The following is a 56,733-nucleotide window of genomic DNA, read 5'->3' on the forward strand; positions in this document are numbered from 1 at the left end:
ACCCTGCACTGGTCGGTCTGGCGACGAACATCCCAAGCCCGCGCCCGACGAACCCACTACCAGCGCAGACAGGCGAAGTGACGTTGGAGTATTAGAACGTGTGCGTACCACGGGTGGCGCCGGCACCACCCGGTCTCGCCGCGCTACACCTCGGCCGCCGGTACCAGGGCATTGACATTAACCCCGCGTTCCACGACGAGGCGCTGCACCGACTCACCCCGCATCTGCCCGACGACTCGTCGCACGAGGACGGCGGGTGAGCCGCCTACGCACCGTGCCGGTCTCCTTTGCCCAAGCCTGCAGCTTCGTTGAGGACTGGCATCGGCATCACCGGCCGCCGCGTGGCCACAAGTTCAGCATCGGGGCCGCCGACCAGGACGGCGTCCTGGTCGGCGTCGCCGTCGTCGGGCGTCCGGTCGCGCGGATGCTCGACGACGGCCAGACGCTCGAGGTGACCAGGGTCGCCACCGACGGCACCCGCAACGCGAACTCCCTGCTCTACGCCGCAGCCTGGCGGGCCGCCCGAGCACTCGGCTACCGCCGCCTGATCACCTACACGCAGGACGGCGAGTCCGGAGCCAGCCTGCGGGCCTCCGGATGGCGCGTCCTCGCCACTCGCCCACCGGCACCGGGCTGGTCCCGGCCGAGCCGACCTCGCACCGATCACGGCACCGCCCACATCGGTCGCCAGCGGTGGCACGCCCCCGACTAGCGACCCGCCTCCACTCGTCCGTGCGGGAGGCGTCGCACGGATCGCGCCGACGACGTCGATTCCGCAGCAGCTCCACAGATTCTCGGGGCTGCCCCCGTGCTGGGGGCGGCCCCGAGTCATTCCGATTCTCAACCGCCGTTCCAAGGAGTACGTCATGTCATCCGACCGACCCTCGACCAATACAGCGGCGTCGGGCAGTGGCGCGTGGAGCCTCGATAAGGTCCGCGCGCTCGGCACGACCACCGACGTCGCCACCGCGGGCGCCATCTTCGGTCTGTCCCGGAGTAGTGCCTACGAGCTGGCCCGGTCCAACAGGCTGCCGATACCGGTCATGAGGATCGGCTCCCGCTACCGGGTGTCCGTGCCGGCCATCATCGCCGTCCTCACCGCCACCAAGCTCGACCGTCCACCGCAGGTGACTTGACCCGCCCCCGCGACCGAGCGTGGATCACCATCCACCGACACCCGACAATCCGATGCCCCGTACGGCATCGGCACGAAGGAGACCTTGTTCCGATGGCCGATGGATCCATCACCAAACGCTGCGGCTGCCGCCACAACGGCAAACGCCTCGGCGTGAAGTGCCCCAAGCTGCGCCGCGGCAACGGATGGAACCCCCACCACGGCATGTGGGCGTACCAACTCGAACTCCCACCCGACACCAGCGGCGCCCGACGGCAGTTACGGCGTGCCGGGTTCGACACCCGCGACGCCGCCGCCACCGAACGCGACCGCGCGCAGGCGCTGCTCGACCTCGGCGGCACCGACAGACTCCTGCGCCGTCACGTCGCCGATCTGCTGCACCGCCTCCGGCACGGTGAACCGCTTCCCGACCGCGACACCCTCGCCCGCGACCTCCACGCCACCCCAGCAAGCGGCGACGCCGGTACGCCCACGGCCGGTGCCGGTACGCCGCTGACCCTCGGCGTCTACCTCACCACCTGGATCACCGACGTCACCGGCCTCGCACCGGCCACCCTGCGCAGCTACCGCGACCACATCAACAAGTACTGGATCCCCAAGCTCGGCGACGTACCGCTGCACACCCTCACCGCCGGACACATCCAGTCGGTGTTCGCCGGCATCGAGGCCCGCAACGCCGAGATCCTCACCGCCCGCCAAAGCACCCAGCAGTCCGTACGGGACAGCGTCAAGGGAGTGCGGACGGTCGGACCGGCGAGCATGCACCGCATCCTGGCCACCCTCCGCAAGGCACTCAACGACGCCCGTCGCCTCTACCGGCACAGGCTCGTCGACCACAACCCGGCGGAGTCGGTGATCCTGCGCTCCGGTGCCCCACCCAAGCCGCGACTCTGGACCGCCTCCGCGGTCAACCGGTGGCGGCACACCGGCCGACGTCCCAGCCCGGTGATGGTGTGGACCCCACAGCAGGTCGGCGAGTTCCTCGACTACGTCGACGCCCACGACCTGGAACTGTCCGCCCTGTTCGACCTCGCCGTGCACCGCGGACCCCGCCGCGGTGAACTCGCCGGACTCCACGACTACGACGTCGACCTGACCGCCAACGAGTTGACCATCGTCGACCAACGCACCAGCGTCGGCTACAAGGTCATCGAGAAGGCGGTCAAGTCCGCCGCCGGTGACCGAGTGGTGCCGCTGGCCAAGGAGACGGTGGCGGGACTACGCGAGTACCTCGCCCGGCGCGCCGCCTGGAAACTCGCCACCGGAGACCGGTGGCATCACAGCGACGTCTTCTTCGTCCGCCGCGACGGACGCCCATGGCACCCCGAACTGATCACCACCCGCTTCGACCGCCACGTCACCAACGCCGGACTCCCACCCATCCGGTTCCACGACCTGCGACACACCGCCGCCACCCTGATGCTCGCCGCCGGAGCCGGCATCAAGGAGATCCAAGACACCCTCGGACACGCCAGCTACAAACTGACCGCCGACACCTACACCAGCGTGCTCCAGGAACTCAAACACTCCACCGCCGAAGCCACCACCAAACTCATCCCCCGCCGACGCCCACGCGGCGGGGACCTTGAGGCGGAGGGCGGACGCCGTTCCGCCGCGTGACGCGGTCATTGGCAGCGCCGTCCGCCGCTGAAACTCACTCACCGAGATCCCCGACGGATAGCGCGCTCGCCGCTTGTGGGCGGTGCACGTAACGGGTCAGACGGAGTCCGCGTAGCATCTGCGACATCCTCATTCGCACGGTGGATGATCCACGCGGGCCACGTCTGTTGTACTGGCAGCGCCGAGATCAGCCCTCGCCTAAAGGGCGAGAATGGCGATCAACCCCTGACATCGGCTATTAACCAATTTATCCGGCTTGTCAGCGGCCTACGGCGGGCGAGAGCCGGTAGTTGGTGCTCGACTTCGTCAGCTGCGTGCACCGGCTGATGTCGTCCAACCGCACCCGCGCCCGGAACGCACAGATCATCCGGGAGTTGCTCCTGCCGGTGGCCACCAAGCTGGACCGGGACGTCAATGGCCGTGGTGTCGGGTCGGCAACGTGGAAGCGCTACGTAGGGCACGAGCGATCATCGCCGCGACACACAGCGATCAATGCGATCCGGACAACGACGAGGACGTCAGCCGGAGGGAACCGAGGCAACCCTCCGGGCTGGCCGTGCCCGAGATCAGCTGACCCGCAGCCGGAAGTCCGCCAACGCCCCCTCGGCCGTGGCCGCCTCGGCGTGAGCATTGGCGATCTGCTTTGCGAACCACAGGTCTGCCAGATCCTTCTGCCCGGCCTTGGTGTACACGAACACCTGCTTGCCCAGTGCCCGCGCGTATCCGATCTCGACCAGGCTGCCATGGCACGTCGGGTCGTCCAGCCAGGCGAACACGTGGGTGGATAGTCGGATCGCGGCGAGGCACCGCTGCGCGACCTCCGGCCGGGAAAGGCCCGGATAGGCGCCGCCGCAGGCGTGCTCGCCAGCGGCGACCCCGTGCATATTCTCCCCGTGGTAGCAGCCGTGATCATCACTCATGAAATGCGGGCCGACGTAGACCGCGCCCGGCAGAGCGGGAATGCGGACCTCTTCCGGCCACGGCTGCCGGTCGGGGTTGGTGGTGTCGGCGTCGTCGAAGATCGGGAACAGGCTGTGTCGCCAGCCGTTCTGGGTGATCTTTCCGGCGGCGTAGACACGGATGCCCTCGAAGGTGCTCATCGGGTTCGTCCTCTCGGTTACGGCGGGGAGGCGGGCGACCGTAGGGACCGTATCCGGCGAAGCCGTCCTTCCGAGAGGGAGTCGGGCATGTCCAGCGTGTCGCCACACCAACGAACCCTCATTCACGATAATCCTCACTGCTCGTGAATGAGAATCCGTCCCGGGTGAGCGACCTGGGCGCCCTCGTGCCCACCGCCTCCCAAGCCTTCAACTAGCCGTCCGCGTCCGCACTGAACCGGCTCCGCCGCGCCAAGGCCGACTCACCCTCCGCGCGTACTGCGGCGGCCTCCGCTGCTTCCTCGCTCGGGTCGGAGCACGGCGCATGATTCCCGCTAACCTCACTCCCACCGGCCAGTAGCCGATCAACGACGGACTCAACGCTGAGGCGATCGCCGCTCTGCTGCATCAGTACGGGCGACTGCACGCCGTGGACACCGAATACGTCAACCCCCTCGCCGACAAAGGCAAAGCACCCGCCACCATCAACCGTGCCCTGACCGCCGTCGCGGTCGCCCACCGCTCGACCGGCGCGGGCCAGGCTCGCTACCGAAGCGGCGCGGGACGTGCCGTACGGCACCAACACCTACATCCACAAGGTCCACACCGTGCGGGCCTGGCTCGCCGCCCTCGCGGAGCGCGGTGTCGCCAGCGGTGCCCTGTTCCGGCGGATCGACAAGCACGGCCAGCTCGGTCGTGCCCCGCACGGGCGCGCTACGACTGACGGCCGGATCAGCTCCCAGACTGTCGCCATCGTCGTGCAGCGGACCCCGCTTGCCGCCAGGGTCGACACCGCGTCTGCGTATGCGGGTCATCCGCTGCGGCGCGGGTTCGCCACCAAGGCATGCCGCGCCGGGCACGATCAGATCCGGATTGGCTGGCACGGCGGATGGAAAGACGACTCTCCCACGTTCGCTAGCTCCATCAAGGACATCGCCCGGGTGACATCCAGTGCGCTGACTGGTATCGGTCTCGGTTCCCGCACCCCGGGTGCGGGAACCGAGGCCTCACAGGCCATCCTACTAAGGGTGCCTGCACCATCGCAGATGGTGTTGGCAAACATCCCTATGACGGGAGTGATGCCATGAGTACGTCGTCTGGCGCTGGCAGGGCGCAAGCCGAGCTTCGTAGGGTGCGCGCTGCGGTAGAGAGGGAGTCGAGAAGAGTGAGCCCGCGTGCGCAGCGGATGCCTTCCACGACATCCGCTCCTGGCTCGGCGTCAGGCGGCCGGGCGAATGTTGATGTCGCCTTCTCCGGCACGGCCAGGGTTGGTGGTGCTAGCGTTGTGGATATTGAAAAGAGGGACCGAGCGTGCCTCGCCACCGGGCACGAAACCAGGGCTAGCTTCGGCACGGTTCGGCCCTCGGCTGGCCGACTTTTGCGCGGCCAAACCAAGGACGCCGTCGCACAATTCGTCAGCCAGCGAATTGGACTGGCAATCACACTGTCACTCCCCGCGTACGTGGCAGTGGCCTTCATGTACTGGTACACGGGTGCTGCCAGCAAGGGATACTACTGGCGCGGGTTCATAACGGACCAGGTGACCGCGATTAGTTTTGCCCTGGGTATCTTCGGTGCGGTGATCGGACTAGCGGGGCTGCACGCCGTACTGATTAGTCGGAGCTAACCCGGTTGCCGAGGGCCGACCGCCTACCCCGCAACACCCGGGGCGTCTGAAGTCCTTGCACCGCTACGGCGAGGGCCTGCGCCGAATCGACTTGGCTGGCCGCCGCCCGACAAAGAGCATTCGCTGCGTCGCTGTGGCCAGCCGAGTCGGCGGCCGTGGTCAGCTCGGCGGCGCTCTTCCCTAAAGCGAGGGCGACCGTGCGAAGCTGGGCGACCAGGGCGTCAGGGGCTCCGACGTTCACGTCGCCACTCGGGTGAGCCGAGAAGGCGTCAGCGCCCTTAAGCATCGGCATCAGGTGGGCAACCGTAGTCAGGCACCTCGGGCATGGATCTATCCTGCCCCGGCCAGGCCATGGTGTGCACGGCGCACGACACACCCACCGACAACGCAAGATCGGCAGCTGTCGATGGTGCGGCCGTAGCGTCCCCGGATCAGGTCCCGGAGCACCACCACCATCAACCTCGATCTGACGAAGGCTTGCAGCCTCGGCTACGACGCCACCGCCCGCCGGTGGCTGATCGCTCACGAACTGGGGCACGTCATGGCGCTGCCCCACCAGGCCACCCGGGTCAGCTTCATGCGCCCGTACCCGTCGCCGCTGATGCAGACCACCGCAGCCGAACGCACCACCTCGCCAACCGGTAACGCCCGCCGGAGCGCCAAGGAGCCCGCCGACCGGTCCGGTCGACGGGCTATCTTCTGCCCGAGTAGCCGTCCCTCCGACATGGACCTTCGGCGATAGCCTGTCTCGATGCATCCCGACGACCCGACCTTGCGGCAACCGCCGACCTTTCCCGAGCAGCCCGGCACCTACCCGCCGCCCTCGGCTGGCCAGTACCCACCCCCCGGCCCGTACCCGCCGCCGCACGGCTACCCGCCACCGATGGGCTACCAGCAGACCACCGTCGCGTCGGGCGGCATCCCTGGCTGGATGCACCTCTTGTACGCCATCGGCGGGTTCTTCACCTGCGGAATCATGTGGCTGATCTGGCCGATCCACTGGTGGTTCGCCCAGAGCAAGAGCCGCTCCACCACTACGGTGGTGCCGCAGCCGCCTCCCGGCCCGTACCCGCCTCAGCAGTAAGCGCCGCACAGCCCAGGCGTGCGCCTGCGGGTCCTACTCAGCGGGCGCTCCGCTACTCCTGGGTTGGTCAACGGCCCTGCTTCGCCACTTCCACCTCTGCGCAAACCTTGTGACAAGGGTGGCCGTTCTCGTCCCGCATGATTGCACCCTTTTGACAGATTCGACATGGCTGTAGTTCGCCAGTCGCATGGTGCGTCCAGACCAGGCTGACTGTCGGCTTGACGCCGGAATTCCCCAGGTCGATCACTACCGGCCCGGGGCGATCACGGGGCAGTGTCGGGGGGCGACGGTATCCGGTGTCGACGCCGTAGTTGCAGTCGAGTTCCAATTCTCGGGGCACCATCGTCCCGCTGGTGCCAGGATCCGGGTCCAGCTCGATGTTCGGGACCGGCCTTCGCCCTTCGCGGTCGTTCAGGTACCGCTCCATGTCGTCGGCCGTCACCCAGTAGTACATGGGCCGGCCGCGCGAGTCAGTCTCTTCGAGTGACCGCCAGGCGCCCGCAGCTGCCCCGACGACGAGGTCATCGAGGTTGAGACCACGGGTTGCTAGAAGGTAGACGTGCAGCTTGCCGCAAGGCCGCTTCCGAGTGACTGGGCAGTACGGCCGCACCGGTCGATGTCAGCGTCGCGGGCACCACCGGACACGAGCAGCTCGTTGCCGGTTCGAACCCAGCCCGCGTTGGTCGGCGGGATCGTCGCCCAGGCAACACGGTGCTCGATCTGCACAGCAGGGTTGTCGGTCGTCCACATCGGCATCAAGCCGTCCCCACGGGCGATCCTGACGCGCTTCTTGATGGTCGGGATGGACAGCTTTGATACTTGGAGCTCGTGCCCGAGCAGCAGTCCACCCTCGCCACGCACGAGCACGTCGGTGACCCGCTTGCCGGAAGTCGAGCGGGCCTCTACCTCGACGGAGAAGCCTGCCCGCTCGGAGACGGTTGCGACGCGCTCCTTCAGGGCCTTGTGCTTGTCAGTCTCGATGGCGTCGGGGTGGTTCCTGGCGGCGGATCGGTTGAGGTGTACGGCCTGACGAAAGCCGGTGCCGTCCGGCTTTCCCTTGAGGTACATCCACTCTGGGCAGTCCGGGTCTTTCGTGTAGCAGGCTCCCATGCACCGCAGCTCACCGGCGTGGATTGTCCGCGACCGAAGCTCCTGCCACAGCCCCGGCCGGTCGGGGTGCCCCAGATCCGCCCTGCTGAGGTTTAGATCGATCTGTAGTCGGATGTGCCGCACAGCTTCTGCCACTGGGGGCCTCCTTAGCGGCCGCGCCCACCCATGATGCTGGGCGCCACTGATGGGGATCCAACATTCGCGCTGACAGCAGTCGGACGTCGTAGTCGGCGGCAGCGCTGGCCAGAGCGGTGCGGCTTGGTGGTGTCGCTCGGTGCCGCTACTCGTAGCTCTCCGGCCACTCCACCGGCTGCGTGTGCAGCAGCAGGACTGAGTCTCGTTCGATGGGCCACAGCGGCCAGTCAGGCGGGATCGTCAACCGGATCGGAAGGGTGCCATGGCCGTACCAGCCGTCGAACGGATTCGAGCGGATACTGAGGCCGTGCATTTCGGCGTAGACCCGCAGCTTATCCGGGATGTCTTCGGCGTACGGGTGGGTCAGCAGGAACGCGGTGCGGCCGTCGTGCTGCACCCAGATCTGGGTGTGGTCCATCCCGACTGATGTGCAGGCCGAGAAGGTGCAGACGTCCATGCGGTACAACCCATGCACGCACGCCTGAGCCGGACCGCGATACAGCAGAAGCTGGTACTTGAACGCCCACTCCCGCGCTCGCTGAACCGTTGCTGCCCCTCCGTAGACCTCGAAGTCGTCGCTACCCGGAGGTACGAGCGACCAGTTGCCGGTTCCGAGCATGGCACCGTCTGCGGTGTGCTGCTTCACCGGGACCTCCCTCGTCGGCTTCGTTGATGGGAGCTTAATGCAATCAACCAAGCACGCGCCGTGACGGGGTTCTGACCTTGTTGTCGGCGGGCTGAGTGCAGCAAGGCCCCTACGCAGGGCCAAGGCGGTCACCAGGTAGGTGCCGCAGATGGCGATCAGCGAGATCGGCGTGTGTACGAACGCGATGACCGCGATCAGGTGCGCTAGGCGAATGGTGCGGACATCTCCGGTCACGGCGTGCCGCGGCGGATCAGCCGCCACAGTGCGGTGCTGATGGTGGGCAGGACGGCGACGGTGCGCCATTCGGGGTCGGCGATGTGGGTGAAGCCGCGGGCTTGGAGGCCGGTGTCGATGCCGCGGACGTGGACAGCGCCCCAGATCATGACGACGTCACGGTCGGTGGAGTCGATGCCTTGCAGTGCGGCGCGGTCGCGGGCGTCGATGAGGATCTCGTCGCCTGGCGTATAAGGGATCTTCTTGGTGCCTCGTGACGCGCCGATGCGGAGTCCGATCGCGGCCTGAAGGGCGAACAGTGCGGCTGCTCGCGGTGTGCGGATCTGCCAGTCGTCGGTGGCCCACGCAAAGCGGCGGTGGTGTTGGGCGACCTGGGCGCCGATCACGGTCGGTCCCGCGAGGCGGATGATCTGCAGCGGGTCGAGGTCGTGTTCCTGCCAGGACGGCGGGATGTCACCGAACGCCTCACGCTGATGCACCCACCCCAACGTGGCGATAGCGCGATCCTCACACTGCCCGCCACCCTTCATCGCCTCCAACACCCGTCTCTCCTCCTCGGCGACGTCCGGCGGGATGGGCTGCGACCGAATGAACTCGGAGTGCACCACCGCCCCGCCGTCTTCGACGTCGCTGATCGTGTCGAGCAGGCCGGAGAAGTAGGCGGGCGTACCGACGTGCATGGCGGCGACCAGCGTGACCCGACGGCCAGTGACGGGGTGCCGGTATCGGTAGACCGGGGTGTGGACCGCCGCGCCAGACAGGCGCAGATACTCGATCATGAGGGGGTGTGCGCTTCCTGATCGTGGAGAGACTCGAACGAGGGGCTAGCAGAGGGATAGCGGGGAACGGCTTTCGGTACGGCCGCGCTGATCCGGGCCGTGTCGCTGGCTTGCCGTAAGACGAGATCGCGGACGGTGGTGGTGACGCCCAATGGCCGGATCAGCAGGTTGACGAGCAGGACATAGCCGGTGGTGGTGCCGCCGAGGATGAGGGCTTGGGGCCAGGACCCGGTGGCGGCGTTGTCGGTGGGGCTCGTAGCCCCGTAGACCACAGCCGTGAGTGCGGCCAGGCTGTTGACAACGATGTGAAAGGCGATGGCGGCTGCCAGGCCGCCGGTGCGGACCGTGATCCAGCCGAGCGCGACCCCGACCACCAGCACGCCCACCATTCCTGACACCTCACCGGCGCCGTGCAGGGCGGTGAAGACAGCCGCTTGGACGAGGACGGCGGGCCACGGGGAGCGGGTGAAGCGGCCGACGGCCTAGAGGATCACGCCGCGGGTGACGACCTCCTCGGCCGCGGTCTGGAACACGATGAGGCACAGCAGGATCGGCAACACCCTGAGGCGCTCACCGATGCCGTCCAGCGTCAGGGTCCCTGACTGTTCGGGTGGGCTGGCGGTGGTGAGGGCCACCGCGATCATGACGGTGGCGCCGATGACCAACACCATCGCCAGACACATCGCCGCGAGTCCGCCATACAGGGCCAACAATCGCCGGGGCAGGCGGCCGGTGACACCGGCCAGGGTGCCGACACATCGGCCCTCACCCACCCGGACGACCAGCAGGGTCGCCGGCAGGATGCAGGCGATCGCCACGAGCGAGAGGACCAGTGGTGTGAGGTCGCCGAGGATTGGTAGCCCCTCGGGTGGCAGTCGTCGGCTGAGCAGGGTGGCGGGGATCGGCGCGAGCTGGGTGGCGATCAGCACGGCAGCCAGCGTCAGCAGCGTCCTCCACCGGGGGATCCGTATGGTCAGCCGGTGGTAGGGCGTTCCGGCTGGCGGCATGGGCGTGGGCATCGTGCGGTGGTCCTCAACGGGTGTCGAACGGGCGGAGGGCGTCACGGGCGTGCCGGAACCAGCGGTGCGAGGCCCCGCAGGATGCAGCGCACACAGACCAGGTCCACCGATCGGGCCGTTGCCACGAGGTCACCGACGCCGGCAGGGGTGTCGGGCGTGGTGGTGGGCTGGCCGACGAGGTGCAGGTGCAGCGCCATCATCCCGACGACCGCGAGGTACGGGAGCACGGAAGGTCGATCCCTTTCGAATGGGTCGTGCCGACGTCTGCCCGTCGATGCAGACGGGTGGTCGGAGAATCGGCAGGCATCAATGTCAGCTAAGGGTCACCCAGCTGAGCCGCGCCTGATCTAGGACTGGGGAGATGGCCAGTCGAGCAGCCTGTGCACAGGTTCAGGGCGCGCGGGCAGCGACATAGTCGTCACGCGGTCTCCCGGAGATCGCGAGCGATGCCAGGCAGTCGCTGGGATGGCGGCTACCTCGTGGTCTTCGGCCGTGCCGCCCGTCGCTTCTGGGTCATTCGGGCTTCTGGGCGAGGGTGGAGGTGTACTGGTAGCCGCGTAGGGCCACTGTGGGGTCGGCCATCAGTTCGCCGAACCGGCACAGGCCGGCGTCGTCGAGGTCGGCGTGCAGGAGTCTGTCGTGGAGTTGGCGGGCGTTGTCGGCCAGCAGTTGGCAGCCGGGTCCGCCGCCGGTCCACGTGTCGGCGCAGGTGCGGCTGTGTACGTGTGTCATCTTCAGGTCGAGCAGGTGGCTGTGGGTGATGTTGCCCCAGTCCAGGTCGGTGCCGCCGGTGGCAAGGGTGTCGAGGATGGCGTGGATGACCCGGTAGATCAGGTGGTTGTCGTCGCCGGTGGGGGCGTGGTGGATCAGGGCGCGGCTATAGACGATCTCGCCGAGCAGCAGCCACCCTCCGGGCCGCAGCAGCGTGGTCATCGGTGTCAGGAGGTCGGCGCGGTTGGCGAGGTGTTCCAGGACGCAGCGGCTGTGGACGAGGTCGATGCTGCCGGGCGCGATCGGGAGGTCGAGGCCGTTGCGCAGGTCCCGTTGGTATACCTCGATGACGGCGGTGGGGTCGAGGAGGTCGGTGTCGCGGTCGACGGCGAGGACCGTGCCGGTCGGGCCGACCGTGTCGGCGAGGTGTCGGGTGATGGAGCCTGCGCCGGCACCGATGTCCAGGGTCCGCCACCCGGGCCGGATGGGGATTTTGGCGAGGTCGTGGCGGGTGATGGGGTCGAGGACCTGTTGCAGGGGGCCGAGTTGCTGCGGGTTGTTGCGGAACTGGTAAGTCGTCGTGGTCACCGGGAGTCTCCTTCGGGCACGGGTAGGCAGGGTGTGGCGGGCAGGGACAGGTCGATTCGCGCGCGCTGCGGGTGAAGTCGGCCCGGGGGCGGTGGGCCGGGTTGCTCCCACCAACGGGCGTCGACGCGCGTGCGGCCCATGACGAGTAGGTAGCTGGTGGGTCGCCAGGCGCCGATCTCGTCGGGGCGGGCGGTTTCGTAGGCGAGGACATCGCCGGTGACGGGGTCGACGACGAGCACCCGGCGCTGACCGTCGTCGCTGACGGTGGCGGCGATGCCGACGCCGACACGTCCGGCGCGGTCGGACACCCGCGGGTAGAAGACGAGTTGGTCATACTGGGCCAGAGTGGTGAGGACCGTCGCACGCTCGTCGCGGCGCGGGGTATGCCAGGACACGAGTTCAGCGATGGCCTGCACGGCGTCGGCGGCGGCGTAATCACGGTCGTTGTCGTGGCGTAGCCGATCGATGATGACGAACGGTTGCCGTGGGTCGAGGATGGGATCGACCGGGATGTCGGAGGGGATCTGGCCTCGGTCCCACCAGTGCTTCGTCATGGCCGCGGGGCCGGGCGGGTGTCGGGTGGCGAGTTGCGCGCCGGAGAGGTCACCGGCGTTCCATCGCACGACCTCTTGCAGCGTTCTCGGCTCCCCCGGGGAGGACTCACTCCGCCATTGCTGGTAGCGGATGAGGTCGTAGCGGCCCGATGCCGTGTCGCAGGGGCTGGTGGCGATGGTCGCGGCGAGGTTCCGCAGGGCGCGTCGGGCCGGCTGTGGGTAGACCAGTCGGGTGGCGGCCGGCAAGCCGTGGCGGGTGGCAGCGGTGGCCAGGTCAGGCTGCGGCGACGCCGACACCGCGCACGGTTGCGGGGCGATGGCAGGCGCCACTGGGACAGGCGATACCGCCAGGACGGTGATGGTCAGAAGCACACCTGCTCCCAGCACCGCCGTACTCCGTACGCCGGGTGGCAGGGGTGTCGGGGCAGCGCCGCGCATGACGGTCTCAGAGGTCATTGGTCGGGCTCCCCGGGCTCGTCGCCGGGATAGGTGAGGGTCAGGTGTCGGCGCATCACAGCGGTGGCCACGGCGTGAATGTCGGTGTGGCCGAGGATCTGCCCGGAGGCGATGACGTGCATGGTGTCGGCGATCATCGCGGCCGCGGCGGCGTGTGGGAGCGCGGCGAGGACGGTCACGCCCCGGTCGGGCAGGGTCCGCAGCACGGTGGTGATCTGATTGGCCACGATGGGGGCAAGGCCCTCGGTGGGTTCGTCGGCCAGCAGGAGACGCGGTGCGGTGCGGAGCGCGCGGGCGATGGTGAGCATCTGCTGCTCGCCGCCGGAGAGCTGGCTGGCGCGGTGCTGCAGGCGGTCGGCGAGCTGGGGAAACATGTCGAGGAGCTCTTCGACGGTCCACGTTTCGTCGCGGCCTGCGACGGGCCGTGCGGTGGCGAAGTGCTCGATTACGGTCAGCGACGGCCACAGCCTGCGGCCCTGGGGGGCGAGTGCGACGCCGGCTCGGGCGGCTGCGGTGGGGTGCCAGCCGGTCACGTCGTGGCCGTCGAGGTGGATGGTGCCGCCGCTGGGGTGGAGGTGGCCGGCGAGGGTGTGCAGCAGGGTGGTCTTGCCGGCCCCGTTGCGACCCACCACTGCGTGCACACCACCGGTGTCGAGGTTGAGCGTGACGTGGTGCAGGACGGGGGCGCCGTGGGGATAGGCGACGGTCAGGTCACGGATGCGCAGCATCGCTACCTCCGCTGCCGAGGTAGAGAGCGGCGACGCCCGGGTCGGCACGCACGGTGTCGGCAGGGCCGTCGGTGCGTCGGCCGCCCTGGTGCAGAACGGTGATCCAGTCAGCGAACGCGGCGACCACGCCCATGTGGTGCTCGACCAGCACCACCGCCATCCAGCTGGGCAGCCCATCAAGGACGTCGAGAAGGCGGCTGGTGTCGGTGTCGGTGAGGCCGGCGGCGGGTTCGTCGAGTAGCAGGATGCGGGGTTGGCCGGCCAATGTGACGGCCAGGTCGAGCATCCGCCGGTGCCCGTGTGACAGGACGCTGGCGGGCTGGTGGGCGTAGTCGGCCAAACCGACCAGGCGCAGCACCTCCAGCGGCGTGCGGTCCGGGTTATGGCGATGCTGCCAGCCGCCGACCCGGACGCAGTCGAGGCAGGTGAGATCGGGCCACACCAGGGGGTGTTGGAAGGTGCGACCGATACCGGCTCGCGCCCGCCATTCAGCACCGTGGCGGGTGACCATCTGACCGTTGTAGGTGAGCTGACCTGCCTGGGTGCGGAGGGCGCCGGCCAGCACGCCCAGCAGGGTGGACTTGCCGGACCCGTTGGGTCCGATGACCGCGTGTCGGTCGCCCGGGGCGATGGCGAACGTGTCGAGGTGCAGGGCGGTGAGCGGACCGTAGGCGTGACGCAGACCGGCGGCGACCAGGCCGTTGCCGTGGGCGTGGTCGGGGTCGCGGCGGCTGCGCGGTGCGGTCGGCCGGGCCGGGTCGACGCGGTGGATGATCCTCACGGCGTACTCCTGACGCTCGTCACGGCAGCCGGCGGCGGCGCTTCGTGCGGGGTGGCGAACAGCCTGTGGTGGCGAAGGCGGGCGGGTAGGGCGGCCAGGCCGCCGGGCAGCGCGTACACGGCGATGACGAACAACGCGCCGAGCAGCAGCGGCGCGTGCCCGGGAACCTCCACGGCCACGACGTCACGGACGATGAGCACGATCACCACACCGACCGCCGCCCCGGTGAGGGATCGGGCGCCGCCGATGACGACGGCGAGCAGGGCCAGGGCTGCGGTGCCGAATCCAACATCGGCGGGGGTGATCCACCGATGGGTGTGGATCAGTAGCGCTCCGGCGATGCCGGCCAGGCTCCCGGCGGCGGTGTGGACCATCCACAGGTAGACGTAGACGGGATGGCCGCTGGCGCGGGCCCGGTTCTCGTTGGCACGGGCGGCGGTGAACAGCATCCGCCGATCGCCGCGCAGCGACCACCCGGCCGCAGCCGTCACGGCCAGCATGACTGTGGCGGTATAGAGCAGCACCGTGCGGTCGCCGACCAGCGGCGACATGCCGGGGAGGAGACGCGGTGCGGGAATACCGGCGAGGCCGTCGGTGCCGCCGCTGACCGTCCGCCACTGCCCGGCGGTGATCGCGGTCAGCTCGGCGACCGCGAGGCTCAGCATCAAGAAGACCGTCCCCCGGTAGCGGACCAGTACCGCCCCGGCCAGGCCCGCGACGGCCGCACCGATGACGGCTGCGCAGAGCAGGTGCACGACGGCGAGGTCGATACCGGCGAGAGCGAGGCGGGCGGTGAGGTAGGCGCCAGCGGCGTAGGGGGCGACGTGGCCCAGGGTGGGCAGGCCGGCGTGCCCGGTGACCACCGCGACGCTGACCGCCAGCAGCGCGAGGGGCAGCATCCGGGCGACCGTGGTGTGCAGGTACGGATCCGGTGACACCGCCACGACGATGATCGCCAGGGCAGCCGCACCTGGGGCGATAACGGGTAGCGATCGGAGTCGGGCAACGGTGGCCCGGGTGGGCATGCTCATGGCGTCGCCTGACCAGGAACGGTGCTGGGGCGGGCGAGCAGGATCACGGCCATGGCGGCGATGAGGAGATAGGGCGCCAGGGCCGGAAGGGTGACCACTCCAACGGTCTGCACCACGCCGACGCCGATCGCGGCGATGACGGCGCCGGGTACGGAGCCGAGACCTCCGCAGACCACGATGATCAGTGACAGCAGTAGTGCCGTGTCGGCGGTGCCGGGCCCGACGCCGAGGATCGGGGTTGTCAGCGCTCCCGCTAGACCGGCGAGGGCCCCGGAGGCGACGAGCACGGCGGCGTCGACGGTGCGGGGGTTGACGCCGATCGCGGCGACCATCGCCCGGTCGTCGACGGTGGCCCGGATCAGCCGACCGGCGCGGGCGCGGTGCAGCACCACATACCCGCACGCGGCGACCAGCACGGCGACGCCGAACGCGGCGAGCCGGTCGACCGGATATCGGTATCCCGCGACCACGATCGTGCTTTCCAGGTCGGCGGGCATCCGGGGCCGCAGCACGTCCGACCCGTACGCCGTGGTCAGCAGGTCCGCGCCGATCAACGCGATGCCGAAGGTCAACAACGCCTGATCCAGGTGACCACGTCCGCGCAGTGCGGCGGTCGCGGCGGCGAGCACTCCGCCACCGGCCGCTCCCGCGAGTGTCGCCAGGGCCATCGCGGCGACGAGACTGCCCCAGGTGCCTACAGAGGTGGTCGCGGCGATGTAGCCGCCGGCCGCGATGAGGGTGCCGTGGGCGAGGTTCAGCACTCCGCCGGCACCGAATGCGACGGTCAGCCCGGCGGCGGCGATCGCCAGGAGCAGCCCGTAGGCGATTCCGTCAACGGTGGTGATCACGAGTGTGTCCATGGGCACGGCACCCCCTTAGCTCTGGTCGTGTCGGTCAGGTGGCGGGCAGGGTGGTCAGATCCTGCAGCAGCACGTTGGACAGGACCGGGCCGTCGGGCTTGACCTCGCGCAGGTACCAGCGCTGCACCGGCCGGTGCTCGGTGGGATGGAACTGCCAGTCCCCCCGTGGGCTGTCGACCCGTCCCACCGTGCTGATCGCGGTGTTGAGGGTGTCGCCGGTGACGGAGCCGCCGACGGCGGCCAGGGCCCGGTCGAGGACGGCGGCGGCGTCGTAGGAGGCCATCGCGAAGGTGGTCGGCTGTCCCGGGTAGCCGGCGGCGGACCAGGCGGCGACGAACTGCTGGTTCGCCGCGTGCGGCAGCGTCGGCGAATAGTTGAGGACGTTGCGGATTCCGGTGGCCGCCGTCCCCTGGGCGTCCAACACCGGTCCTTCGGTAAGGAAGCCGGCGGCGTAGAGCGGCACGTCCTTGAGCGCGGATTGCCGGTACTGCTTGACGAACGCGACGGCGGGACCACCGGCGTAAAAGGTGTACACGGCGGCCGGTTGGGTTTCGGCGGCCCTGTTCAGATACGGCAGGAAATTCTCGGTCGTCGGGAACGGCGTGAACACGGTCTTGCCGTCCAGGTTGGCGAGCTTCCCGCCGAGGGCGGTGTACGTGTCGGTGAAGCCGCGCAGTTCGTCCCAGCCGCCCTGGTAGTCCGGGCCGATCGCGTACACGGTTCCGTTGCCGACCTGCGCCTTGATGTACTCGGCGATCGCGATTCCGGGCTCGTCGGAGTTGTAGGAGGTGTGCCAGGTGTAGGCCAGGTCCCGCGCCGGGGGCCACCCGGGGCGGGCGTTCGCTCCCAGCAGCGGTATCCGCCGCTCGTGAGTGAGCGTCTGGACCTTGTCCACCGTGGCGCCGCCGACCAGTCCGGTGAACGCCACCACCCGGTCGCGTTCCAGGAGTTTCTGGGCGGCGGGGACAGCGGTGGCGGGGCCGTCGCCCTCGTCGGCGACGACCAGGTCGATCTCGCGGCCACCGAGGCGGCCGTCGTGGGTGTCGAGGTAGAGCTGGAAACCGCGGTGCATGTCCTCGCCGACGCTGGTGTAGATGCCCGACAGCGACACCAGCAGTCCGATCCGTACCCGGTCGGAGTCGCCGTCGCTGCTGGTGCACGCCGCGCCGGTGGCGAGCAGGCCGGTGGCGGTGGCGGCAGCCAGTGCCTGCCGCAGTCGGGAACGGGCATGTCGCATGAGGTGTGCTCCTTCTGTTCGAGGGTGGAGGGGCCGGGCGGTCAGGAGGCGACGTCGGCCGGGATCGGGGTGGTGGCGATGGCGTGCTCGACCAGGGCGATGAGCAGGCGGCGCACACTGTCGCGGTCCCGGGCGTCGACCTCGATGACGGGCACCTCACCGTCGAGCGTGAGGGCGTCGCGGATCTGCGCCGGAGGGTAGGAGCGGGCGTCGGGGAACCGGTTGACCGCCACCACGAACGGCAGCCGGCGACGTTCGATGTAGTCCAGGTGCCGGAACGAGTCCTGGAGCCGGCGGGTGTCGACGAGCACCACCGCGGCGACCGCACCATGGACGATCGCGTCCCACATGAACCAGAACCGCTGTTGTCCAGGGGTCCCGAAGACGTACACGGTGACGTCGTTGATGGCGAGGCGACCGAAGTCCATCGCCACCGTGGTGGTGACCTTGTTCGGGCTGTGGGAGATGTCGTCGCCGGCGGCCGACATCCGGGCCTCGGTGGTCAGCGGCACGATGTCCGACACGGCCCCGACCAGCGTGGTCTTACCGATTCCGAGGGGCCCGGTCAGCACGATCTTCAACCCCGGTGGCCCGCCCGCCGGTCGGCGAACCGTCGTGCCCGGCGCGGTCATCGTGCCCCGGCGGCCGCTGCCGCGAACGACGGGTTGAGCTGCGTGTCGCCCACCTGCTCGGCGAAGCGGTCCAGTTCGGCGGTGACGTAGGCGAGGTCCGCGTCCCGCCGCGTCAACACCAGCAGCGACGCCCCCCGATTCAGGCTCGTCAGGATCAGGTAACCCCGGTCGGTGTCGGTGATGTTGCCCCGCACCCCACCGGCGTTCAGCTCCTGGGCGGCGCCGTTGATCAGGCTGTTCAACCCTGAGGCGACCGCGGCGAGGCGTTCTGCGGCGTCTCGGTTTAGACCGTCGGTGAAGGCCAGCAGCAATCCGTCGACGGATACCGCGACGGCCTGGCTCACACCCGGAACCACGCGCACGTTGTTGTTCAACAGAAAGCTCAGATCGGTGCTCATCGTCGTCCTTCTCTCGGCTGGAGGGAGCGGCCACGGCCGCGCTGATACGCCCCTGCGGTCTTGGCGAAGCCCGTTACCGCCCGCCCACCGTGTGGCGGTTCGACAGCAGTGGGCCGAGGTGAGGACGCGACCGCCCGGGACGGCTGCCGCTTGGGCAGTCCGTTCGACGTGGTCGCGCCGTGATCCCACGGTGCCGCAGCGGCGGCAGCGGGCATGTGCACCGTGCCGCCCACCTCGAACCATCCGGCCGGGCCGTGCTCCTCGGCCGCCTGCTCGTAGATCGGGTCCGGTTCCTGCCAGGCGGCAGCGGTGCGCTGCGCGGTGATCTGCGGCAGGGTCTGCGTCGACGCGTCCGCCATCGTCGTTGGCGGGTCGTAACGCACCGCAGGAGCACGCGGCGAGCTGGTGGGCAAGGACAAGTCGGAAGCGGGGGTGCCGCCCGGGGCCCGCCTGCCAGCCACCGGCCCCACCGGCAGCGCGACCCGCTCCGGGATCCGGATACGAAGCTGGTCGGCGGGAATCTCGACCTCGGCGATGGTGCCCTGCGGGGACGCGGGCAGCAGCCGCACCCGCAGCCCGTGCGCGACGGCCAGCGCCGCGACGGTCGCGATGCCCTGACGGCGGATGTGCTCCACCCCGATCATCGGCGTCGGCGCCGCCAACTCCTCGTTGAGCTGGTCGAGAAGGTTTGGGCTGATGCCGTTGCCCGTATCGGTGACCTGCAGGATCGCCCGATTGCCCATCAGATGACCGGTGACGACCACCTCGTCGGGGCTGTAGCGGGTGGCGTTGTCCAGCAGGGACGCCAACAAGTGCACCAGGTCGTCGATCAGCGCCGGCGGAACGAGGATCCGGTCGTCGACGAGCCCGACGATGACCCGCCGGTACTCCTGGATCCGGCTCTGCGCCGCCTGCACCACCGTCACCAGCTCGGCCGGCTCCTCGTACGGCATCCCGAGCGTCCGTCCCGACAACACCAGCAGGCTCTGCGTACCGTGCAGCAGCTGCGCCGCCAGGTTGTCCACCGCGAACAACGTCGCCAGCGTCGCCGAGTCCTTCTCATCCCGCTCCGCACGGTCCAACACGCCCAGAAGACGATTCGTGATCCCCTGACACCGGCGTCCCACCGCCTCCACCGCGCCCACCGCCACCAGGCGCTGCCGCGCCAGATCCGTCGAGATCCGGTACGTGGTGGCCGCGAGCGCGTCGAAAGCACCTGCCACCTCGTCCACCTCATCCCGAGGCATGTCCACGGCCAAGGCACGTGGCGCCGGAGGCACAGACCCCGGGTCGGCCGGATCAGCCGCCGCCACCTGCCGCACCAGCGACGGCAGCTCTTCAGTGGCCATCCCGGTGACGGCATCGCGGACCCGCCGCAACCGCCGCGCCAACGCCCGGCCCTGCCACGCCGCCAACACCGTCGCCGCGGCCACAAGCACCGCCGCCACCCCGCAGAGCACCCCCGTGGTCACCCACTGCCGACTCCGCGCCCGCCCCACCGCCGCCTGAATCTCACCGTCGATCCGCGACTGCACCTGGTGCAGCCGGTCCCGACGTTCACCACTGGCCGCCAACCACCGACCGGAGTTCACCCGCAGCCGCTGACCCACCTGCGCCCGCGCGACCTCGTCATCGAACCGCTGCGCCGCCAGCACCTGCTCACCGGTCAACGCCTGATCCAGCCACCCCCGCCACATTGCCGGCGAGCGCTGCGACACCACCGACAACGCCTCATCGAACCCGGCCCGCGTCGCTGCCACGTCCCGTTGCACCGCCTGCGACACCACGCGGCCGCTACCCGTCGCCACCGCGACCTGCTGCATGCCGGCGTACTCCGACGCCTGCGACAACGCCGCCGCCACCCGCAACTGATCAGCCAGCGCACCATCGGCCCCGCCGACCTGACCCACGGCCTCCCGCACCGCCAGCCCCCGGCCGATCGCCGCCCGATACCGCACCAACACGGCGGTCAACGACGCAGACCTGGCCTTCACCTGCTCGCGAAACGTCGGGAGCAGCCGCAACTGCTCGTCGAATGGACCCAACAACTGCGCCACCGACGGCGGTGACAAGTCCAGGTCGCCCCGACGCTGCCGATACGCCTCGACCGCACCATCCGAGACAGCACCCTGCTCAAGGAAGGCGTTCAGCCCACGACCGCTGTCCGACACCACCGACGCCGCGACCTGACGCTCACGATCCAGCTGATAAAGCACCTCACCGACAGCGGACGACACCGCCACCAGCGACTCCAACCGATCGGCAGCAAGCGCCTGACGCGCTGTCGACGCCACACCCCACGCGGCGAAGAGCACAGTCGCAGACAGCGGAATCGCCAGCAACCAGGCCAGCCTCCGGGCAACACGCACAGGAAACCTCTCGGATCGCATACCCGTTGGCCTGCGCCAACGACAAGAAGGACCTCACGGCGTTAACAGCCAAACAAACGCCTGCGGGGCCTCTCCCTCAGGACGCATCGCGACTGACGCAAAACCAACAATCACGCATGTCCGCAGATCGGGGAATTCCGCATTACGGTCCACATTGCGGTTCCGGTCACCAAGCACCCGAACCCTGAGCTGCTAAGACGTCAAGATCAGAGGGCGCGGTCGCGAGACCGCCAGTGTGCGTTACGGTCAGATGACATCCCGCAAGCGCGGGGTTCGGAGTTCACTGCCAGCACTCGAGCGCTCTTGAGAGCGGTCGACGCGGCCCGAACATCAACCCCGCGGCCTGCGTCTGCGATCACCAGCCACTGGACATCAAGCCTCGCGATACAGCTATCGCTGGTTACGCTGCCGGCCGCGATTCGAAGAACGTGATGGTGAAGTACTAGGTTTTCGGGAACAGCGTGTGGCCCCGTTTCAACCGGCTGAGTCCAGCAGTGACACCCTCGGCCCCAGCCCCTGGGAGGAGAGCAAAGCACCAGAGGTTAACCCACCGGAGCTTCAGGGGACCACCTGACCGAGCGCGTACGGCAACTATGGGCGTCCGGCCGACGTTCGTCGTTGCGCGAGATCCGGGCAACACGGAATAATTTATTAATAATAAGACGATGCTGCTTCGGCGGCGGGGACGTGCGGAGTAGCGCCAGGAGGTAGATCTCGATGCCAGCATCGGAGGCCAGCGCAAAGGAGCCGAATCTACGGCTGATGGAAGCCCGCCGTCGCCTCCCGTCACCGCGCTGGCCGAACTTGCGCATGAGTCGCTCCGACGTCGCCGACGGTGTTAACGCCAAGCTTCACGAGCTATATCCCAACCGCAAAGATCTGAAGTACCACACCGTCGACTTCCGGTGGGTCGGCAAACTTGAACGCGGCGACACGCACTGGACCAGTTGCGAACGCCGAGCAGCACTGCGCGCCTTCTTCGGAGTCACCACCGACGCAGAACTTGGCCTCTACCCCAACCGCCGCACCGAGTCCCGCACTAAAACGACCACCAACCTCGACCAGCCACGCACATACGAGCCGAGTCCGCTTCGCCCACCCGCCAGCGTCGACCTAGCCGTGATCCGTGCGTCCCTCGACACGTTCGACCTCCCGCCAGACGGCGTTATACGCTCCCCCGCCGAACTCAATGAGGCGGTTGCTGGCCTAATCCGCTTACGGCTACGATCGAACTACCAACGGCTCGCAATAGTCCTTCCCTCGCTGTTGGATGAGCTCCACCGTGCACAGATTGCGTGGACCGGCCAGCGGGGAAGCATCGCGACGCTCCTGCTCACGCAGGCATATCGTGCCGCCGATGCTCTGGCGGACAAGTTTGGCCATCACGATCTGTCGGCCCGAATCATCGCGATGATGACCGATGCCGCCCGACGTACCGGAGATGCGACCGTCCTCGCCACAGCGCACTATGTTCGCGGCGAGCTGTTTTTCGAGAACGGTCGCCCGGACCTCGGCCGCGCTGTCCTGGAGAAAGCTGCGGACGAAGTCAGCACCTGCACCGGCACGTTCGCTTGGGCGGCGTACGGCGCGCTGCACATGCGCGCCGCTGTCCTAGCTGGCATCGCTCAACAATCCGAACAGGCTAAGGACCACCTTCGCGAGGCTGGTGAGTACGCGCAACTTGTGTCCGACGGCGAATACCATGGCACCGCCTTCGGACCTTCGTCCGTCCGGATACACGAAGTGACGCTTGCGGTTGACTCCGACGACCCGGACGCGGCACTGCGCGCAGCGCGCGGCTGGATACCGCCCAACGACTTACCCGGCGAACGTCGCTCTCACTTCTACATAGACCTCGCGCGCGCCCACTCTCAGACCCGGTCGACCGAGCCGGCATGTGATGCGCTGTTTCAGGCCAAGTTGGCCGCCCCCGAACACGCACGAATCCACCCACAGGTACGCCAGGTCGTCAGCGATCTCCTACCCCGAGTCACAGCAGCCCACCCACTACATGACTACGTCAGATGGATGACCAGCACGGCTGCCACCGGTTAGATCAATCAGGTACGAAGCAACAGCGGCAACTCCATCAGCGAATCGAGCACCCACCTCGCGTTTTCGCGGACCGTAGGGTCGTTGGCCCACACGCGCCCCCACGGTCCTCGCTTGATCAAAGCTGCTCGGAGACCGGCCGCGCAGGCCGCCTTGATGTCATAGTCACGGTGGTCGCCAACATAGAGAATCTCCTCTGGGGCCCCCGGCGCGAACTCTTTTATCCGGGAAAAGAATGCCGCATCAGGTTTCGTGACGCCCCACTCAGCGGAGGTGGCGATCCCGTCCACCGGCAAGTGCAAGGCACGGAGTAGTTCGCCTGCTCGTGCGGTCTGGTTGCCGGCAATCCCCACCCACAGCCCGCTGTCCCGCAACTGCTTGAGGGTGGGCCGGACGTCTGGATACAGGTCTTCGTCTTCGATCCGTTCGCCCTGACCTGCCTCTTCGCGGCGTTGCCGCTCGATCGTGAGATCGATCCCCGGACGCACGTACTCGAACGCCTCGGCGTTGTTCCGTCCCTGAGCGACGACAATCCCTACCAGAGCCGACAGCGTGTGCCGCGGCACGCCGAGCCAGTCTGCCCAGGCGTGGAACTCGCGAGTGTCGTCCAGCAACGTCTCGCCAACGTCGAACACCACCGACTTGATCACGCACGTCTCCCTTCCGGCCTAGATCAGCAACAGTACGGCCGGGACAGAGAGGCGGACAGATGTGCCTCCCTGTCCAGTCACCCGCGCGTCCGGCCACCTGAACCCCGGCGGCCAGACCTCGTGACGGTGATCAGACCGCAACTTGGACCACAAAGTGGAATTCCCTGCGCCACCTACTTTCGATGAGTGTGTGGGGCGGGTTCAGGAACGCATCCGCCCTGCCACGAATCGTCGTGCTGGGGCCTCGGCATGCGGGGCTCTACAGGTTCATATCCGGGAACTATTCAGCTAGGGAGTCAGTCCGTGACGAGCGCAGGTCAGCAGGCTGTACAGGATCCGGCGGCGCTCCGAGCGGCGATGGTGTCCGAACTGTGTGAGGGCACCATCGCCTCGGAGGCGGTAGCGGCCGCGTTCCTGACGGTGCCTCGTCACGTGTTCGCGCCGGACGAGCCGCTGGCGGTGGTGTACGACGTGGACACGGCGCTGGTGACGAAGACCGGTCCGGACGGGAAGGCACTCAGTTCGGTGTCGGCGGCTCACATTCAGGCGGTGATGTTGGAGCAGGCCGGGATCGAGCCGGGGATGCGGGTGCTGGAGATCGGTTCGGGTGGCTACAACGCGGCCCTGCTCGCGGAGCTTGTCGGCGACGACGGTGCGGTGACGTCGGTGGACATCGACTCTGACATCGTGGCGCGGGCCCGTGCGTATCTCGACGAGGCCGGGTACGAGCGGGTGCAGGTGGTGCAGGCTGACGCCGAATACGGCGTGGCGGAGCATGCGCCGTACGACCGGATCATCGTCACGGTGGGGGCCTGGGACATCCCGCCGGCCTGGATCGAGCAGCTCACCGAGCGGGGCCGGATCGTCATGCCGCTGCGGTTCGCGGGCCTGTCCCGCTGCGTCGCGTTCGATCGGGCCGGAGCTGGTCTGGTCAGCCACAGTTACCGGCTCGGTGGCTTCGTGCCGATGCAGGGTGAGGGCACCTTCACCGAAACGCTGGTGTCGATCAACGGCGAGGCCGCGTTGCGGATCGACGGACCCGACCCCGGCTTCGACGTGCCGGCGCTGCGTAAGGCGATGCACGGGCCGAGAATTGAGCAGTGGTCTGGGGCGGCTTTCGATCTGCCCGACGAGTTGGAGCTGTTCGTGGTGACCAGCGCCCCCCAGGTGCCGTTCCTGCACGCCAGCCAGCAGCTCGTAGACCAGGGCGTGTTCACCCCGGCCGTCACGTACGGCACGGCCGTCCTGGTCGACGGGGGCAGCTTCGCCTACCGGACCAAACGCGAGAACGAGTGCACCGACGGCTGGGAGAGCGGCGTCTACGCCTACGGCCCGAACGCCGAGGAGATCGCCGACCGCTACGTCGCGCTGCTGCGCCGCTGGGCCACGCAGTACCGCCATCGCGGAGCCGCGCGCATCGAGTACATCCCCACCACCGCAGGCGACGCGCCGCCGGTCGGGTGGTACACGCCGAAGCGCCACGGCGTCGTCGCGGTCACCTGGCGCTGACAGCTACCGGTGCCCCCTGCCCTGGGGCGTCGGAGGATCACCCCTTCAAAGGAGGCTGCCATGACGATCACGACCGAGGAGCGGAGCACCACGGCGTCACCGCCGATGGACGGCAGGTCGGGCGAGTTCGGGCCGGACGACTGGGAGCTGGATGTCACGTTCATCGAGTCCGGCGAGAGCGTGGACAAGCTGATCTACATGACCAACGACGGCTGCGGTAAGACCTGCCAGTCGGCCTGCAGCACCAGCTGCCCGAAGTAGATCGAGGTTCGGACGAGCCTGGCCGTGTTGCCGCGCGGCCAGGCTCGGTCCCGTCCAGGGGAGGAACCGTGTATCGGCATGTGGACGCACTGGTGGTGCGGGCGGCGGTATGCACGCCGGACCGTCTGGCGCTGGGATGGCCAGACCTGACCGAGGCCGGGGTCGGCGCGGCAACGTGGCGGCCATGGTTACAGCAGGCGATGGCCGCGCGAGAGTTCGCAGCCGCCTTACAGCAGGCGAGCCCTGTGCTCGCCGATCGCGTCCGGGTGATCTGTGACCGGCAGCCGATGGATGATCGGGAGATCCGCAGAGTTGTGGTGTCGGTCCTGCGGTACCTGCTCCGGGCCAGTCACCGGGCGACCCCCTACGGCCTGTTCGCCGGCGTCGCCCCGGCCCACATCGGGGCACAGACTACGGTCCGAGTCGGTGAGGGACACCGGGCCGTGGTGCGGGTACGGGCACCGTGGCTGGCCAGCATGGTCGACCGCCTGGAAGCCGATCCGGCACTTCTGCCGAACCTGACGGTCCGCGCCAACGATCGACTGATCTTCCGCAGCGACGAAGTCGTGCTGGAGGATCGCGCTCACCCGACACCACGTTCGGCACCGACCCACGTGCACGTACGCGCCACAGCTGCGGTGTGCGCCGCACTCGCCGCAGCGAGACATCCGGTCCGGCTGGACGATCTGGCGAGTCAGCTCGCGGCCGACCACCGTGCCGCTGTCGGCACCGTGTTCGCGTTGTTGGTCAAGATGGTGTCGCAGCGCCTCCTGCTGACCAACCTGCGACCAGCGACCACGTCCACCGACCCGTTGTCCGTCGTAGTTTCGCGGCTCGAACAGGCCTTGGCCAGCGACGACCGGCACACCACCGAGAACACCCGTGCTCCGGCACGCGCAACGCTCGGCACGCTACGAACCCTGACCGGGCACCACGCGGCGTCCCTCAGCACCTCTGGACAGCAGCGCAGCGTACTCGCTGCGGCATTGGTTGCCCTACACCCCAATGACGAACCGCCCGTAGCCGTCGACCTGCGACTGGACGTCGAGCTGCGACTTCCCGAGACAGTCGCCGTCGAGGCCGCACAGGCAGCCGCCGTACTCGTGCGGCTGGCCCCGGCTGGCCATGCCGGATGGCAGGCGTGGCACCACCGCTTCCTGGAGCGGTACGGGCCGCACGCGCTGGTGCCGCTATGTGAAGTGGTAGACGCCGATGTCGGCCTCGGCTACCCCAGCGGGTACCGCGGTGCCCTGCCCACCGCACCCGCCCCCGTCACGCAGCGGGACCGGAAGCTGCTGGCCTTAGCCCAGAAGGCGGCACTGCGGCGCCAGCACGAGGTCGTCCTCGACGACGCCACGATTCGCGACCTCGCTGGGGAGGTGTCAATCGCGCAGGCACAGCCCACTACAGAGTTGACCGTCACTATTCACGCCCGCAGCCGCCACGACCTCGATCGGGGGCTCTTCCGGCTTCAGGTCGTCGGCGTGTCCCGTAACGCCGGCACCACCACCGGCCGATTCCTCGACCTGCTCGATCCCGTCGACCGTGACCGCATCGTCCACCAGTACGCGGCTCTGCCCACCACTACGAGCGGTGCGCTGCGCGCGCAGGTGTCGGCGGTGACGCCGTACACGGTCACCGAAGACGTGGCACGCGCCCCACAGGTGATTCCGCATCTCATCTCGCTCGGCGAGTACCACGACAACACGCCCGGTCGAATGGACCTCGACGACATCGCCGTCACCGCCGACGTCGACCGCGTGTACCTCGTTTCCATCTCGCGCCGTTGCCCGGTGGAGCCGATCATGTTCAACGCCGTCGAACAGGTGCACTACACCCTGCCGCTCGTGCGGTTCCTCACCGAAGCCTCCACCGCTTTCACCACGCCGTGTAGCGCGGTCGATTGGGGCGCCGCGAGCGGATTGCCGTTCCTGCCTGCTCTGCGCTACCGGCGGACCGTCCTGTCCCCGGCACGCTGGCTGCTACCAGCCATCGACCTGCCCTCCCCGGTGGCGAGCTGGCCGCAGTGGGTCGGCGTCCTGGCCTCGTGGCGGAACGCGGTCGCGTGTCCCCAGCGGGTGTATCTCGGTGAGGGTGACCAGCGCATCGTCCTGGACCTTGACGAACTCGCACACCTCGCGGTGCTGCGCGATCACCTCGGCCGTACCGATATGGCGGTGCTCCACGCCGCACCAGTGGCGGACGCCGCCGGGTGGATCGACGGGCGCGCACACGAAGTCGTCATTCCCCTGGCAGCGACGACCGATCCAGTGCCTCCGCCGCAGCGCCTCACCACCGCACCGGTGGTCGATGTCCGCGCGCACGGTCACCTGCCGGGGGCGGGCGACCGCCTCTACGTCAAGCTGTACGGCCATCCCGACCGGCACACCACGATCCTGACCCGACACCTGCCGTCCCTGCTCGAACGACTGAGCCCGGACATGCGCTTCTGGTTCCTTCGCTACAACGACCCCGACCCCCACCTTCGGCTCCGTTTAACCGGCGGCGCCTACGAGACGACGGCCATCGGTGCGTGGGCGCGACAGCTGCGCCATGGTGGCCTGATCGCCCGGATGCAGGTCGACACCGATTACCCGGAGCCAGCGCGCTTCGGCGGCCCTGCCGCGATCGCGACGCTGGAGGAGGTCTTCGACGCCGACTCGGCAACGGCACTTCAGCAGCTCGCCTTCGCCGCACGAAAGCAGACACCCGATGTTCGTGCGGTGACTGCGGTCAGCATGCTGCACATCACCACCGCACTCATCGGCGACGTGGCCGAAGGCAGGCGATGGCTGATCGCGCACACCCGACCACACCGACCGGCCCCACCCCGCGACATTTACAACGGCACAGTCCGGCTGGCTGACCCGGACCAGTCCGGGCTGATGTCACTGCCCGACGGACAAGAACTCCTCGCTGCCTGGCTGCGGCGCGACCAGGTCCTGCGGACCTACCGCGACGTCCTGCACACCGCCCAGGTCACCGCCGACAGTGTGCTGCCCGATCTGCTGCATCTGCATCACACGCGGATGATCGGCCCGGACCCGGACAGCGAGCGCGCCTGCCTCCATCTCGCTCGCGCCGCCGCGCTGAGCTGGACCACCCGAGCACGCGGGGAGCACCGATGTTCGGTGTGAACAGGACTGCGCTCACGGCAGCCACCACCATCGCTGACGCGCTCGCCGACCCACAGATCTTGCGACACGAGCCCTTGAGCGGCCGAGCCCGACCGCAGTCTCTCGCCGGTGGCGCGGTCGGCATCGCGCTGCTACACATCGAGCGTGCCCGCACCGGACACGGCGACGAGGCCCGCGTCCACGCCTGGCTGACGCACGCCGCGTCCGAGCCGATCAGCGCAGGCCCCAATGCGAACCTGTTCCACGGCGCGCCCGCTCTCGGCTTCGCCCTGCACACCGCCGCGATGCCCCGGTACCGGCGCGCACTCGCGGCACTCGATGACAAGACGACCACGCTCACCCGCACGCGCCTGGCCACCGCCCATGCCCGCATCGGCCGAGGCGACCGGCTACAGATGCGGGAGTTCGACCTGATCCACGGCCTGACCGGACTCGGCGTCTACCACCTACACCGCCACCCCACACACCCCATCACCGGCGAGGTCATCTCCTACCTGACCCGTCTCACCCAATCCCCCGGCGGGACCGATGATCTGCCACCGTGGTGGATGCCGGTCGGCCTATCCGGCGAACCTGACTCCGACTTCCCGCTCGGACACGGCAACCTCGGAATTGCCCACGGCATCAGCGCGGTCCTGGCGCTGCTGTCCCTCGCGATCCTTCACGACATCCCGACGGCCAGTCTGCAGGACGCGGTCGCTCGCCTCTGCGGATGGACCGACCAATGGCGTACAGATGAACCTGCCGGCACCTGGTGGCCCGGCTACCTCACCATCGAACAAGCCCGAAGCCTCGCACCGCCGCACCGCCCCCGACCGTCCTGGTGTTACGGCATCAGCGGCACCGCACGTGCCCAGCAGCTCGCCGGCCTCGCTCTCGGCGACACCGCCCGACAACACGCAGCCGAGGCAGCGATCCTCGCCACGCTACGCAACCCAGCACAGCTCGCCCTGCTACCCGGAATCGGGTTGTGCCACGGACAAGCGGGCCTACTCCAATCCGCCCTCCGCACAGCCGTCGACGCCCGCAACACCGCTATCGCCGCCGAACTACCCGACGTCGCAACCCACCTCAGCGCCCAACTGGCGCAGCCCATCACCGACCCCGAGCTCATGGACGGTGCTGCGGGCGCCGCGCTCGCGTTACACGCCTTCGGCACCGGCGCCACCCCCGTCTCTCCCTGGGACGCCGTCCTCCTGCTGGGCTAACCACCACCCCGCCCGATGCATCCGATCCGCGATGTCGCCGACCTCATCCCTTGCAGAGAGGGCCTATGAACTCCACACGCTGGATGCACGTCACCGTTCAATTCCGGGATCAACCCTCTGCCGAGGACATCGCCGTCACCCGCGTGGCACCCCTATTCACTGCCGCTGAGGCCGACAGGCTCATCTCGGGCTGGTTCTTCATCCGCAAAGCAATCCAGTGGCGATTCCGTTACCTCCCCACAGACCAGAACGCCGACGCACGGGCGTACCTACTCGGTCACCTGTACGCACTCAGACGCACCGGACACCTCGCCTGGGCGACGCAGAGCATCTACGAACCCGAACTCCGTGCCTTCGGCGGAGACGAGGCGATGGAGGTCGCACACCGGCTCTGGCACGCCGACAGCCGCCACGTACTCACCTACCTCGCCGCCACCGCCGAGTACCCCACGACTCGACGCCGACGAGAGATGGCGATCCTGCTGGCCAGTGCGATGCTGCGTGCCGCCGGTCTGGACTGGTACGAGCAAGGCGATGTCTGGTCAAAGGTGGCCCACCATCGGACACCACCCGACGGTCTCGACGCCGACACCGCAGCAACCCTCCAAGCGTCACTCCGCCAGCTCATGAGCACTGACGCAGACAGCTTCACGGTGCCCGGCAAGCCCTCTACGACTGCCTCGAACTGGACCACGTCATTCGCCACTTCCGGCCTCGACCTGGCCCGTCTCACCTCGTCCGGACACCTGCGACGCGGACTCCGCGGCGTCCTGGCACACCACATCATCTTCGCGATGAACCGCCTCGGCCTGCACGCCACCACTCAGGCCGTTCTCTCCACACACGCCGCCACCGTGGTCTTCGGCCCCGACCCGACACTCGACGCTCGCGCACCCAGCGGTTCGGCATGAGACCAGACGTGGCCCGCAGATTCCCGCTAGTCGCCAGACAGCGCCCCATCTGCACGCCGCTCGACCAGCGTGTGATCGACCTTCAGCAACGCGCGCACGTCGCCCGGGCACAGCGCGATACGGCAGCAGCGACCGCAGTCTTCAATCTGGCCGCCCTCCTGGCATCCGACTGCGGCATACCCGACCTGGCACGAACCTGGTGTCACCGGCTCGCGGCGGTCGCGCTGGCCAACGACCACGAGCCTCAGCACGCTCTCGAGCCCCTCGTCAACCTCGCCCGTCTCCACATCCGGGCAGGCAACGGCCCTGCCGCCTGGACGCTCTTGGAAGAGCTCTTCCAGGCCATCGACATCCGCACCGACACCACGATCGACGGCATCACCGTCCCCGCAGCCCGGCTCACCAACACGCCCACCGCCCACTCCGCTACCCGACGGTGGCTGTGGACCGTCCTGCTCGGCACCGGTGCCCACGCCCTCGCCACCGCCGGCCGATGGGACGAAGCAAGCCGACGCCTCAGCCAGTACAAGGGAATCGGCACACGCATGCTCGACGGCCGACAGGTGAAAGTGATCGCCCACGCCATGGCCGGCCGCCACCAGCAGGCACGCGCGATGCTCAGCGCAACCCAACCCAGCGAGCCATGGGAAGACGCCGTCACCACCTGCCTGTCCCTACACCTACCGCCAGTCGGCCCAGCCGACGTGATAACCGCCGCGCTGAACGCCTACCAGGCGCTCGATCACGTCAAACCCGAGCTCACCGTGTTCCACCTCCGGCTCGGTCTCTCCGTCATCGACGCACTACGCCACGATCACCCTGCCCGGAAGGAAGTCGCCGCGAACCTGGTCCACCAGGCTGCAGTCGACGGCTACGCCGCCCGCGATTTCCTGGCCCACCCCGAGCACTCCGACATCGCCACCACTCGACAGATCCAGCAACTGACCGACCTGGTATCCGCCTGCGGCCTCGCACTCGGAAGTATGCCCTCAGCCCACCTCGTCACTCTCAACAGCGCCCTCGACATAGCCGAATCGGCCATCGCGCGTCAGGGTGAGAGCCGGGTTATGGGCCCCGACAGCGCCAGGTGACGTTGCCTAGATATTGCGCAGTGGCAGGCACTAATCGGCGACAGCCTCGGCCGCTGATGGTTCGTGCGCACCGCGCTGGCGGGCTTATGCGGCCTCACCCGCACCGTCCCGTCAGCGCCGGCGATCCCGGGACTCGTTAACATGATCGGGTGCGGCGCGACCTGACGAGAGTCATCTCCGAATTGAACGCTGCGTCTCTCACGTATCAAGAAGTCGGGGCTACGCAGGCTGAGTCGATGCCCCAGGGCTACGGCCATGTGCACCGAGATGTCAGCCTGGGCAGCGGACGCGAGGCCTTTGAACGAGCAACTGCCGCCTTGTTCGGCTGGCGGATGCACGAAGAGGCTGGTCTCACTGTCGTGCACTCCGGCGGAAAGCCTGCAGCGGGGATCATCGTGGTCCTGCGGGCCGGCTGGCCCCTTCTGGAGCTCAACATCCCGTGCCGAGTCGTGTACACGGTCGATGAAGCCGATCGCCGTGGATTCGCCTACGGAACCCTGCCCGGCCATCCGGAACGCGGCGAAGAAGCATTCGTGATCGCTATGACCGAAACAGGCGACGTGCGGATCCAGGTCCGAGCGTTCAGCCGTCCCGCCTCGCTCGTGGCACGGGCAGGCGGACCACTCACCCGATTGGTCCAGCAGTACGCGACCGACCGTTACGTCACCGCACTCCGACGCCTTGCCCACGGGTAGAGCGCTCTTCACTGATCGCCTCAGCGCACTTTTCTCTGCAGAATCCTTGCGTCGAGGGATGTCCAGGCTCCACAACAGGCTGGCACCGACTCACATGGCATGCAAACAGATGGATAAATGGGAGCGACCCGCGACATCGAATACGGGTCAGCAGTTCCGCCGCTACTCGCCGCCTGGGGCAACAACGCAGCGTCGCCATTCCCCTACCCGAAGGCAGCATCTAAGGAACCTGGCGAACGTTTCTCAGAATTCTGTGATGGTCAATACGGGACGGCGGCTCCATCTCGTTGACGCGGCGAGTGCCACACAGGTTACTGTGTCGGAGCGTTCGTAGGATCATACTGCTCGAAAGGAATGTGCCGCACCGTGGCGAAGCAAATCATTCAGAAGCTGATCGATGACCTGGACGGCGGCGACGCCGTCGAGACCGTCAAGTTCGCTCTCGACGGCGTGCAGTACGAGATCGACCTGTCGAGCGGCAACGCCGACAAGCTGCGCGAACTGTTCGCCCCCTACGTCACCCACGGCACGAAGGTCGGCCGAGGCGGAGTGGTCGTCGGTGGCCGCGCCGCCCGCGGCCACGGCACCACCAGCACCGATCGCGAGCAGAACAAAGCGATCCGGGCATGGGCCAAGAAGGCCGGCAAGGACATCTCCGACCGCGGACGGATCCCGCAGGAGATCGTGGACGAGTACCACGCGAAGGCCGGCAGGTAGATCGCCCACACACCTGCCCTCTGCTGCCTTGACCACACCGCCGTCGTGGCCAGGTAACGGCGGCGCCGATCCGGGGTCACCCGACGCCCGAGACGTGCGGGATGCTCGTGCAAGAATCGCTGACCCGTCCGGTCGCCGATCCTCCCATCGGTGCCGGATGGCCAGCGGTGCCGCTCTCACGGTCCGCTGCCCTGACCGGGGTCCGAATGTCTACGGTGGGGGTGGCATGGGCTGCTGCTGCGTGGCGGGCCTGGCGACGGACAGATCGTGACTGGAGGCGGGCCGGCGCATGGGGCGGAGGTCTTCTCGCTGGTGCGCTGCTGCTTCGCTTTCCAGTGGCAAGCGGGAACCCTCATCTGGGCACTGGACGCAGCGTACTGTCACCGCCGCCCAGGTCCAGAGGCCGACACCTTCCGCGGCTTGCACGCTCGGCTGACCGGCCTGTGGCTCGATGTCGCCGACCGGCTGCAGGCCGATGTCGGGCGGATTCTGGACGAGTGGTCATCCGAGCAGGTGTGGCACCTCGACATCCACGATCGCTCTCACCCTGCCGGTGATTGGCCGGCAGAACTCGGCTGGTGGACCTACCTCGGCACCAACCGTCACCTGTCGCTGGCACCGCTGACCGAGATCACCGCCCAGGCACGACGGCTTCCCAACGGCGCTCTCCTCGTCGAACTCCTCACCGACCCGGCAGCCGTCGACCCACTCCGCTACCAGGACATCCACACCCGCTGGCTCCAAGCGCCATAAGCCCTACCGACCACACTCTTCTGCACCGCTGTGAGCTCCAGAGCCCCGAGCGCGGGCTGCGGCAGATCAGGAGTTTCGATCTTGAAGGCGATTATCCGCTGAGCCGCCGGCACATATCCCGGCTATGGGGTAATCCGGCCTGCTTGAAGACCAGCGCGCAGCTCCCGTTCATCGGATCCCAGAGCTGCTCGTTTGCCACCAGCGCCCGAAGCAGCGCACGCTGCGGTTCGGTCAGCGGACGGCGCTTGCCGTACGGCTTGGGGAAAGCAAAGCGCACCAACGCGCCCCAGCCATAGTCGAAGCCAGCCCAACTGTCCCGACTGACCACTCGGCAAGCAGCCGTGGCGATCACGTGGAAATCGGTGGCGACGCGGATCGCCGCCGCGACGAGCTCGAATTGGTGCACCCCCGGAGGCGGCGCCGTCGCCAGCGCCGTCAAAATCAGCTCGCGGCTCCGCGGATCGTCCTCGTGGCCCAGCGCGGCCCGAAACCGAACCGCCGGGTCCGCATCAGTGCGTAGGTCGCGGTTGTCGACACCAAGCTGGCTGAGGCAGCGAATCCACTCCGCCTTCGACCCGGCGCCCCGTTCAGACCACTCCAGGACGAGAACCGCCAGTTCTTCCCGCCGGTCTGCCAGGGATGGCACCCGCGCCATCGCCACGAGATTCTCGGCGCGGAACAGGGCCCGGTCCGGCGGGGACGCCGCGAGCAGCGGCAACACCACCGGGTACGCCTGCGTCACCGCGTCGGCGAGGTCGGGCAATATCTCGGCGAAGTAGCGATCGTCAGCGAGATCGCTCACGCTCAGAGCGGCGTCACCGAGGAACTCCAGGAGCGCTTCGACGGTGTCCGGGTGGGCCCGCTCGTCGGCGAGCAGTGCGGTCACGGCCCTGACCGCCGGCGCGGTCGCCGTATCAGGGAACCCCTGATGCAGCACCGCGATGTCAAGGTGGTCCAGCGCGGCGGCGCGGGCCTCGACATCACCGGACACCAGCGCCTCCACATGCGTCGGCGTGTCGGTCGCCCAGCCATACGCATGCCGGAGTCGATCCCAGTCAACCGTCATCACGACATCGTCCACAGTCCGCGAGCCAGCGGGAAGTGGACTCCTCGTCCTCGCCAAATGCCCGCAGTACCGGCAGGCACCGTCGGGAGGTAACCAACGGTCACCACCTTCACCCCGGCGGCATCTGCGGTAACCGACATGTCCGCTTAGCTCCACCGTAACGACGTGGATTGTTCTCGGCAGTTCGGGACGTCGGCCGAACTGACGTCCAGCCACCCAGTGTGACGACAACGCCCGCGCCCGATCGGCGGCAGATGAGCGTGGCGAAGTGGATGGCCGCAATTCATGTGCAGTCAGGTGACGGGATTGCTATCTTGCCGCCGGTGGCGAGGCGAAGGTACGTGGCGAGGGGCGTTGATGGCGGATACCGGATCTGGGATAACCGGGCTCGCCGATGGTGGGGCGACCTGTATGAGCTCTGCCCAGACGAGTTGCTCAATGAGCTGAACGGCGCCCGTGACCACGCCAAGATCACGGCGCTGCTCCGGACGTACCGAGCACAGAAGCGGTAACGCAGCACAGCAGGCCGCCGCGTCCGGTGCGGCATGAGCTGTATCGCCACCGCCCCTATTACAGGCGGTCTCGGGCATTCGTTGGTCCTCGTCGCCGGCGGCGGTAGACACGGCTACGAGTGCAAGATCCATGCTCGGGCGCGCTTCGGGAAACGAGGGGCGCAGCGTCAGCTCGCTTTGATGACTGCTTCGAGGTGGGGCTCGACGAGGGCCACTACTGCGTGGTGTGTGGCCGCGTCGGCCGAGACTATGAGGCCACGTCCGGTGTTCAGCGGGTTTCCCGCCAGGTCGCTGATCGTGCAGCCTCCCGCCTTGGCGATGGCGATTCCGGCCGCGAAGTGGAGGTTCTCGCGGAAGGTGCCGTCGGAAACGTATACCGCTCGTCGGCCGGCTGCTACCCAGGCCACGCCCAACGTGGAGGAGATGACGCGGGGTCCGTAAGCACCGCGCACCTGAGGATCATGTACGAGTTGTCCGCCGACGAACGGCCGATCGAGAGGGCCGTCGCAGTTGATCTCGATGAGGCCGGAGACCCCAGACGGAGCCAGCGGATGGTCCTTGCCGTCGGCGCGCAGATAGGCAGCTGACCCGTCGGTCCAGAAGACCTCGCCGGCGATCGGGTCGGCGCAGGCGGCGGCACAGCCCGTCCCGTCTTGGAGTAGCGCGACGTTGACCGCGACCAGAGGTGTGGTGGCAGCGAAGTTCACCGTGCCGCAGAGCGGGTCGATGAGCCAGCGTCGTCTCGCTGCCGCGGAGCGAGAACTCCCGGTCTCCTCGCCTATGCATGAGTCGGCGGGACGATGACGCGTCAGGACCCTCACGATCGCGGCCTCCGCCTCTAGGTCCGTGTCGGTCGCGAAGTCAGTCGCAGACTTCGCGAAGCGAACATGGTCCGCACCGTAGTCCCGAACAACCACCTCGGCCCCCGCGAGAGCTGCCGCAATGGCAACCTCAGCATCCGTCAGGATCATGAGGCGACCCTAGCCATACGACCTACGTGCCCGCACCGCCCCATGAACAGGGCCCGACTCGCGGCAGATCAGGACGCCAGCTGCGATCATCGGACGGATGGAGGTACGTGTCGTCGCAGTGCGCCCCGGTACACCCACTATGGTCGAAGCCGTGTTGGCCGGCGTTCGGCTGGAGGCCGAATGGGTTGGACAGCCCGCCCAGCCCGGCGAGCTCGTCGATGTCGAACTCGACATCGATGACATGCTCAAATGGGGCGACACGATCGCAATGGCCGGCGCCGAATCGACGCTGCACGAAGGCCCCCGACTCCGCGGAACCGTCGAAGACCACGAGCAACAGATCCTGACCATACGGATCATCGACGGACTGTTGCAGGTCGAGCTCAGCAACGGCCCAGTCGACATCCCGCCCGGCACGGCTGTTGCCGTCGTTGTCGAGCATCTCAAGCTGTATACCACCGGCATATGAGCACTGAGGAGCTCACCGATCTTGACGGCCGCGCGGACCGCGGCATGACAGTGCGTTGCGGGCCGGAGGGGATTTGAACCCCTGGTGGGGCATGGCACGCCAGTGGCCCCACGCGCTTCAAACCGCCGTGCCTACCGGCTGTCGGCTCATCGGCGCTGCAATAACCCGGCTCTGCCACCGGCCCGCCGCAGTATCGCCGGAACCGGCCCCACCCGGCATCCGGTTTACTGCGGCGCTACGAGCGTTGTCGGCGGCAGATCAGTGCGAACAACGAACGTTCTAGCGAACGGCTGTGCTTGAGAGTTCCCCGCGAACTACGACCACCGCCGAGCCCGGCACGACTACCAACTCACCCAGCGGCTCGACCGTAGCTTCGACTGCCACAGGGAGGTCGATCAGCAGGAGCTGGACGCGCTCGTCTATCACAAACCCGACACTGCTATATGTTCAGTGGGATAACTCTAGCTGGCGCAGGCCGCCGCCCACCTCGATAATCAAGGCCGTGTCTACTGCAGTCGCCGTTTCCGCCCTTGTCGCTCTGGCCTGCGCCATGATCGCCGGTGCGGTCGCACTCTACGGTAAGCACGTCGATCGGCGCGTTGCTCTTGACAGTCGACACGCTCAAGCACGAGAGTCGGCGTACGATTCGATCTTGACGGCTGGTGACGTAGCCTGGAATTTCATCGTCCGCAACTATGTGAGCGAGGTTGATGAGGACGAATCGCTGCCAGAGGACGAAAAGGAGGCGGGAGCTCAACGGTGCCACGCTCTTCTCGTTCAGGGTATCGATCAGCTGGAGGCGCATGCGGCCGACATGAACACCATTCGGCCAGTGCTGCAGACGTTCTACCAGACGATCTTCGCCAATCATGACGGCTCAGCCGCAGCGTACGAGCAAGTACGTGCGACAGTGGTGGATTGCCGACGCCGCGACAGTGGGCTCAAGCAGCTCCTTAAGGAGAGGCCAAGCAGCGGCTGGCGACAGCTGATACCGACTAGGACCGTCCGGGAATGGCGTAAGCGGCTCCGATCGCAGCTTGAACAGCCGCCCTTGTACCGGGGCATTGAAGTAGACCAGATCATCAGAACCGTTGACGGCGTTACGGTGGTATCGGTCGCGGACGGCGGAAACTTTGCAGCAATTCTTGACGAGCAATGGGCCTGGGCTAGCGAGATGCGGGCCAGCGTGGCAATAACCGAAGCAAGGATCGCTCACTGGCGCCAAAAAGGCACGTGGCCGCTCCCCGAAGCGCCAAGCATCAGCCAGGTTGACCGACCTTGACCTTGGGCCACCTCCCGAATCGGCGCTTGGATGCGCGAAGCGCGGCAATCCGCCTACCGTGCCGCGCATAGGCTGCACCGGTGTCGGATGTCGGCGGAGTCTCGTCAGCGCCCGGTAGCACAAGACGCGGCGGCGACGCACGCGGAACGCGGCAGATGTGCGCACCTGACCACGTCGAGGGATGGGCGTCGCCCGTGGCCCAATGCGACGAGCCGTAGCCGCTACGGGACCTCAGTTGACCTGCTTCTTCTATCGAGCCTGGAAGAAGTATGTGACCCGCTTCTGAGAGGATCTCGCGATGGAGCGGGAAGAGTTCTGGCGTTTGGTCGAGTCCATGGGGCCGCAGCCGGACGACGATGGCTTCGACAGTCTGGCCGCCGAGTTGGCAACGCTGTCGGTGCCGGACATCCAGGCGTTCGAGGATCATCTGGCCGCCCTGCTGCACGGCCTGGACACACACGCTCACGCCCGTGCCGCCCGAGCCAGGGGCGACTGGTTCCTCTACGTCCGCTGCGCCGCAGTCGTCTCCGGGCGAGCGGCCTACGAAGAAGTGCTCGCCGATCCGCACAAGCCTCGGCGTTTCGCACGGCGCGAGGCAGAACCACTTCTCTTCGTCGCGTCCCATGCGTACGAGCGCAGCACCGGCTTGCCATGGCGTCATGAGTCACCGGTCAGCTACGAGTCCGGAAGCAACCTCACCGGCTGGAGTGGCGACGACACTTCCGGCCGGCTCCCACTCTGGCTAAGGATGATCATTGCCATCACCCGCCCATTGCGCCGCAGCACTCAGCCGCCTGGCCACGATTGACTATGGCAACGAGGAAGCGCGCACGTCACGCGGCATGAGCGGATACACAATCAGCGCGCACCAGACCCGGTTCGTTATGGTCGAGCGCCACCAAACACAGTGCCACCTTGCAAAATCGGTTTGCTCCGAACCTCCGGCACGCTCCTCCACTGGCGTAGCGCACAGGGCAACAAAGGCCGCCGAGAAGGCGAAAAGATTTGACAATCTACCGAAAGTAGTGCACGGAAAACGGTGGCCGCTCCCGCCGATGATCAACGGAGGGCCCGGGTGCGACGGCTCGGTCCAGCTGCAGCGCGAGAGTTCGAGCAACTGTCACAATCTTGACAGAGTTCACTGAGACGGAATTCGCGTTACTATAATTTCACGACCCTGGTACCCCAAGGCCACGGAATCCGCATGTTCGATGCCACGACTCTAAACGGAGCGACCGGAATTGGCGACGACAGAGGCGCAGAACGCAGTCGCGCGAGCCCCAGAGGGCGGCAAGGGTCAGATAAAGGCAGCTGTTATCGCGGCCATCGGCACAGTTCTGGCTTCGGTAGTTACTGCCAGCGCAGGGTTGCTGGGAGGCTGGCTAGACTGGACAGGTCCTGGATCCACCTCGAGGCAGTCCGAGATTCCAGACCGAATCGTTACACCTGTTGATGGTGAGGCCGTTGCAAAATGCACGCCGGTTAGAGGGATTGCGCCACTAGGTGACAAAGCATCGACTCTCTGGCTGGTCGTTCACCCTTTGTCGGAAGACAGAAACTACTACCTTAGCCGGAGAATCACGCTCCTCGACAGCGAGGCACCTGCTTGGGATCTTGGAAGCATTGTAATCGGAGGGGACTCTCCGGCGGGGGAGTCAAGTAAGTTTGAGCTTATACTGATTCGCGCCGAGCGGGACCTCGGTGAATATCTTTCCGGGTTCGCTGGAAAGCCATTGGGTGTAATACTTCCACCTGATGCTGAAGAAGTTCATAAGATTATTGTCGTTCGGAATGAACTTAGCGGTTGCTGAATTCCGGGGCGGCGGGGATTGCAGCGCCCATTCGCTCTGTTTGATCGATATTACTCTCATCGGCATGAGAGTGCGCCCCTGAATCATGCCTGGAGGGACTTCAGGCTGTTCACGTCAGGTGGAGGATCCTTTGACGTATCCCAGCCTGGTGTGAGGATGTTTCGGTGAGGTCGTCCGGTACCTGGCCGGCGTAGGTGGCGGAGTCGTCGAGCGGCTCGTAGCCCAGCTCCGTACGGGCGCGGTCGTTGCGCCAGGTCCGGAAGGAGTTTGCGGAGACACCGTGGTAGATGCCATACCGCACCTCGGCGGTCAGGGCTGCGGTGACGAGGCGAACCAGGTCCGGTCCGCTGAGCCAGCCCGGTAGCCAGCTGCGTGCCGGCGGCTGGTCCAGCACACCACCGAGGCGCAGGCACACGACGCGCAGGCGATGCACGTCGGCGTACAGACGGCCGACGTTCTCGGCGAGCACCTTCAACGCACCGTAGGTACAGCAGGGATACGGCGGCATGTCCTCGCCGATCTCGGTCTGGCCGGCATCGACGTGACCACCCATGGCGTGCAACGAGCTGGCAAGCACCACGCGCGGTACGCCCGCCGCCACGGCGGCGTCCAGGACGTTCACCACCGCCGTGGCATTCGGATCACATAACTGCTGCCACGGCTGATCGGGATCCGCATCGGCCGCGAGATGGACGACCGCGTCGACTCCCGCGCAGACGCGACGGGCAAAGCCGGCGTCGCACAGGTCCCCCACGACCGCCCCCGGAAAAGGCCTCCGGTCGGTCAGGCGAAGGGTGTACGCAGCCCCCAGCCCCGACAGCAGCAAACGAGCAACTCCCCCAGCCGCACCCGTGACCAGAACAGTCGGCCGCCCGGCCGACGCTGCCCGTCGCGTCACCACACCACCCCACTACCGCAGGCCGAAAGAGCAGGTCCCGCTGTGTCAGCCCGCCGTCCTCGCAGCGGCGGGGACAGAACGACGCCTACCCTGCTCGCCCTGTTCGTACCGTCGCTAACCTCCCCAGCGCCACCGAATTCGTTACGTCCACGGCTCCGCCGCCCGAACGGCGACCAACCCGATGCACTCGCGCCACAGCACAAAACCGCGCCGGTTCACGTCGACGGCAAGATGCGGAACCACGCCCTCACCCCACCCGACCCTCCACGCATTCGATCCATACACGTGAATTGATTGAGGAAGGGCGCAAGTTCGGCATCGTCAAGTTCGCGCGGACCCGACCGGACGCCCCCGGACAGTCCGACACGCAGGGGATGCTCGTCGTACGAGCAGCCACCGAGCAGCCAACCGTCCCTCATGGACAGAAACAGACAAGGCCCTGACCGCCGTAATGGCAGGTCAGAGCCTTGTCGATCTTGTGCGCCCGAAGGGACTCGAACCCCTAACCTTCTGATCCGTAGTCAGATGCTCTATCCGTTGAGCTACGGGCGCTGGTGCTCAGCCAGTCTACACACCCGGCTTTCGCGCGGAGACTCCGGGATTCGAACCCGGGAGGGGCTTTAAGACCCCAACCGCATTAGCAGTGCGGCGCCATAGACCAGACTAGGCGAAGTCTCCCTGGTGGCCTGCAGACCACCGCGCCCGAGGATACAGGCCCCGCCCGTCCGGGGGCAAAGCGACTACCGGATCCCGCCAACCCGCAGACCGGCGAGGGGATTCTTGAGCTGTGCGGCGCCGTGATCGCGACTACGCTCCATCGACATGCAGGAGGAGTCGCCACGCGATCATGACCGTCCGGAACCTGCTCGGGAAGCGCGTCGCCGCTCCCCGAAGGCGACGTTCACGCCCCCTCCGGCGCCCGCTCCTCCGAGCGAGGCTGAGCCGCAGGAGGACGAGGGCGGGCGTCGACCTCGTCGGGCGAAGGCCGCGCCAGGTGTGATCTTCCAGCCGCCACCCGTCCCGGAGCAGCCGGTGCCGCGCCAGACTCGTCCCGCTTCGTCCAGGACGCCGTTCACCCCCACGCCACCGTCTGCGACTGCACCCCCACCCGAGGCCGGACCGGCATCGGATACGGAAGGCCGGCCGGGCCGAAGCGGGAGCCCCGGAGCAGACGGGGCAGCTCCTGACACCCCTGCGCCCACGCGCCGCAGGGCCGCCGCGAAGAAGGCACCTCGATCGAACCCCGAGCCGAACGGGCCGGAACCGGTCGCCACCGGCCCCGCCGACAGTCGCAGGACGGCGGCAGCAGCCCCCACGACGCCGCCGAGCACCGAGCAGCACGATGCGACCGAGGCACCCTCGCCGGACGACGGGCAGCCGAATGCGACCGAGGCCCCGTCGGCCGGCGACGGGCGGAACGATGCGACTGCGGCGGCGCAGGCGGGTTCGGCGCGGAAGGTGGCCAGGAAGGCCACGCCGAGGAAGGCAGCAACGGCTGAGACTCCCTCCGCCGGGTCAGCCCCGGTGAAGAAGGCGGCGAGGAAGGCAGCCGTGAAGGCCGCACCGGCACGGAAGACTGCGACGAAGGCGACCGGGGTCGCGGCAGCCGGAGCCGGACCGGACAGTGCCACGCCGCAGACGGAGGAGGTCGCGTCGGACCGGACCGACGACGCCCTCCACGCGGAGCAGGCCGTCGAACCGATCTCGGCCGAGCCGACCACGACGCTGACCGCCGCAGCGCAGACCGGCGCCGACCTTGGCGATCCGACCGAGTCGGATCCACCGCTACCAGAATCCGCTGAGACGACCCGACCTGAGCCGGCCCCAGGCAAGCCGACCCCGACCTCACCCACACCGGCCGAGGCAAGCTCGACCCCACCTGCACCGGCCGAGCCGACGCCGCTGACCGGCGCCACCTCGGCCGACGGGAGCGAGGCGGGGCTCGCTGGGCGTACGCCTGATCTGCGGATGCTCGTGGTGCGGGTGCTGGACCACCCGGGCTATGCCCCGGAGCTGCTCGCCCTGACGGCGGTCGAGGCGCTCGGGCCGGGGGCGGCGGCGTGGGCGCGGCGGCTGCGGCAGCGGTACCCGGAGGCGGACGGCGACGGTCTGGCCCGGCTCGCCGGCCAGCGGTTCGTCCGGCAGGCGGGGGTCGGCGGGGCGACTGCATCGTTGGCGGGTGCGTTCGCGCCGGTGGTGGAGTTGGCGGCGGTGCTCTGGACGCAGGCGAACCTGGTGCTGCACCTGGCGGCGGCGTACGGCCGCGATCCGGCGGATCCGGAGCGGGCGGTGGAGTTGCTGGTGTTGGCGCAGGTGCATCCGGACGAGGCGAGTGCGCGGTCGGCGCTGGCGGCGGCTCGGGCGGCGGACGGGCCGGGCGAGCAGCCGGGGCCGAGGGCTGCCGAGGCGGCGTGGCGGCTGGCGGCGCCGTTGGCCGCGCAGGCGGGCGGCTGGCTGGCGTTGCGGTGGGCGTCCCGGGTGCTGCCGGGCGCGGCGCTGGTGACGGCGGCGGTCGGTGATTCGGCGGCGGCGCAGCGGCTGGCCTCGCGTGCGGTCGCCGCCTACCGCCCACCCCGACGTCGCTGACCACGGCCCGCCGGCCCCCACGGCAGCCCGCGTCCCCGACCCGAGGCCAGCCCGACCATCCGGGAGCGCGACCGCCACCGGACCAGGGACCTGCGCGGTCAGAGCCAGTCGAACCATTCTCGGGGCAGCAGGCTGTAGCCGACGAAGGCGAAGATGTCGAGCAGGGCGTGCGCCACGATCAACGGCATCACCCGGCGGGTACGCAGATAGAAGAGGCTGAACACGACGCCCATAATCGCGTTGCCGATGAACGCGCCGAAGCCCTGGTAGAGGTGGTAGGAGGCGCGGAGCAGGGCGCTGGTGGCGATGATCGCGCCGACTCGCCACTGGAGCTGCCGTAGCCGGGTCATCAGGTAGCCGACCACGATCACCTCTTCCAGGATCGAGTTCTGGAAGGCGGCGAGGATCAGCACCGGCACGGTCCACCAGAGGTCGGGCAGCGCGGCCGGCACCACGGTGGCGTTGATGCCGAGTTGGGCCGCCGCCCAGAACAGCACCAGGCCGGGGAGTCCGATCAGGGCCGCCAGCCCGGCTCCCTGGGCGAGGTCGGCCCAGGGCCGTCGGGCGTCCAGGCCGAGGGTGCGTACCGGGTCGCCGGGGTCGCGGGTGAGCAGGTGTACGGCGAGCAGCACCGGCAGCAGCGCGAAGACGATGCCGAGCAGCTGGTACGTGAGGTCGAGGTACGGCCGGGCCGACGCGGAGGTGTTCAGCGCGGCGGTCTGCCGGGAGAGTCCACCCTCGGCGGTCAGTTTCGCGATGATCGAGACGGTGGCGTAGACGGCCGACTGGCCGAGCGAGAGGCCGAGCACGAGCATCGTCTCGGTGCCGAGTGTCCGACGGGACGTCGGGCGGGTGAGCTCTGCGGTCACCGCACCACTGTGCCCGACCGTCTGCGCTGGTGACATCCGGGTGCCACTGAGCGCGCCTCACGTCGGATCGCACATTCTGTGCGACCTTCATGCACGCTCCGTGGACATTCTATCGGTGTTCCCGATCCCGCCGGCAGAAGAAGGAGCGCTCCCAGGTGGACAACTTCGCGCGGCTGCTGAAGGAGAGCTGGGCCCTGGTCGAGGAGGATCGGGCCCGGTTGACCGACCACTTCTACGCGCGGGTCTTCCTCCTCGACCCGGAGCTGCGCAAGTTGTTCCCGGTGCAGATGTCCGGGCAGGGCGACCGGCTCCTCGAAGCGATCATCACGGCGATCCACACCGTCGACGACCCGGAGGGGTTCGACGAGTTCCTGCGGGCGCTGGGCCGGGACCACCGCAAGTACCACGTCGACACGGCGCATTACGACACGATGGGTGTCGCGTTGTTGGACGCGTTGCGCAGCACCGCCGGGGACGGTTGGAACCTGGAGTACGACCAGGCGTGGCGGGACGCGTACGCGGCGATCGCCGAGAAGATGCTGGCCGGGGCGGCGGCGGACGACAACCCACCGTTCTGGCACGCGGAGGTGTTGACCCACCGGCGGTACGGCTCGGACACCGCCGTCTTCACCTGCCGGGCGCTGCAACATCCGCTGTCCTGGAAGGCCGGCCAGTACGTCAGCGTGGAGGCGCCCCGGCACCATCCCCGGGTGTGGCGGACGTACTCGGTGGCGAACGCCCCGAACGACGAGAACGTGCTGGAGTTCCACGTGCGTACGCCGTCGGAGGCCGCCGGCTGGGTCTCGGGTGCCCTGGTCCGCCGGATCAAGCCAGGTGACCTGCTGCGGGTGGCCGCGCCGATGGGGTCGATGACGCTGGACCGCGCGTCGGAGCGGGACATCCTCTGTGTCGCCGGTGGGGTCGGGCTGGCACCGATCAAGGCGCTGGTGGAGGAGTTGGCCGGCTTCAACCGGGCGCGCTGGGTACACGTCTTCTACGGTGCCCGTACCGAGGCGGACCTGTACGGTCTCGACCGGTTGCGGGAACTGGTGGCTGACCATCCGTGGCTGTCGGTCACCCCGGCGTGCAGCGACGACCCGGACTTCGACGGCGAGCAGGGTGACATCTCCGACGTGGTGGCCAGGTACGGGCCGTGGACCGCGCACGACTGTTATGTCTCCGGGTCCGCCTCGATGGTCCGGTCGACGTTGCGGGTGCTCGCCGCCGACGACGTCCCGCCGCAACAGACCCGGTACGACACCTTCGGCAACCTGTAGAGCTTTTCTCCCCCCGAGCCGGGGCGCGTGCCCCTGCCCCCTGGGGCACGCGCCCCGGTCCCCCCTGATCGGGCGGACCGGCACCGCCCACGCCACCCGCGCCCGTCCGGCCGTCGTTCCCACCCGGGCGGGCGCGGTGGCACCACCCGTGCGGGCGCGCTCCGGAGCGGACGCGGTGGCGGCACGAGGTCAGTAGCGCCAGGGGTTCCCGGACTCGCGGTACTCCTCGACCGGCACCAGCGGCACTCCGGGCGCCATCCGGTCCACGTACAGCCGACCCTCCAGATGGTCGATCTCGTGCGCCACCAGGCGGGCCATGCCGAACTCGAACGACGTGATCACCCGTCCGCCGTCGAACTGCGCGTGCTCCACGTCGATCCGCAGCGCCCGGGGCACCAGCCCACGGTGGTCGAAGAAGGAGAGGCAGCCCTCGTACTGCTCGTCGGTGTCCGGTGCGGCCTCGACCACCCGGGGGTTGAGCAGCACGACGGGCTCGGCCGTGCGGTCGGGCGGGCGGACCACGGCCACCGCCCGACCGATGTCGAGCTGCGGCGCGGCGACGCCCACTCCCTTGGTGAACGGGTGGACCTCGTCCAGCCGGGCCACCGCGGTGACCAGCCGGTCGACGATCTCGCGGGCGGACTGTTCCTCGCGGGGCAGGTCGAACGGTCGGGCCGGCTGCCGTAACAGGTCGACGCCGCGCTGCACGATGCCGAGTCCGCGCATCCGGTCGGACGGCCGGACCCGGCCGCCCTCCGGTTCGGTCTCCGGCTCGGCGCGGAAGCGCCACTGCATCCGGTAGCGGGCGTTCAGCGGCGGCTCGTCGGTCGCCCAGTCGAAGATCGCCCGGTCGTCCTCGTCCCGCCGGGTCACCGCCGTGCGCAGCGGCCCCTCCTCCGCCGAGAGCGAGGTCTCTGCGCCCCAGACCTGCGGGTCCAGCGCCACCGGCAGATCCAGGCGTACGGCGAGGTGCCGGGTCGGTACGCGGACCGCCCGCTGGAACCAGGGGCCCCACTTGTCCCGCCCGACGGTGTACGCGTACTCGATGGTGGCGCGGCGACCCGGGTAGAGCGGGAAGCGGCGGTCGGCGTTCTCGAAGAGCAGCCAGATCTCCTTGAAGGCGTCCCGGTCGTGCTTGGCCCGCCAGTGCATCGCCTCCCGCTCGCCGGACTCCTCGCGGAACGCGCTCAGTTGCAGTTCGGCGAAGGTGAGCGGGTGTTCCCGGTGGTGCCGGTTGGAGCGGCCCGGGTCGTTCGGGTAGCGGTCGACGGCGATCCGGACGAGGTAGCGGGTGACCGGTTCGGTGCCGGCGTTGTACAGCTCCCGACGGATGACGCAGTGGTAGGAGTCGTCGGTGTGCGTGAGGATGGCCGTCTCGCGTTCGACGATGAGTCCGGTGCCTGGCGGCATCCACTGGCCGGGAAGGACGGGTTCCCGCTGGTGGCGCTCGGCGCGGGCGTGACGCAGGTCGTCGTACTCCCGGAACCGCTGCCAGATCGCGCCGCTGGCCTCTAGGACGGCCTCGGCGCGCCGGGCGAAGTCCTCGGTGGGTCGGTGCCGCCGCCCTTCCACGTGGCTGACGTAGGACGGGTCGAAGCCCATCAGGGTGGCGAGTTGTTTCTTGGACAGCCCCCGCTCCGTCCGGTGCCGTGCGAGTTCGGCGGCGAACGAGTCGGCAGCCCGATCGAGCGGTGAGGTCGTCATCAGCTTCCTCGTGGCCGGGTGCATCAAGTTTCACGTTGCGTCGCCGATCACGCACACAACTGGCACCTTCTCGACAGGACCCTTGACCCGTGAGCGTTTTCTACCGATACTGCCCCGAGTCTCCGGCACGACACTCAGCGTGACCGCCGACCGCCGAGTGATCCGAGCCTCTCGCTTTCCCCCTCTTTCCGGGTTCCCCGCGCAGCCGAAGTGTGGTTAGGCTAGCCTTAGTTTGGCAATCGGGGTCTCGGACGGGGGGTGGAACAGGTGACAGCCGTGCTGCCCGTTCACGCCGCCTCGGCCGCACCGCTGGCCCCGGTCACCGCGACCCTGCGGGCCATGTTCGGCACCGACGCGCTGCCCGGCCTGGCCGCCGGGCTGGTCGTGCCGGACGAGGCGGGTTGGGCCCCGGCGACGACGCTGACCAGTGGCGCCCAGGTGCCGGAGCTGCTCGACTCGGCCGTCCGCCTCTGGGGCGGCACGCCGCACGCCTCCGCCGCGGTCGCCTGGAAGGCGTACAGCTACTGGGCGGCGCTGCCGGTGGTGCTCGGCTGGGCCGTCGCCCGACGGGTGCCGCTGCTCGACGCCGACGCCGCCCTCGTGCACTTCGCCGACCCGCGCACCCTGATCACGCTGGGTCTGCGCCGGTCCACCCCGATCGCCGTCCTGCCCAACGACCCGCTGGCCCTGTCCGGGCTGCCCCAGGTCCGGGTGCTCGCCGACGAGCAGGCCCTGCTGACCGCACTGCGCGGCACGCTGCTGGACGCGCACCTGTCGCCGGTGATCGCCGCCATCCAGGGCGAGGTCCGGATCGGCACGCGTACGCTGCTCGGCTCGGTGGCCTCCGGCATCGCGCACGGGGTGCTGCGGGCCGCCGACAGCCTGCCCGGCTCGGCGGTCGAGGCGGTGGACACCCTGCTCGGCGCGCTCGACCTGGCCGACCTGGTGGAGCTGGTGCCGGGCCGCAACGGCGAGCCGACCGTGCAGCGCCGCACCTGCTGCCTGGCCTTCACCCTGCCCTCGCCGAAGGTCTGCCAGGGCTGCTGCATCCGCAGCTCCTGAGCGTCACTCCCCGACCAGCGGCCGGACGTCCCAGAGCCACACCCCGCCGGCGTACGTGGGCTCCACGCCGGTCAGTGCGGTCATCCCGGTACGCAGCGCCTCGGCCTGCTCGTGCGGGCCGAGGACCACCGCGCCGGCCCGCCAGTACCGCAGGTCCTCGACCGCCTCCTGCCGGTCCCGGGCGGTGATCTGCGGCACCTCACCGGTCCGCCGGATCGCGCCGAAGAAGGTGCTGGTGGGGCGCGGCGGCGCGGTGAACAGCGCGACCCGGTCCCGGCCGGGTCGGGTGTCGGGGCCGAGGAAGTAGCCACGGGCGATCGGCATCTGCAACCGGGTCTGCGCCGACCAGCGCAGCGGCTCGGCGTACTCGGTGTCGGGCAGCGGCAGGGTCACCAGGCTGCGCCCGCCGGCCAGATAGGGACGCCAGGCTCCGGAGGTGACGAACTCCGGGGTCGGTTCGAGACGCTTGGTCGGCAGCGGGGTGGGCAACACCGGCACCAGGGCCATCGCCAGCACGGTCGCCGTGCCGAACCGGATCTGGGCACGCCGGTCCGGGTGCCGGGCGGCGACCTGCCGGACCCGTTCGGCACCGTAGGCGAGCAACAGCCCGACGATCGGCGTGATCGCCAGCGACCAGCGGGTCGGCACCACCGAGTGCAGCACCGGCAGGTCCTCAAGTGCGGCCCAGGGGCCGGGTATCCCGGTGCCCCGGCCGTCGAAGCGGATCTCCCGCCCGAGCGAGAGCACCGCGAAGATCAGTCCCAGCCCGGCCAGCGCGATCACCACCGGGTTGCGGCGCAGCCACCACACCACGGCCGCCACCAGGATCACCAGCGGCCAACCGAAGAAGGCGTTCTCCTCGGTGGGGTTCTTGACCAGCCGGGCCGCGCTGAGCGCCTCTCCACCCACCGACTCCCGGGCGTAGGTGAAGAACGAGGCCAGGTCGGTGGAGTAGCCCCGGATCAGCCAGGACAGGCCGTTGTACGCGCCGGGCCCGAAGAACTGGACGTAGAGCGGGTACGCCAACAGCGCGAGCGCGATCGCGGCGGCGACGCCGAGTCCGGCGAGGAAGGGGCGGGTCCGTCGACGCAGGTCGGGCCGCGCGACGGCCAGCACCACGACGACCACGCCGAGACCGATCGCGGTCATCAGCAGGATCTCCAGGTTCAGGAACGCCTGCCAGACGATCACCAGGGCGAGCAGGACGCCGTTGCGCAGCCAGCGGCCGGGCTCGGCGAGCCGCACGGTACGCCAGACGATCAGCGGCACCACGAACTGGGACACGATGTTCGGGTGCGCGTTGGCGTGCGAGACCATCGCCGGGGCGTACGCGCAGAAGGCGGCGCCCAGCCAGGCCGGGCCGCGCGAGCCGACCAGGACCCGGGAGAGTACGAAGTACCAGGCGGTGGCCGTGGCGATCATCCCGAGCGTGAGGAAGAGCAGGAACGACGCACGGGTGCCGAACAGCAGTGTCACCGGTGTCATCGGCAATGAAACGGATAAGACCGACGTATTTGCCATCAAATTGACGGATTCCGGTACGTTCATCCGATCCGAGGAGAACGGGTACGCGAATTCCGTCACCACCCGAGCACCGTGGGCCATCATCCACTGAAATTGGGCCATATCGGTCTGATTGTCGCGGATCCCGTCGGCCGGGTTGAGCCACATCCGGGCGGTGACCCAGAAGCCGAGCGCCGTGAAGCTCATCACGGCGACGACGTCCTTCCACCGCCCTGAGCTGGGCCAATGACCATCGTCCGGTGGCCCGTCCGGCACCCCTGGCGCCTCGGACTCGTCGGCGGAGCGGCCCGATTCAGGAGTAGTCATGGTAATTCGGAGCGTAGTCGGCGTATCGGGCCATCGTGCGGCCTTCAGGCCACTGGCGTAACATCTTCCGAGTTCGCTGACCACCACCGATCGTGCAGCTACCCGACCGTAATTCGGCCACCGCGGGCCCCGATATTCCCGCCCTCCAGGCGGATGGTTCACTCAGTCGGTCCTGGCGCGGGGTCGAGTCATATCGTGAGGAATCGACGCATGGCAGAAATCACTGGGGATCAGCGCGTGCAGTCCGAGGTTCTGGAGGGCCTCGCCACCGCGGTCAACCACCGACGCTGGTTCGTCGAGCTGGCCGTGCCATACCTCGGCGACAACCCGATCGAGATCGGCAGCGGGCTCGGCGACTACGCACTGGAGTGGGCGGAGCACTTCCCCCGCTTCACCGCCACCGAGGCCGACCCGGACCGGTTGGTCGCGCTCAAGGAGCGCCTGGCCGACCAGCCGTCCATCGAGGTACGCCAGATGCTGCTGCCCAACACGGAGCGGGGCGACTACAGCGCGGCGGTGTCGTACAACGTGCTGGAGCACATCGAGGACCACGTCGAGGCGCTGCGCACCATGGGCCAGTTGGTCCGCCCGGGCGGAGCGGTGGTCATCATCGTCCCAGCGTTCCAGTTCGCGATGAGCCCGGCCGACATCGCCACCGGCCACGTACGCCGCTACACCAAGAAGACGCTCTCCGCCGCGATGACCGAGGCCGGCCTGCGGGTGGAGAAGATCCACTACGCGAACGCGCTCGGCCTGATCGGCTACTTCATGGCCACCAAGGTCTTCCGGCTGATGCCGAAGGAGGGCCCGATGGTGAAGGTCTACGACACCCTCGTCCTCCCCGCCACCAAGGCCGCCGAGCAGGTCGCCCGCCCACCCTTCGGCCAGTCCGTCTTCGCCGTAGCCCGCACCCCCGCCTAACCCTGCCCCCCACCCCCGGGCAGGTTCACCGCGTTGATCAAGAAGTTTGTGCCACGCCCGGTCGGGATCGGTGGCCAAAACCTCTTGATCAACGCGGCTCACCGGCGGGGTGGGGTCAGGCGGTGATCTGGTAGGTGGGGCGGATGGTGGCCCGGGCGAGGGTGTGGAAGGCCAGGTTGAAGCCGACGTAGGCCGGTGAGGCGTCCGGCGTCAGGTCGAGGCTCTCCACGTCGAGGGCGTGCACCGCGAAGACGTACCGGTGCGGCCGGTCACCGGCCGGTGGCGCCGCACCGCCGAACCCCTGCACGCCGTAGTCGTTCCGGACGCTGAACGCCCCTCGCAGGTCGCCCTCGGCGACGCCACGCGGCAACTCGGTCACATCCGCCGGGAGGTTGACCAGCACCCAGTGCCAGAACCCGCTGCCGGTCGGCGCGTCCGGGTCGAAACAGGTCACCACGAAGCCCTTGGTCTCCGCCGGGAAACCCGACCAGGCCAGGTGCGGCGACACGTTGCCCCCACCGGTGCTGTCATGGGCGTGCGCCGCGTCCATCGGCTCACCGTTGTGCACGTCGTCGCTGGTCAGCGTGAACGAGGCGACGGTCGGCAGCAGCTCGTACGGGTCCGGGGCGATGGGTCGTTCCAGGGTCATCGACACAGGTCCTTCCGGTGGAAGTGGTGTTCTGCGCCCCCCTTCATACCCTGTCGCGCGGTGCCAACCGGGAAAACGCGAGGTGTCCGCCGTAACCGAAGGCCGCTCACTCGGGTTGTCAGCCTGGCACCCATCGAGCGAGGGAGATCCGTGGCCGGCATCTGGCGCGACTTCGTCACCGCAGCCGTCGACTCCGTACGTGAGCGCGACGATCAGCCCCGACCCGACGAACGCCGCCGGGCCCTGGATCGACTCGCCACCGAGAAGATCCGCGAGAACCAGCAGGTACGCCCACCGAAGCGCTGAGGCGCCCACAGGTCACGACGCTAGCGCCGCCTCGACGACCACCGCCCCCCACTCCCGCCCCCACGCCCCCACGCCCCCACACCGCCACCCACCGCACCGCACCGCACCCCGCCCCGCCCCGCCCCGCCGATCATGGAGTTGTGGCAGGGGCAAAGCAGGACGTTCAGGCGCTTTTCGTGTGCCACAAGTCCATGATCGCGGCGGGCATGCCCATGATGCGGCAGGTGGTGCGGCGCATGGGCGGGTGCGCATGCGGGTGAGCGTGGCTGGTGGGCGGAGGGTGTGGGATTCGAACCCACGAAGACATCGCTGCCTTACCGGTTTTCAAGACCAGCGCCATCGGCCACTAGGCGAACCCTCCCGGTGCCACGCACGGCGCGGCCGTGCATAGTCTGCCACGTTCGGCAGATCGGCGAAGGAGTGAGCCACCCCGACCCACGTGACCATCGCGGCGGGCGTCCGAAGGCTCCACAGTGTCCGACCAGCACGGATTTCGCCGGTTCGAGGCGTGGCCGGGGCGTGGAACGGCGCGACGATCGGGTAAGACTGGGCCATGCGCGCGATCGTGATTGCCGAGCCTGGTGGGCCAGAGGTGCTGAGCTGGGACGAGGTGCCCGATCCGGAGCCGGGGTCGGGCGAGGTGATCGTCGACGTGCGGGCCACGGCGGTGAACCGGGCGGATCTGCTGCAACGGCAGGGGCACTATCCGCCGCCGCCGGGTGCGCCCGCGTACCCGGGACTGGAATGCTCGGGTGTGGTGAGCGCCACCGGTGCGGACGTCACCGGGTGGCGGGTCGGCGACGAGGTCTGTGCGTTGCTGGCCGGTGGCGGGTACGCGGAGCGGGTGGCCGTGCCGGCGGGGCAACTGCTGCCGGTGCCGGCGGGGGTCGACCTGGTCGATGCCGCCGCGCTGCCCGAGGTGGCGTGCACGGTCTGGTCGAACGTGGTGCAGGTGGCCCGGCTGTCGGCGGGCGAGACGTTGCTGGTGCACGGTGGTGGCAGCGGCATCGGCACGTTCGCGATCCAGCTCGGCACCGCGCTCGGGGCGACGGTGGTGGCGACCGCGCGGGCGGCGAAGCATCCCCGGTTGCGTGAGCTGGGCGCGGTGCACCTGGTCGACTACCGGGAGCAGGATTTCGTCGAGGAGGTCCGGCGGGTCACCGACGGGCGGGGCGCGGACGTCGTACTCGACATCATGGGTGCGTCCTACCTCGGCCGGAACGTGGCGGCGCTGGCCCCGGACGGGCGGCTGGTGGTGATCGGAATGCAGGGTGGCCGCAAGGCCGAGCTGGACCTGGGCGGGCTGCTGGCCAAGCGGGGCACGGTGGCGGCGACCGCGTTGCGGGCCCGCCCGCAGGACCAGAAGGCCGCCATCGTGCAGGGGGTACGCGACGAGGTCTGGCCGCTGGTCGAGGCGGACCGGGTCCGTCCGGTCGTCGACCGGCGGCTGCCGATCACGGAGGTGGCGCAGGCTCACCGGCTGGTCGAGTCGAACGAGCACCTCGGCAAGGTGCTGCTCACTGTCGGCTAGGTCGAGTCGCGCCCCGGCAGCGTCAGTCGGGGGCCGGGGCCCTCGGCACCGAGCCGGTCGTCCATGTTGTTGAGCGCGCAGCGCTGGAGCGACAGGCAGCCGCAGCCGACGCAGCCGTCGAGGTCGTCGCGGAGCTTGCTCAGCAGTTTGATCTTCTCGTCCAGCCGGTCCCGCCAGATGGCGGAGAGTCGGGTCCAGTCCTCGGCGGTCGGCGTACGGGAGGCGGGCAGCGAGTCGAGGGCGGCCCGGATATCGTCCAGCGAGATGCCGACCTGCTGCGAGATCCGGACGAACGCCACCCGGCGTAGCTCGCTTCGGTGGTAGCGGCGCTGGTTGCCGCCGGTGCGGTCGGCCCGGATCAACCCCATCCGCTCGTAGTAACGCAGCGCCGACTGGGCCACGCCGCTGCGGTCGGCGAGCTGACCGATGGTGAGGGCTTCCTGCATCACACCGCCTTGAATTGAACCTGACTTGAACTTGCAGAGTATCCGCATGACTACTCTCGCCACCACCGCCCGCGTCGCCGAGGCCGCCGCGCCGCTCGATGGCCGATCACCGGTCGCACCACTGCTGGAGCGGATCCGCGCCGGCCGCGTCTTCGGTGCCAACGTGCACTCGACCGTCGACGTGCTCTGGGTGCTCTACGACCGGATCCTCCGGATCACCCCGGACACCGTCGACGACCCGGCTCGTGATCGTTTCCTGCTCTCCAAGGGACACGCGGTCGCCGGCTACTACGCGGTGCTCGCCGCCAAGGGTTTCGTGCCGCTCGACTGGCTGGACGACCAGGGCGGGCCGGAGAGTCGACTCGGCGACCACCCGGACCGGATGCTGGTCCCCGGGGTCGAGATCGGCTCCGGCTCGCTCGGGCACGGTCTCGGGCTGGCCGTCGGGACCGCGCTCGGGCTCCGCGCCCAGGGGCTGCTCGACACCCGGGTGTACGCCCTGCTCGGTGACGCCGAGCTGGACGAGGGCTCCAACCACGAGGCGATCGCGTACGCGGGGGCGACCGGCCTGCCGAACCTGACCGCGATCGTGGTCGACAACTCCTCCGCCACCCACGGCTGGCCCGGTGGCGTGGCCACCCGATTCACGGTGAACGGGTGGACCGCCGCCACGGTCGACGGACGGGACCACGACGCGCTGCACACCTCCCTGACCGGGCACCACGGACACCGGCCGCACGTCGTCGTCGCGGTCGTCGAGAGCGGGGAGTAGCCATGCGGGACAGTTTCATCGAGACCACCACGCACCTGCTGGCCGAGGATCCGCGTACCGCCCTGGTGCTCGCCGACATCTCCGCCGACGCGTTCGCCCCGGCCGCCCGGCGGCACCCCGACCGGGTGCTCAACGTCGGCATCCGGGAGCAGTTGATGCTCGGGGTGGCCGGTGGGCTGGCGCTGACCGGGTTACGGCCGATCGTGCACAGCTACGCACCGTTCCTGGTGGAGCGGGCGTACGAGCAGATCAAGCTCGACCTCGACCACCAGGCGGCGCACGCGGTGCTGGTCAGCGTGGGCGCGTCGTACGACCGGGCGGCTGCCGGACGCACCCACCTGAGCCCGGCCGACGTCGCGCTCTTCGACACCCTGTCCGGCTGGACGGTGCACGTGCCGGGGCACCCGGCCGAGGTGCCCGGTCTGCTGCGCGCCACGGTCGCCGGGGACACCTCGGCGTACCTGCGGTTGTCGACGTTGCGCAACGCGCGACCGTACGCCGGCGACGGGGATCTGGTGGTGGTCCGCGACGCTGGACCCGGCGCTCCGCTGCTGGTCGCGGTCGGCCCGGTGCTGGACGCAGCGGTGGCAGCCGCAGCGGATCTGCCCGTCACCGTGGCGTACACCCACCGGCCGCGCCCGTTCGACACCGCCGGCCTGCGGGCGCTCGCCGGCACCGAGGTGATCCTGGTCGAGCCCTACCTGGCGGGCACCTCGACCCGGGTGGTCACGGCGGCACTCGCGGACCGGCCGCACCGGCTCCTCGCACTCGGCGTGGGACGCGACGAGCTGCGCCGCTACGGCTCGGCCGACGACCACACCCGCTGGCACGGGCTGGACGCGGCGGGCCTGCACCGCGCGCTGACCGGGTTCCTGTCCCCGGCTCTGGTCTGAGGACCGGCGTCGCCCGCACCCGGCGGGAAAGCCGCCCGTCCTCGCCCCGGCTGCCGCGTCAGGCGGCGGGACCGCTCCCGGGGCGGCGGCGGGTCCGTTCGCGGCCGAGGATCCAGATCGCCTCGACGCCGTCCCGCCAGGTGATCTTCTTGCCCTCCTCGCGACCCCGGGCCCGGTAACTGATCGGCACCTCGTACGGCCGGATCCGGCGGCGCAGCAGCTTGCCGGTCACCTCGGCCTCCATGCCGAAGCCCCGGGACCGCACGTCGAGCGAGCGGTAGAGCTCCACCGGCATCAGCTTGAAGCAGGTCTCCAGGTCGCCGATGTAGGAGTTGAACATCACGTTGGCCGCCATCGTGACGCCCTTGTTCCCCATCACGTACCAGAAGCTGTAGGCGCTGTGGCTGCCGAAGGTCCGATTGCCGTAGACCACGGTCGCCCGGCCGTCGAGCACCGGGGCGAGCAGCTTGGGGATGTCCTGTGGGTCGTACTCCAGGTCCGCGTCGAGGATGACCATGTATTCGCCTTCGGCGCTGGCCACCGCCGTCCGGATGGCCGCGCCCTTGCCGGCGTTGCGCTGATGCGTGATCACCCGCAGCCGCGCGTCGTCGGCCCGACCCAGGATCTCCCCGGTGCCGTCGCGGCTACCGTCATCGACCACCACGAGTTCGATCTCGCACGGGTACTCGACCGCCAGCGCCTGCTTGAGCGCATCCGCGATGCGCTCCTCCTCGTTGTAGACCGGCATGAGGATCGACAGCTTCACGGGAATCTCCACGAGGGCGGCAGTGTGTCGGCCATAGCGTAGCCCCGGCAGATCGATCCTGTGGTGGCGACCGCCTCAGCAGATCGAGCGTCGGGCACCCCGGCCGATGGTGTTTACTTCCGGCCATGTCGGCCGCCGGCTTCCCGTTCGTCCTCGCTCCCGTCGTCGCCGTCGTGCTGGCCACGGTGGCGTTGCAGCCACGGTCCGCGCGCCACACCGCGCCACGCCGGCTGGCGGTGATCCGAGCGAGTCTCGCCGTCGGCGCTTTCGCGGTGC

Annotated in this window: 56 protein-coding genes, 4 tRNA genes and 1 pseudogene (1 of these 61 only partly in view); 29 read left to right on the forward strand and 32 right to left on the reverse strand. The window is 68.7% G+C overall.

Going from position 1 to position 56,733, the window contains the following annotated elements; translation table 11 throughout:
- Positions 1-98: 98 nt before the first annotated feature.
- From ACIBO1_RS09625 to ACIBO1_RS09640, 4 genes are all read left to right on the forward strand, one after another.
- Positions 99-260 (forward strand): hypothetical protein, encoded by a 162-nt coding sequence (locus ACIBO1_RS09625; RefSeq protein ID WP_396743345.1) that lies wholly within the window; start codon positions 99-101, stop codon positions 258-260.
- On the forward strand, positions 257-712 hold the full coding sequence (locus ACIBO1_RS09630; RefSeq protein ID WP_396743348.1) for an XF1762 family protein: 456 nt from the start codon (positions 257-259) through the stop codon (positions 710-712). The genes ACIBO1_RS09625 and ACIBO1_RS09630 overlap by 4 nt, the downstream gene beginning before the upstream one ends.
- 154 nt (positions 713-866) lie before the next feature.
- Entirely contained in the window at positions 867-1,136 is a 270-nt protein-coding gene (locus ACIBO1_RS09635) for a helix-turn-helix domain-containing protein (protein ID WP_396743351.1), read from the forward strand.
- A 92-nt stretch (positions 1,137-1,228) separates the two neighbouring features.
- A complete protein-coding gene (locus tag ACIBO1_RS09640) occupies positions 1,229-2,755 on the forward strand; it encodes a tyrosine-type recombinase/integrase (protein ID WP_396743354.1) in 1,527 nt (508 codons plus the stop codon).
- A 566-nt stretch (positions 2,756-3,321) separates the two neighbouring features.
- Here the strand turns inward: ACIBO1_RS09640 and ACIBO1_RS09645 are convergent.
- Positions 3,322-3,855 carry a nucleoside 2-deoxyribosyltransferase gene (locus tag ACIBO1_RS09645; RefSeq protein WP_176092623.1) on the reverse strand — a complete coding sequence of 178 codons (534 nt, stop codon included), beginning with the start codon at positions 3,853-3,855 and terminating at the stop codon, positions 3,322-3,324.
- A 563-nt stretch (positions 3,856-4,418) separates the two neighbouring features.
- On the opposite strand from ACIBO1_RS09645, the gene ACIBO1_RS09650 reads away from it, so the two are divergent.
- Both ACIBO1_RS09650 and ACIBO1_RS09655 read left to right on the forward strand, forming a co-directional pair.
- Positions 4,419-4,940, forward strand: coding sequence for a hypothetical protein (locus tag ACIBO1_RS09650; protein ID WP_396743357.1), 522 nt, complete (start codon positions 4,419-4,421; stop codon positions 4,938-4,940).
- A gap of 1,290 nt (positions 4,941-6,230) precedes the next feature.
- Entirely contained in the window at positions 6,231-6,563 is a 333-nt protein-coding gene (locus tag ACIBO1_RS09655) for a hypothetical protein (protein ID WP_176092621.1), read from the forward strand.
- Between the two features lie 67 nt (positions 6,564-6,630).
- On the opposite strand, the gene ACIBO1_RS09660 is transcribed toward ACIBO1_RS09655, so the two are convergent.
- The 17 genes and pseudogenes from ACIBO1_RS09660 to ACIBO1_RS09740 all read right to left on the reverse strand — a co-directional run bounded on the left by ACIBO1_RS09660 (position 6,631) and on the right by ACIBO1_RS09740 (position 20,831).
- A complete protein-coding gene (locus ACIBO1_RS09660; protein ID WP_396743360.1) occupies positions 6,631-7,017 on the reverse strand; it encodes a hypothetical protein in 387 nt (128 codons plus the stop codon).
- Between the two features lie 92 nt (positions 7,018-7,109).
- Positions 7,110-7,808 carry a hypothetical protein gene (locus tag ACIBO1_RS09665; protein ID WP_396743363.1) on the reverse strand — a complete coding sequence of 233 codons (699 nt, stop codon included), beginning with the start codon at positions 7,806-7,808 and terminating at the stop codon, positions 7,110-7,112.
- Between the two features lie 145 nt (positions 7,809-7,953).
- Positions 7,954-8,454, reverse strand: a complete 501-nt coding sequence (locus ACIBO1_RS09670; protein WP_176092619.1) for a hypothetical protein — start codon at positions 8,452-8,454, stop codon at positions 7,954-7,956.
- A 230-nt stretch (positions 8,455-8,684) separates the two neighbouring features.
- On the reverse strand, positions 8,685-9,230 hold the full coding sequence (locus ACIBO1_RS09675; RefSeq protein WP_396743366.1) for a hypothetical protein: 546 nt from the start codon (positions 9,228-9,230) through the stop codon (positions 8,685-8,687).
- A gap of 233 nt (positions 9,231-9,463) precedes the next feature.
- Positions 9,464-9,925, reverse strand: a pseudogene (locus ACIBO1_RS09680) (type II CAAX prenyl endopeptidase Rce1 family protein); the annotation flags it as partial.
- A gap of 24 nt (positions 9,926-9,949) precedes the next feature.
- Complete coding sequence (locus ACIBO1_RS09685; RefSeq protein WP_396743369.1) at positions 9,950-10,474, reverse strand: hypothetical protein; 525 nt, start codon at positions 10,472-10,474, stop codon at positions 9,950-9,952.
- 53 nt (positions 10,475-10,527) lie between these two features.
- Entirely contained in the window at positions 10,528-10,713 is a 186-nt protein-coding gene (locus ACIBO1_RS09690) for a hypothetical protein (protein WP_396743372.1), read from the reverse strand.
- Between the two features lie 286 nt (positions 10,714-10,999).
- On the reverse strand, positions 11,000-11,785 hold the full coding sequence (locus tag ACIBO1_RS09695; RefSeq protein WP_396743375.1) for a methyltransferase domain-containing protein: 786 nt from the start codon (positions 11,783-11,785) through the stop codon (positions 11,000-11,002).
- A complete protein-coding gene (locus tag ACIBO1_RS09700; RefSeq protein ID WP_396743378.1) occupies positions 11,782-12,669 on the reverse strand; it encodes a hypothetical protein in 888 nt (295 codons plus the stop codon). Before ACIBO1_RS09700 ends, ACIBO1_RS09695 begins: the two co-directional genes overlap by 4 nt.
- A gap of 122 nt (positions 12,670-12,791) precedes the next feature.
- The gene (locus ACIBO1_RS09705; protein WP_396743381.1) at positions 12,792-13,523 is read right to left on the reverse strand and encodes an ABC transporter ATP-binding protein; all 732 of its coding nucleotides are present in this window, start codon (positions 13,521-13,523) and stop codon (positions 12,792-12,794) included.
- Positions 13,507-14,304 carry an ABC transporter ATP-binding protein gene (locus tag ACIBO1_RS09710; RefSeq protein ID WP_396743384.1) on the reverse strand — a complete coding sequence of 266 codons (798 nt, stop codon included), beginning with the start codon at positions 14,302-14,304 and terminating at the stop codon, positions 13,507-13,509. The genes ACIBO1_RS09705 and ACIBO1_RS09710 overlap by 17 nt, the downstream gene beginning before the upstream one ends.
- On the reverse strand, positions 14,301-15,335 hold the full coding sequence (locus ACIBO1_RS09715) for a branched-chain amino acid ABC transporter permease (RefSeq protein WP_396743387.1): 1,035 nt from the start codon (positions 15,333-15,335) through the stop codon (positions 14,301-14,303). The genes ACIBO1_RS09710 and ACIBO1_RS09715 overlap by 4 nt, the downstream gene beginning before the upstream one ends.
- Positions 15,332-16,195, reverse strand: coding sequence for a branched-chain amino acid ABC transporter permease (locus tag ACIBO1_RS09720; protein WP_396743390.1), 864 nt, complete (start codon positions 16,193-16,195; stop codon positions 15,332-15,334). Before ACIBO1_RS09720 ends, ACIBO1_RS09715 begins: the two co-directional genes overlap by 4 nt.
- Before the next feature lie 34 nt (positions 16,196-16,229).
- Entirely contained in the window at positions 16,230-17,432 is a 1,203-nt protein-coding gene (locus ACIBO1_RS09725; RefSeq protein WP_396743393.1) for an ABC transporter substrate-binding protein, read from the reverse strand.
- 41 nt (positions 17,433-17,473) lie between these two features.
- Positions 17,474-18,064: a GTP-binding protein gene (locus ACIBO1_RS09730; RefSeq protein WP_396743396.1), complete on the reverse strand. Its 591-nt coding sequence runs from the start codon at positions 18,062-18,064 to the stop codon at positions 17,474-17,476.
- On the reverse strand, positions 18,061-18,462 hold the full coding sequence (locus ACIBO1_RS09735; RefSeq protein WP_396743399.1) for a roadblock/LC7 domain-containing protein: 402 nt from the start codon (positions 18,460-18,462) through the stop codon (positions 18,061-18,063). Before ACIBO1_RS09735 ends, ACIBO1_RS09730 begins: the two co-directional genes overlap by 4 nt.
- Positions 18,459-20,831, reverse strand: a complete 2,373-nt coding sequence (locus ACIBO1_RS09740; RefSeq protein WP_396743402.1) for a nitrate- and nitrite sensing domain-containing protein — start codon at positions 20,829-20,831, stop codon at positions 18,459-18,461. Before ACIBO1_RS09740 ends, ACIBO1_RS09735 begins: the two co-directional genes overlap by 4 nt.
- Before the next feature lie 831 nt (positions 20,832-21,662).
- Between ACIBO1_RS09740 and ACIBO1_RS09745 the strand changes: the two genes are divergently transcribed.
- Positions 21,663-22,907, forward strand: coding sequence for a hypothetical protein (locus ACIBO1_RS09745; protein ID WP_396743405.1), 1,245 nt, complete (start codon positions 21,663-21,665; stop codon positions 22,905-22,907).
- A 5-nt stretch (positions 22,908-22,912) separates the two neighbouring features.
- Here the strand turns inward: ACIBO1_RS09745 and ACIBO1_RS09750 are convergent, their stop codons facing one another.
- Positions 22,913-23,554: an HAD family hydrolase gene (locus tag ACIBO1_RS09750; RefSeq protein ID WP_396743408.1), complete on the reverse strand. Its 642-nt coding sequence runs from the start codon at positions 23,552-23,554 to the stop codon at positions 22,913-22,915.
- A gap of 303 nt (positions 23,555-23,857) precedes the next feature.
- Here ACIBO1_RS09750 and fxlM point away from each other — a divergent pair, with 303 nt between their 5' ends.
- From fxlM to ACIBO1_RS09795, 9 genes are all read left to right on the forward strand, one after another.
- Positions 23,858-25,063 (forward strand): methyltransferase, FxLD system, encoded by a 1,206-nt coding sequence (fxlM, locus tag ACIBO1_RS09755; protein ID WP_396743411.1) that lies wholly within the window; start codon positions 23,858-23,860, stop codon positions 25,061-25,063.
- Between the two features lie 60 nt (positions 25,064-25,123).
- Positions 25,124-25,324, forward strand: coding sequence for an FxLD family lanthipeptide (locus tag ACIBO1_RS09760; protein WP_396743414.1), 201 nt, complete (start codon positions 25,124-25,126; stop codon positions 25,322-25,324).
- A 92-nt stretch (positions 25,325-25,416) separates the two neighbouring features.
- Positions 25,417-28,461, forward strand: a complete 3,045-nt coding sequence (locus tag ACIBO1_RS09765) for a lantibiotic dehydratase (RefSeq protein WP_396743416.1) — start codon at positions 25,417-25,419, stop codon at positions 28,459-28,461.
- Positions 28,449-29,669, forward strand: coding sequence for a lanthionine synthetase C family protein (locus tag ACIBO1_RS09770; protein WP_396743419.1), 1,221 nt, complete (start codon positions 28,449-28,451; stop codon positions 29,667-29,669). Before ACIBO1_RS09765 ends, ACIBO1_RS09770 begins: the two co-directional genes overlap by 13 nt.
- A 65-nt stretch (positions 29,670-29,734) precedes the next feature.
- The gene (locus ACIBO1_RS09775) at positions 29,735-30,580 is read left to right on the forward strand and encodes a thiopeptide-type bacteriocin biosynthesis protein (protein ID WP_396743422.1); all 846 of its coding nucleotides are present in this window, start codon (positions 29,735-29,737) and stop codon (positions 30,578-30,580) included.
- Between the two features lie 8 nt (positions 30,581-30,588).
- On the forward strand, positions 30,589-31,671 hold the full coding sequence (locus ACIBO1_RS09780; protein WP_396743425.1) for a hypothetical protein: 1,083 nt from the start codon (positions 30,589-30,591) through the stop codon (positions 31,669-31,671).
- Positions 31,672-31,820: 149 nt separating this feature from the next.
- Positions 31,821-32,366 carry a DUF1990 family protein gene (locus ACIBO1_RS09785; protein ID WP_396743428.1) on the forward strand — a complete coding sequence of 182 codons (546 nt, stop codon included), beginning with the start codon at positions 31,821-31,823 and terminating at the stop codon, positions 32,364-32,366.
- Between the two features lie 366 nt (positions 32,367-32,732).
- Positions 32,733-33,083, forward strand: a complete 351-nt coding sequence (locus ACIBO1_RS09790; protein ID WP_396744142.1) for an Lsr2 family protein — start codon at positions 32,733-32,735, stop codon at positions 33,081-33,083.
- A 267-nt stretch (positions 33,084-33,350) separates the two neighbouring features.
- Positions 33,351-33,836, forward strand: coding sequence for a hypothetical protein (locus ACIBO1_RS09795; protein WP_396743431.1), 486 nt, complete (start codon positions 33,351-33,353; stop codon positions 33,834-33,836).
- Positions 33,837-33,927: 91 nt separating this feature from the next.
- Here the strand turns inward: ACIBO1_RS09795 and ACIBO1_RS09800 are convergent, their stop codons facing one another.
- Both ACIBO1_RS09800 and ACIBO1_RS09805 read right to left on the reverse strand, forming a co-directional pair.
- Positions 33,928-34,902 (reverse strand): hypothetical protein, encoded by a 975-nt coding sequence (locus ACIBO1_RS09800; RefSeq protein ID WP_396743434.1) that lies wholly within the window; start codon positions 34,900-34,902, stop codon positions 33,928-33,930.
- A 679-nt stretch (positions 34,903-35,581) separates the two neighbouring features.
- Complete coding sequence (locus tag ACIBO1_RS09805) at positions 35,582-36,385, reverse strand: inositol monophosphatase family protein (RefSeq protein ID WP_396743437.1); 804 nt, start codon at positions 36,383-36,385, stop codon at positions 35,582-35,584.
- A 97-nt stretch (positions 36,386-36,482) separates the two neighbouring features.
- On the opposite strand from ACIBO1_RS09805, the gene ACIBO1_RS09810 reads away from it, so the two are divergent.
- Positions 36,483-36,854 carry a hypothetical protein gene (locus ACIBO1_RS09810; RefSeq protein WP_396743440.1) on the forward strand — a complete coding sequence of 124 codons (372 nt, stop codon included), beginning with the start codon at positions 36,483-36,485 and terminating at the stop codon, positions 36,852-36,854.
- A 58-nt stretch (positions 36,855-36,912) separates the two neighbouring features.
- Here the strand turns inward: ACIBO1_RS09810 and ACIBO1_RS09815 are convergent.
- Positions 36,913-37,038, reverse strand: a tRNA-Ser gene (locus ACIBO1_RS09815).
- Between the two features lie 318 nt (positions 37,039-37,356).
- On the opposite strand from ACIBO1_RS09815, the gene ACIBO1_RS09820 reads away from it, so the two are divergent.
- The 3 genes from ACIBO1_RS09820 to ACIBO1_RS09830 all read left to right on the forward strand — a co-directional run bounded on the left by ACIBO1_RS09820 (position 37,357) and on the right by ACIBO1_RS09830 (position 39,947).
- Positions 37,357-38,136 carry a hypothetical protein gene (locus tag ACIBO1_RS09820; RefSeq protein WP_396743443.1) on the forward strand — a complete coding sequence of 260 codons (780 nt, stop codon included), beginning with the start codon at positions 37,357-37,359 and terminating at the stop codon, positions 38,134-38,136.
- Positions 38,137-38,434: 298 nt separating this feature from the next.
- Positions 38,435-38,944 (forward strand): DUF4240 domain-containing protein, encoded by a 510-nt coding sequence (locus ACIBO1_RS09825; RefSeq protein ID WP_396743446.1) that lies wholly within the window; start codon positions 38,435-38,437, stop codon positions 38,942-38,944.
- 433 nt (positions 38,945-39,377) lie between these two features.
- Positions 39,378-39,947, forward strand: coding sequence for a hypothetical protein (locus ACIBO1_RS09830; protein WP_396743449.1), 570 nt, complete (start codon positions 39,378-39,380; stop codon positions 39,945-39,947).
- A 109-nt stretch (positions 39,948-40,056) separates the two neighbouring features.
- Here the strand turns inward: ACIBO1_RS09830 and ACIBO1_RS09835 are convergent, their stop codons facing one another.
- The 3 genes from ACIBO1_RS09835 to ACIBO1_RS09845 form a co-directional block, all read right to left on the reverse strand.
- A complete protein-coding gene (locus ACIBO1_RS09835) occupies positions 40,057-40,848 on the reverse strand; it encodes an NAD-dependent epimerase/dehydratase family protein (RefSeq protein ID WP_396743452.1) in 792 nt (263 codons plus the stop codon).
- Between the two features lie 476 nt (positions 40,849-41,324).
- Positions 41,325-41,397 (reverse strand) — tRNA-Arg (locus ACIBO1_RS09840).
- Positions 41,398-41,432: 35 nt separating this feature from the next.
- Positions 41,433-41,523, reverse strand: a tRNA-Ser gene (locus ACIBO1_RS09845).
- Between the two features lie 873 nt (positions 41,524-42,396).
- Here ACIBO1_RS09845 and ACIBO1_RS09850 point away from each other — a divergent pair.
- Entirely contained in the window at positions 42,397-43,431 is a 1,035-nt protein-coding gene (locus tag ACIBO1_RS09850; protein ID WP_396743455.1) for a hypothetical protein, read from the forward strand.
- 98 nt (positions 43,432-43,529) lie between these two features.
- Here the strand turns inward: ACIBO1_RS09850 and ACIBO1_RS09855 are convergent, their stop codons facing one another.
- On the reverse strand, positions 43,530-44,300 hold the full coding sequence (locus ACIBO1_RS09855) for a CPBP family intramembrane glutamic endopeptidase (protein ID WP_350698087.1): 771 nt from the start codon (positions 44,298-44,300) through the stop codon (positions 43,530-43,532).
- 155 nt (positions 44,301-44,455) lie between these two features.
- Here ACIBO1_RS09855 and ACIBO1_RS09860 point away from each other — a divergent pair, with 155 nt between their 5' ends.
- Positions 44,456-45,577 carry a globin domain-containing protein gene (locus tag ACIBO1_RS09860; protein ID WP_396743458.1) on the forward strand — a complete coding sequence of 374 codons (1,122 nt, stop codon included), beginning with the start codon at positions 44,456-44,458 and terminating at the stop codon, positions 45,575-45,577.
- 189 nt (positions 45,578-45,766) lie between these two features.
- Here ACIBO1_RS09860 and ACIBO1_RS09865 read toward each other — a convergent pair whose 3' ends face one another.
- Positions 45,767-47,281, reverse strand: a complete 1,515-nt coding sequence (locus tag ACIBO1_RS09865) for a peptide deformylase (RefSeq protein ID WP_396743461.1) — start codon at positions 47,279-47,281, stop codon at positions 45,767-45,769.
- Between the two features lie 279 nt (positions 47,282-47,560).
- Here ACIBO1_RS09865 and ACIBO1_RS09870 point away from each other — a divergent pair, with 279 nt between their 5' ends.
- Positions 47,561-48,343, forward strand: a complete 783-nt coding sequence (locus ACIBO1_RS09870; RefSeq protein ID WP_396744145.1) for a hypothetical protein — start codon at positions 47,561-47,563, stop codon at positions 48,341-48,343.
- Between the two features lie 3 nt (positions 48,344-48,346).
- On the opposite strand, the gene ACIBO1_RS09875 is transcribed toward ACIBO1_RS09870, so the two are convergent.
- On the reverse strand, positions 48,347-50,173 hold the full coding sequence (locus ACIBO1_RS09875) for a hypothetical protein (protein ID WP_396743464.1): 1,827 nt from the start codon (positions 50,171-50,173) through the stop codon (positions 48,347-48,349).
- Between the two features lie 210 nt (positions 50,174-50,383).
- Here ACIBO1_RS09875 and ACIBO1_RS09880 point away from each other — a divergent pair, with 210 nt between their 5' ends.
- On the forward strand, positions 50,384-51,094 hold the full coding sequence (locus tag ACIBO1_RS09880; protein WP_396743467.1) for a class I SAM-dependent methyltransferase: 711 nt from the start codon (positions 50,384-50,386) through the stop codon (positions 51,092-51,094).
- Positions 51,095-51,209: 115 nt separating this feature from the next.
- Here ACIBO1_RS09880 and ACIBO1_RS09885 read toward each other — a convergent pair whose 3' ends face one another.
- Positions 51,210-51,743 (reverse strand): YbhB/YbcL family Raf kinase inhibitor-like protein, encoded by a 534-nt coding sequence (locus ACIBO1_RS09885; RefSeq protein WP_396743470.1) that lies wholly within the window; start codon positions 51,741-51,743, stop codon positions 51,210-51,212.
- Positions 51,744-51,893: 150 nt separating this feature from the next.
- Here ACIBO1_RS09885 and ACIBO1_RS09890 point away from each other — a divergent pair, with 150 nt between their 5' ends.
- Positions 51,894-52,049 carry a hypothetical protein gene (locus ACIBO1_RS09890; protein ID WP_350698081.1) on the forward strand — a complete coding sequence of 52 codons (156 nt, stop codon included), beginning with the start codon at positions 51,894-51,896 and terminating at the stop codon, positions 52,047-52,049.
- A gap of 274 nt (positions 52,050-52,323) precedes the next feature.
- Here ACIBO1_RS09890 and ACIBO1_RS09895 read toward each other — a convergent pair.
- A tRNA-Ser gene (locus ACIBO1_RS09895) sits at positions 52,324-52,410 on the reverse strand.
- Between the two features lie 192 nt (positions 52,411-52,602).
- Between ACIBO1_RS09895 and ACIBO1_RS09900 the strand changes: the two genes are divergently transcribed.
- The gene (locus ACIBO1_RS09900; RefSeq protein ID WP_396743473.1) at positions 52,603-53,580 is read left to right on the forward strand and encodes an NAD(P)H-quinone oxidoreductase; all 978 of its coding nucleotides are present in this window, start codon (positions 52,603-52,605) and stop codon (positions 53,578-53,580) included.
- Here ACIBO1_RS09900 and soxR read toward each other — a convergent pair.
- Complete coding sequence (soxR, locus tag ACIBO1_RS09905) at positions 53,577-54,026, reverse strand: redox-sensitive transcriptional activator SoxR (RefSeq protein WP_396743476.1); 450 nt, start codon at positions 54,024-54,026, stop codon at positions 53,577-53,579. The two genes, ACIBO1_RS09900 and soxR, sit on opposite strands and share 4 nt — an antisense overlap.
- A 46-nt stretch (positions 54,027-54,072) precedes the next feature.
- On the opposite strand from soxR, the gene ACIBO1_RS09910 reads away from it, so the two are divergent.
- Both ACIBO1_RS09910 and ACIBO1_RS09915 read left to right on the forward strand, forming a co-directional pair.
- Positions 54,073-54,798, forward strand: a complete 726-nt coding sequence (locus ACIBO1_RS09910) for a transketolase (protein WP_396743479.1) — start codon at positions 54,073-54,075, stop codon at positions 54,796-54,798.
- A 2-nt stretch (positions 54,799-54,800) separates the two neighbouring features.
- The gene (locus ACIBO1_RS09915) at positions 54,801-55,691 is read left to right on the forward strand and encodes a transketolase family protein (protein WP_396743482.1); all 891 of its coding nucleotides are present in this window, start codon (positions 54,801-54,803) and stop codon (positions 55,689-55,691) included.
- A gap of 58 nt (positions 55,692-55,749) precedes the next feature.
- Here the strand turns inward: ACIBO1_RS09915 and ACIBO1_RS09920 are convergent, their stop codons facing one another.
- The gene (locus ACIBO1_RS09920) at positions 55,750-56,457 is read right to left on the reverse strand and encodes a glycosyltransferase family 2 protein (RefSeq protein WP_350698076.1); all 708 of its coding nucleotides are present in this window, start codon (positions 56,455-56,457) and stop codon (positions 55,750-55,752) included.
- 125 nt (positions 56,458-56,582) lie between these two features.
- Here ACIBO1_RS09920 and ACIBO1_RS09925 point away from each other — a divergent pair, with 125 nt between their 5' ends.
- Positions 56,583-56,733, forward strand: partial view of a hypothetical protein gene (locus ACIBO1_RS09925; RefSeq protein ID WP_396743485.1) — the beginning only. Its footprint extends 2,087 nt past the window's final position; 151 of the gene's 2,238 nt are visible here — the first part of the coding sequence; its start codon is at positions 56,583-56,585; its stop codon lies beyond the right edge, outside the window.

This window comes from Micromonospora sp. NPDC049903 (genome assembly GCF_044460945.1).
Classification (GTDB): Bacteria; Actinomycetota; Actinomycetes; order Mycobacteriales; family Micromonosporaceae; genus Micromonospora.

Bases quoted from the DNA above. Each gene is read 5' to 3' on its own strand.
- soxR (WP_396743476.1), bottom strand. From the start codon at position 54,026: ATGCAGGAAGCCCTCACCATCGGTCAGCTCGCCGACCGCAGCGGCGTG.
- ACIBO1_RS09645 (WP_176092623.1), bottom strand. From the start codon at position 3,855: ATGAGCACCTTCGAGGGCATCCGTGTCTACGCCGCCGGAAAGATCACC.
- ACIBO1_RS09685 (WP_396743369.1), bottom strand. From the start codon at position 10,474: ATGCCGCCAGCCGGAACGCCCTACCACCGGCTGACCATACGGATCCCC.
- ACIBO1_RS09730 (WP_396743396.1), bottom strand. From the start codon at position 18,064: ATGACCGCGCCGGGCACGACGGTTCGCCGACCGGCGGGCGGGCCACCG.
- ACIBO1_RS09915 (WP_396743482.1), top strand. From the start codon at position 54,801: ATGCGGGACAGTTTCATCGAGACCACCACGCACCTGCTGGCCGAGGAT.
- ACIBO1_RS09825 (WP_396743446.1), top strand. From the start codon at position 38,435: ATGGAGCGGGAAGAGTTCTGGCGTTTGGTCGAGTCCATGGGGCCGCAG.
- ACIBO1_RS09810 (WP_396743440.1), top strand. From the start codon at position 36,483: ATGGAGGTACGTGTCGTCGCAGTGCGCCCCGGTACACCCACTATGGTC.
- ACIBO1_RS09635 (WP_396743351.1), top strand. From the start codon at position 867: ATGTCATCCGACCGACCCTCGACCAATACAGCGGCGTCGGGCAGTGGC.
- ACIBO1_RS09865 (WP_396743461.1), bottom strand. From the start codon at position 47,281: ATGACGACCTCACCGCTCGATCGGGCTGCCGACTCGTTCGCCGCCGAA.
- ACIBO1_RS09660 (WP_396743360.1), bottom strand. From the start codon at position 7,017: ATGTACTACTGGGTGACGGCCGACGACATGGAGCGGTACCTGAACGAC.
- ACIBO1_RS09760 (WP_396743414.1), top strand. From the start codon at position 25,124: ATGACGATCACGACCGAGGAGCGGAGCACCACGGCGTCACCGCCGATG.
- ACIBO1_RS09900 (WP_396743473.1), top strand. From the start codon at position 52,603: ATGCGCGCGATCGTGATTGCCGAGCCTGGTGGGCCAGAGGTGCTGAGC.
- ACIBO1_RS09735 (WP_396743399.1), bottom strand. From the start codon at position 18,462: ATGAGCACCGATCTGAGCTTTCTGTTGAACAACAACGTGCGCGTGGTT.
- ACIBO1_RS09720 (WP_396743390.1), bottom strand. From the start codon at position 16,195: ATGGACACACTCGTGATCACCACCGTTGACGGAATCGCCTACGGGCTG.
- ACIBO1_RS09885 (WP_396743470.1), bottom strand. From the start codon at position 51,743: ATGACCCTGGAACGACCCATCGCCCCGGACCCGTACGAGCTGCTGCCG.
- ACIBO1_RS09805 (WP_396743437.1), bottom strand. From the start codon at position 36,385: ATGATCCTGACGGATGCTGAGGTTGCCATTGCGGCAGCTCTCGCGGGG.
- ACIBO1_RS09775 (WP_396743422.1), top strand. From the start codon at position 29,735: ATGAACTCCACACGCTGGATGCACGTCACCGTTCAATTCCGGGATCAA.
- ACIBO1_RS09770 (WP_396743419.1), top strand. From the start codon at position 28,449: ATGTTCGGTGTGAACAGGACTGCGCTCACGGCAGCCACCACCATCGCT.
- ACIBO1_RS09745 (WP_396743405.1), top strand. From the start codon at position 21,663: ATGAGTCGCTCCGACGTCGCCGACGGTGTTAACGCCAAGCTTCACGAG.
- ACIBO1_RS09910 (WP_396743479.1), top strand. From the start codon at position 54,073: ATGACTACTCTCGCCACCACCGCCCGCGTCGCCGAGGCCGCCGCGCCG.
- ACIBO1_RS09880 (WP_396743467.1), top strand. From the start codon at position 50,384: ATGGCAGAAATCACTGGGGATCAGCGCGTGCAGTCCGAGGTTCTGGAG.
- ACIBO1_RS09640 (WP_396743354.1), top strand. From the start codon at position 1,229: ATGGCCGATGGATCCATCACCAAACGCTGCGGCTGCCGCCACAACGGC.
- ACIBO1_RS09655 (WP_176092621.1), top strand. From the start codon at position 6,231: ATGCATCCCGACGACCCGACCTTGCGGCAACCGCCGACCTTTCCCGAG.
- ACIBO1_RS09725 (WP_396743393.1), bottom strand. From the start codon at position 17,432: ATGCGACATGCCCGTTCCCGACTGCGGCAGGCACTGGCTGCCGCCACC.
- ACIBO1_RS09875 (WP_396743464.1), bottom strand. From the start codon at position 50,173: ATGACTACTCCTGAATCGGGCCGCTCCGCCGACGAGTCCGAGGCGCCA.
- ACIBO1_RS09715 (WP_396743387.1), bottom strand. From the start codon at position 15,335: ATGAGCATGCCCACCCGGGCCACCGTTGCCCGACTCCGATCGCTACCC.
- ACIBO1_RS09800 (WP_396743434.1), bottom strand. From the start codon at position 34,902: ATGACGGTTGACTGGGATCGACTCCGGCATGCGTATGGCTGGGCGACC.
- ACIBO1_RS09705 (WP_396743381.1), bottom strand. From the start codon at position 13,523: ATGCTGCGCATCCGTGACCTGACCGTCGCCTATCCCCACGGCGCCCCC.